We start from the raw sequence: 57,016 nt of genomic DNA on the forward strand, positions 1-57,016 counted from the left end.
CTCGCCTTCGGGGACCGGGATCACACGCGCCCCCTCGCGCAGCCCGAACAGGTCCTCGAAGCTCCGGTAGCCGACGTTCTTTGCGTCGTGGTTGCCCATTACGTACACGACGTGCGGGCAGGTTAGCCGGTCGAGATACTCCTTGGCCTCCTCGAACTCCCAGCTATAGCCCTCCATCGTAAGGTCCCCGGCTATGGCGACGAGATCCGGCTCAATAGCGTTCGCCTCGTCCACCGCCGCCGTCAGTAAATCAGGCCGGAAAAGCCCGGACCCAACGTGTATGTCGGACATCTGGACTATACGCATATAAGGCTCCTTCGTGCACTCAGAATGCTAGTCTCTGTAAAATGTTCGCAACGCTCAAGCGACTGTCCCGGCACCAACGACTCGGTTCGCCCGTAGACTGTCTTACGCTTGAGTCTCTTTAAGGTATAGGCGGTGTACCTCGCCATCCAGCACCCGTCCTTGCGCTTGATCGGCTTTGAGCCTTCTCCGGCAGCCCTCTTATTCCTCTTCTGACCTGCCATGGAAGCAGTCTACCCGAGCGCATATCCAGACTAAAGAAACTACCATCGCTCCTTAGATGCCCTTTCCTCTGCCCTCTCTCCCACGCGACCCTCTACATAGAACTCAGGAACTCCTGCGCCCTCTCTAGCTGCCGCTCAACGGAGTCCGGCGAGGTGGAAGCGAGAGATTTCTTGTTCCCGACGCTGCCGTGTGGGGTAAGCACCTCGCGTGGCAGGCTCGCGAGCTCGGGGTGGGCGGCTGTAAGCTCCTCACCCGTAGCCTCCTCCAGCGTAACGCCGCGCGACTCGCAGCGGCGCACCAGCTCACCGACCGCCCGGTGGGCCTCCCGGAACGGCACGCCGCGGGCGGCGAGGTAGTCGGCGAGCTCCGTAGCCAGCGAGAAGCCTCCGGCAGCCGCCCGCATGCGCTCCGGGTGGAATGTTGCCGTGCGCAGGGTCTCGGGCAACACGGCGAGCATTGCGGCGACGGCGTCCACGGCGTCGAAGATGGGCTCTTTATCTTCTTGCAGGTCCTTGGAGTAGCCGAGCGGCAAACCTTTCAAGGTGACGAGCAGGGAGTTCAGGTCTCCGATAAGCCGTCCCGACTTGCCCCGCATTAGCTCGTGGGCGTCGGGGTTCTTCTTCTGCGGCATTATCGAGGAACCGGAGGAGTAGGCGTCATCGAGGGTGACGAAGCCGAACTCGGCGCTGCTCCACAGCACCCATTCCTCCCCGAGCCGCGAGAGGTGTACCCCGAGCGTGGCGCAGGCGTACAGCAGGTCCAGGGCAAAGTCCCGGTCGGAGACGGCGTCGAGCGAGTTTACCGGCGGCCGCATCCCGAGCTCTCCTGCCACGGAAGCCGGGTCCGTGGGATGCGGGGTCCCGCCGAGCGCGGCGGCCCCGAGCGGCGAGGCGTCCGCCGCCTCCCGCGCCGCCTCGAACCGCCGCAGGTCACGTTTTAGGGCTTCGAAATGTGCGAGCAGGTGGTGCGAGAGCAACAACGGCTGGGCGCGCTGGAGGTGGGTATAGCCGGGGATGATCGTACCCCGCTCACGCCCGGCGACCTCCACGAGTGCCCGCATGGATTCGAGCAGCCCGGCTCTTATCTCATCCGCCGCCTCGCGGCAGAACAGGTGCAGGTCTAGCGCGACCTGGTCGTTGCGGCTGCGCCCGGTGTGCAGCTTGAGCGCGACGTCCCCCACCACCTCGCGCAGCCGACGCTCGACGGCGGTGTGTACGTCCTCGTCTTCGAGGGTCCACCGGAACTCGCCGCGGCGCACCTCGGCGAGCACCTCCTCTAGCCCTCGCACCAGCTCCGCGGCCTCCTCCTCGGAGATGACCCCCTGCCGACCGAGCATGCGGGCGTGAGCCATGGAGCCCTGTATGTCGTACGGGGCAAGCCGCACGTCGAAGGGTATGGAGGCGTTTATGCGCTGAAAAGCCTCTGCCGGGGTGGCGCCGAAGCGCCCACCCCACAATGGACCGCTGCTGCGTGAGTCTGTCATGGCCTCGCAGTTTAGACCAGCGGGCGGGTCGTCGCGTAACTCGTCGGAGATGGCAGGAAGCGTGCAATAATAGAAACGCAAGTAACTATATTCCACGCTATCGAGGAGTGGCGATGAGCGAGGTAGCGCACACGTCTGGGCAGCTGCCCGCAGTAGAGGGTGTCCACCGGTCGGTGGAGATCGCCCGTAAAGAGGCAGGGGGATACAGCAGCGTCCGGGTAGACACTGAACATCTGCTACTGGGGCTTCTCCAGCACAAGAAGAGACGGAAGAACGTGGTGGCGTGGTGTCTGGGAGAGTTCGGCGTCACCCTGCGCAAGGTTCGGGATCAGGTGGAGGAAACGTGGATACCGGACCCGCGAGCGGAAGAGGAGATAGAGTTTTCGTTTACGCCGCATTTGAGAAGAGTAGTGGAGCAGGCAAGGCAAGAGGGAAGCAAGCTCGGGCATAGCGTCATAGATCCGTCGCACCTGCTTTTGGGCCTGTTAGAAGAGCGGGAGGGTGGCGCGTCGCGGATCTTTTATAACCTAGACGTAGATCGGGTACAGGTTCGCCAATCGGTCTTGCGCCTCTATGGCACAGGAGACTAGACAAGGATCTCGGCTAACCGATAGACGTATAGTCGGTTAGCCGCGGTTCCGATAATAGTGCTGGTTGTCTACGAACAGGCGGCGCCGCTCATCCTCGACGCTTCGGCGTTCGTCTCGCGGCGGTAGCGCTTTACGGCGTTCTTGAGGGTGCTGAGACCGAGGGTGGCGTTGCGGGTGCGGGAGCCGACGACCTCGCGTCCGATCCCATCCACGAACTCCTCGTAGTCGAGGTCCAGTATCTCCTGCATGCCGAGCCCCTCTTCGTGGACGCGCTGCATCAGGATGGAGGCGGAGCCCATGCTGATGGTGTCGCCCTCGCCGGTGAAGGAGAGGGCCTCTACACCCTCCCCCTCGCCCTTGAGGTAGACGGTCACCGATCCGCCGCACTCGGGGCTGCCGCCGGGCTGGGCGACGTCCGCATCCTCCAGCTCGCCCCGGTAGGCGTCGCTCCCCGCGTGTTCCACCAGCTTCGCTACACGCTCTTTGCGGTCCGAGGTAGACAACCCCGCTACCTCTCGATGGGGGCGCGGACGGCGTTGCCCCACTCGGTCCAGGAGCCGTCGTAGTTGCGCACGTTGTCGTAGCCGAGCAGGTACTTGAGCACGAACCAGGTGTGAGACGAACGCTCCCCGATGCGGCAGTAGGCTATGACCTCGTCGGAACTCTCGGAGACTCCGGCCTCGTTGGCGTAGATCTCCCGCAACTCGTCGGCGCTCTTGAACGTGCCATCGTCGCGGACGGCCCGCGCCCACGGCACGTTCGCGGCACCGGGGATGTGGCCGCCGCGCAGCGCGCCCTCCTGCGGGTAGTCCGGCATGTGCAGGAGCTCTCCGCTGAACTCGCCGGGCGAGCGCACGTCCACCATCCGGGCGCCGTCGCGGCCCTTGTCCTTCAGGTGCTGCTCGACGTCGGACTTGAAGGCCCGTATACGCTCGTCGTCGCGCTCGGGGACCGGGTAGCTCGCGCTCGGCAGATCGGGCTCGGCCTGGGTGAACTCGCGGCCCTCGGCCTCCCACTTCACGCGGCCGCCGTCCATCACCACGACGTTGTCGTGGCCGAAGAGCCGGAAGACCCACAGCGCGTAGGTGGCCCACCAGTTGTTCTTGTCGCCGTAGAACACGACCGTGGTGTCGGGGCCGATACCCTTGCGCTGCATGAGCTCGGCGAAGTCCTCGGGCTCCAGATAGTCGCGGGTTATGGGGTCGTTGAGATCCTCGACCCAGTCTATCTTCACGGAGTTCGGTATGTGCCCCACCTCGTAGAGGAGCACATCCTCGTCAGACTCCACGATGCGGATGTTCTCCAAGTCATTCAGGTTCTCGGCCACCCAGTCCGTGGTAACCAGGGCATCCGGATGGGCGTAACCCTTCTCTTTTATGGCCTGCTCCGCTCCCTGCGTCATAAGATCCTCCTGTTCGTCCGGCCACCCTGCAGCGGACCGGATCACGGCCTCTAAAGCCTCTAAGACTCTAAAAACCTCTAAACCAGTAGAAGCCAGTATTCTAACCCATATCCGACAAGGTTTGTCGTGTTTTTCGCGGCCCGGGCGTGGCAGGGTCACGGTGCGGGTGCGAGACGGGTTTCAGAGGCTTTGCACGCGGGAGTATACTCTCGCCATGATCACGGACTACTCGCATTACACGGCCCTTTTAGACGCCACAGACGCCACCTCCAAAACCTCTAAAGACAGCGGCGGGCTCGGCCGGGAGGCGGCCTACGAGCTGGCCCGGCTCGCCACGGAAGAGCCAGAGCCCGCCATGCGGGAGGCGGTGGCGCGGCGTGACCGGCGTTCGGGGCAGCGCGTCTCCTACTCGCGCAAGGTCTTCATACCGCTGACCAAGCTGTGCCGCGACAACTGCGGCTACTGTACCTTCGCCCATCCCCCGAAGGAAGGTGAGCGGGCTTTCCTCACGCCCGAGGAGGTGCTGGAGATAGCGCGCTCCGGGGCGGAGGCCGGATGCAAGGAGGCCCTCTTCACCCTCGGCGACAAGCCCGAGAAACGCTACCCGGAAGCCCGCCGGGAGCTAGAAGAGCTCGGCTTCGGGACGACCATCGAGTATCTTGCCCACGTGTGCGGGCTGGTGCTCGCGGAGACGGGTCTACTACCCCACGCGAACCCCGGCGTGCTGACCGCGGAGGATCTGCGTCTCTTGCGCGGCGTGTCTGTGTCGCAGGGGATCATGCTGGAGGAGATGTCGGGCAGGCTGCTCGGGCGGGACATGGCTCACTGGGCCTCACCGGACAAGACCCCGGAGAAGCGGCTCGAAACGCTGGAGGCCGCCGGGGAGAACCGGGTGCCGTTCACCACGGGCATCCTGATCGGCATCGGCGAGACCATCGAGGAACGGGTGGACACGCTGCTCGCCATCCGCGACACGCACGAGAGGCACGGCCACATCCAGGAGTGCATCGTGCAGAACTTCCGGGCGAAGGCCGGGACCCGCATGCAGGACGCGCCCGAGCCCGCCGAAAGGGAGATGCTCGCAACCATCGCGCTCGCCCGGCTTTTGCTGCCAGAAGACGTATCCGTACAGGCCCCGCCGAACCTGGCGGAAGGTGGAGAAGCGGCCGACGAGCCTCGGGAGCCACGCTACACCCGTTACCTGGACGCCGGCATAGACGACTGGGGAGGCGTCTCGCCGGTCACCCCCGATCACGTCAACCCCGAGAAACCGTGGCCCCACCTGGACGAGCTGGAGCGCGCCACGGAGTCGAAGGGCTTCCTGTTGCTGGAGCGGCTCGCGCTGCACCCCGTCTACTCGCTGGACGCCGGCCGCTGGGTAGACGGGGAGATAGAGAGCCGGGTGCTGGCCGGTACGGACTCGGAGGGTTACGCCCGCACCGAGAGCTGGGCCCCGGGCGAGGCGGAAGACCAGCCCCGGCACTCTGTGGCGGAGATCCGGGGAGAGCGCCCCTCCAAGCTGCGCCCGGAGTTTTCCAGCGCGCTCGGGGCCGCCGGGGAGCGGGATCTTACCGTGGAGGAGATAGAGACGCTCTTTACCGCCCGCGGCTCGGAGCTGTACGAGCTATGTAGCGTCGCCGACGGGCTACGCCGGGAGGTAAACGGCGACGAGGTCACCTACGTCGTCAACCGCAACATCAACTACACCAACCAGTGCTACTTCGGCTGCAGGTTCTGCGCCTTCTCGCGCGGCCCGAAGTCGCTGAACCTGCGCGGTGAGCCGTACCTGCTGGACAACGAGGAGGTGGCCCGCCGCGCCCGCGAGGCCTGGGAGCGCGGCGCGACCGAGGTAACGATGGTCGGCGGCATCCACGGCAAGTTTACCGGCCAGAGCTACCTGGACTACCTGCGCGCCGTCAAGGAGGAGGTGCCCGGGATGCACGTCCACGCCTTCACGCCGCTCGAGGTGTGGCAGGGCGCGACGACGCTCGGGGTGTCGCTGGAGGATTATCTGGCGGAGCTTCGAGACGCCGGTCTGGCGACGCTGCCGGGGACGGCGGCGGAGATCCTGGACGACCCGATACGCCGCATCATCTGCCCGGAGAAAATAAATACCGAGCAGTGGTCGCGGGTGATCCGGACCGCCCACACCGTAGGGATGAGGACGACCTCGACCATAATGTTCGGCCACGTGGACGGGCCGCTGAACTGGGCGCGGCACCTGGACGTTCTGCGCGACATTCAGAAGGACACCGGCGGCATCACCGAGTTCGTGCCGCTGCCGTTCGTGCACATGGGGGCACCGCTGTACCTGCAGGGACAGTCGCGCAAGGGTCCGACCTTCGCCGAGACGGTCAAGATGCACGCGGTAAGCCGCGTCGCGCTGCACGGTTACATAGACAACATCCAGGCCTCGTGGGTCAAGATCGGGGTCGAGGGCTCCCAGATATGCCTGGAATCGGGCGCAAACGACCTCGGCGGCACCCTGATGAACGAGACCATCTCCCGCTCGGCAGGCGCGAGCCACGGCCAGGAGATGACCCCCGGGGAGCTTGAGGGCGTGATCCGCCACATCGGACGTACCCCGCGCCTGCGCAATACCCTCTACGGCGAGCCCGAGCACGCCCCCTCGCCGTAGACGACACCCCGACACTCTGGAGGAGAGCACCTTTGACGGACACGAGAGCAGTCCCGGAACGTCCAGAAGCGAGCAGCATGAGCGGCAAGACGGTCGTAATCACCGGCGCAAGCTCAGGCATAGGGGCGGTCGCGGCCCGGAGACTGGCCGAGATGGGCGCGGACGTCGTGCCCGTCGGACGCTCTCCAGAGCGCACGAGGCAGGTCGCCCGGGAGGTGGAGGCGGAGCCGATCATCGCGGACTTCGCCAGCTTCGGGCAGGTGCGGGCCCTGGCCGGCGAGCTGCTCGAACGCTGCCCGCGCATAGACGTGCTGGTGAACAACGCGGGCGGACTCTTCACGCCGCGTATCGTTACGGAGGACGGCCACGAGAAGACGCTTCAGGTAAACCACCTCTCGACGTTTCTCCTCACAGCGCTGCTGCGCGGTCGGCTCGTACAGTCCGCAGAGTCCGGCCCGGTCCGGGTGGTCACGACCTCCAGCCTCGGCAATCGTTTCGGCAACGTCCGGCTGGACGATTTAGAGCGCGAGAAGCGCCGCTGGAACGGCTTCCTGGCGTACTGCGCCACCAAGCTGGAGAACATCCTGTTCACCCGCGAGCTATCCCGGCGTCTCGCGGGCACCGGCGTGGAGTCGGTATGCTTCCATCCGGGCAACGTGGCGACCGGCTTCAGCTCCGGCTCGACGTTCCCCGGGGTTTTCTACGGCAACCCCGTGGTGCAGAGGGCGGTCCTGATCACACCCGAGCAGGGCGCCGCGCCCCTCGTCCGTCTCGCCTCCACGCCCGCCGGAGAGGTGGAGGACGGCGCATACTACGACCGCTTCGAGAAAGGGCGGGTAAACCGGCAGGCGGACGACGAGAAGCTGGCAGCGAGGCTGTGGGAGCGGTCCGAAGAGCTTACGGGGGCCGAGTCTGGAGGCTCCGTTTAGCCAGGCCGAAGAGTGGGGCACCATACGGCTCGTGCGTTGATTTGACTTCTTAACGACTCCTTAACGACTCTTTTTCTGGAGGGATCTTGCAGTATCGCAGGCTGGGCAACACCGGGCTCAAGGTATCGGAGCTGTGCTTCGGGGCGATGACCTTCGGCTCCAAGTTCATGAACATCGGCGCCGTGGACCAGAAGGGGGCCGACGATCTCGTCTCCCGGGCGGTCGAGGCCGGGGTCAACTTCTTCGACACGGCGGACGTCTACTCCTACGGCGAGTCCGAGGAGATACTGGGCCAGGCGCTAAAGAACGCGGGCGTGGACCGCCAGGCGGCGATCATCGCCACCAAGGTGCAGGGATCGATGAGCGAGGCCGCCTCGAACAACGAGGGCGACGTGAACAACAAGGGCCTCTCCCGCCAGCACATCATGGCCTCCTGCGAGGCGAGCCTCGAAAGGCTCGGCACGGACTACATAGACCTGTACCAGGTACACGGCTGGGACCCGACCACCCCGATGGAGGAGACGCTGCGCACCCTGGACGACCTGGTGCGTATGGGCAAGGTCAACTACGTCGGCGTCTCCAACTGGACCGCGCGGCACGTGGCCAAGTCGCTGGAGATCTCCCGCGCCCACGACTGGGAGGCGTTCTCCTCTCTGCAGGCCCACTACTCGCTCGTCGGGCGCGACCTGGAGCACGAGCTCCTGCCGCTCTCCCGCGAAGAGGGCCTGGGCGTCCTGCCGTGGTCCCCACTCTCGGGCGGCTTCCTCTCCGGCAAGTACACCCGCGAGAACCAGAGCCCGGAGGGCGCCCGGCGCTCGGGCTTCGACTTCCCGCCCGTGGACGAGCGCGGCTTCGACACCGTGGACGCCCTGCGCGAGGTGGCGGACGGCAAGAATGCCTCGGTCGCCCAGGTTGCGCTGGCGTGGCTGCTGCACCAGCCGGGGGTTACGTCCGTGATCCTGGGCGCGAACAAGATGAGCCAGCTAGAGGACAACCTCGGGGCCGCGGAGATACGGCTCTCCGACGAAGAGCTACAGCGCCTCTCGGCGACCACCGAGCCGCCCCGGCTCTACCCGCAGTGGATGGTCGACTTCCAGGCCACGAGCTTCTAGTTTGTCTATGAGTCTAAACTAACTGCCTGGGTTGGGAGACAAATGCGACGCCCCAACCTATAGCTAGCCCCGACCACCTGTAAACATCAAGCAATCGGCGCTCGTAGTTGAGAAAGCGCCGATTGCTGGGTGAAATACGTCCTTTCATCTAGTTAGCCTTGATAAAGTTCACAAAATCAGGATCTTTGAAGAACTCAAATAATATGATTCTGATGTATTCATAGGATTCTGTGAGCAAATCAGAAAAGTACTCTTCTTTTCCCTCTTCCCGTGACAGCCTGCCTACATATTTTGCGACCTCATTGAAGTTACCATGAGCTATACTAGATCGTAGATTGTATATGGTTTTTATCCTGCTCTTGAGCTGTTCTAAATCTCGCGACCTGTCGCTAAGATATACAAACGTTGCCACCTTTAGCCGAAACTGCTTACTAATTGAGTCCTCAACGTTAAAACGGTTGTTGTCTGGACTATGAGTAAGCAATAGCTCAAGGACACTTACCAGAACAACCAGTTCGAATTTTTCATCAGATAAGTCTTCGTTAACTGTTCGGAGAAGACCGGCCACGTACATCATCTTCTCCTCATATTTTTCTAGAGCTTCATCTATAAGCGCGGCATTGCGCTCCAACTCTACTTTCGCGCGGGGGAAGAAGCCATGCACAAGATCTTCATCCTTCAGACTTGAGTGTGCCATAGCTATATGAGCCAGATAGACTAACGTTAGGCCTACATGAGGGCTTGGCTGCTCAAGGTTACTAAACTGGCTAGGGTTAGAATCCAAGAGAAAGGAGTGTCCTAGGTGATATTCGCCTTCCCAAGTGAGAAGGGATAAAAGCTGGATGTAGTCAGCTAGGCGCCCGGAGTTTTTAAGTATTGGGTGTTCATCCTCATATAGCTCAATCCCTATTTCACCTGATTCTCTGCGCTCTCTAGCCCGCTCTCTGGCGGCTTCTATTTCACCCTCATCATCGTATCTGGCAACAATCCACATCTTCGCCGTAAATTCGTACAGATTTTCGCGTTCATACGTATTCCGCAGTTCTCTTACATAGGAGTCATTTTCGGAGAGGTTGCTACAAAACTTCAGCATTATGCTTTCTAAAGTAACTATATCTTCTTCACTGTAAGGAGGAGGGCTCATTGATGCAGGTAAATCCAGCGACCGCTCCAAATAGCTTGTAACTGCCCTTATCTCTTCTTCAGAGCGAGGGTTATCGAGGTAGGCGTTTAACTTACTGGACAACAGGAACTTCTCACGCAGCGGGTATACGTAGCTAGTCATTAGAAAGTTCATTAGCTTTATCTCCGATAGTAACTCACAAGCTGACTGTGTCTTTGTAACGTAGTCTAGTATCGGTTCGTTCTGGAGCCTTTGAAGAGTCAGGAATTGACGGCGTTAGGCGGTGTCTCGCCTCTCAGCGCGGCGACGACGTTCTCGGCGGCCACCGAGGCCATCTTATCGCGGGTCTCTATGGAGGCGCTGCCGATGTGCGGCGCCAGGACGACGTTATCCAGCTCCATGAGCTTCGGGTGGACCTTCGGCTCCTCCTCGTACACGTCGAGCCCGGCGGCAAAGATGGTTCCTTCCGCCAGCGCGTCGGCCAGCGCGGCCTCGTCCACTACGGGGCCGCGCGAGGTGTTTACGAGCACGGCACTCTCCCCCATCAGGGATAGTTCGCGGGCCCCGATCAGGTGTCGAGTGCCCTCGTTTAGCGGCGTGTGAATCGAGACGAAATCACTGTCTCGCAGCAGGTCTTCCAGCTCGCTGCGCTCGGCCTGTAGCTCGGCTTCGGCTCCGGGTTTCTCGGAGCGGGCGTGATACAGGATCTTCATTCCGAATCCCCGGGCGCGGCGGGCCACCGCCTCGCCTATGCGGCCCAGGCCCACGATGCCGAGGGTCTTGCCCCACACGTCGGGGCCGACGAGCTGCTTTGGTCCCCAGGCGTGCCACTCTCCGGCGCGCAATAGTCGTTCTCCCTCACCGAGACGCCGGGCGGCGGCCAGAAGAAGCATGAACGCGGTGTCGGCCGTGGTCTCGTCCAGGACGCCGGGGGTGTTGGTGACGGTTATGCCACGCTGGGTGGCGGCCTCGACGTCTATGTTGTCGTAGCCGACGGCCATGTTGGAGACTATGCGCAGCCTGCGGCCGGCCGCGCCGAGCACCCCGGCGTCTATCTTCTCCGTAACGGTGGTGAGGAGCGCGGCGGCGCCGGGCAGCGCGGAGAACAGGTCGCCGTGGGAGGGCGGGGGCTGCGAGGCGTCGGAGAGGGTTATTACCTCGTGGCCCGCCTCGCGGAGGATTCGGAGGCCGGCGTCCGGGATCTCGCGCGCCACGATCACCTTCTCGGACATCCGGCCTCCTCTCCTCTGATTATCCCCTCTACGCTACGCGGTCTCCCGGGAGAGCTCGCGCAGGACGGTCTGGAGTATTCCGCCGTTTTTCAGGTACTCGACCTCGACCGGAGAGTCGGCGCGCACCTTGGCCTCGAAGGTCTTCTCCGTGCCGTCGGTTGCGGTGGCCGTTACGGTTGCCGTGGAGCCCGGCGAGAGCCCGGCGAGCCCCTCGATGTCGAAGGTCTCGGTGCCGTCGAGGCCCAGGGAGTCGGCGCTCTCACCCTCGGCGAACTGCAAGGGTATGACGCCCATGCCGATCAGGTTCGAGCGGTGTATCCGCTCGTAGCTCTCGGCGATGACCGCCCTGACGCCGAGCAGGAACGTGCCCTTCGCCGCCCAGTCGCGGCTCGAGCCGGTCCCGTACTCCTTGCCGGCGAGCACGACGAGCGGCGTGTCTTCCTCCTGGTAGCGCATGGCGGCGTCGTAGATCCACATGTCCTCGTCGGTCGGGTGGTGGACCGTCACCCCGCCCTCGGTTCCGGGCCTAAGCTCGTTCCTCAGGCGGATGTTGGCGAACGTGCCGCGCACCATCACTTCGTGATTGCCGCGCCGGGATCCGTAGGAGTTGAAGTTGCGGGAGTCCACGCCCTTGTCAAGCAGGTACTGACCCGCCGGGCTCTTGGACGGGATCGCGCCCGCCGGAGAGATGTGGTCCGTGGTCACGGAGTCGGCGACCTTTACCAAAACGCGTGCGCCCTCGACGTCGGTGATGGGCTGCGGCTCGGGCGACATGCCCTTGAAGAACGCGGGCTCCTGGATGTAGGTTGAGTCCGGGTCCCAGTCGTAGAGCTTGCCCTCGGGGACCTCGACCTCGTTCCACTGCTCGTTTCCGGTGTAGACGTTTGCGTACTGCTCGTTATACAGGCTCGGGTCGAGGGCGCTGTCTATCTCGTGCCGGATCTCCTCCTGCGACGGCCAGATGTCCTGCAGGTACACCGGCTCGCCGTCCGAGCCGTACCCGAGCGGCTCGTGCACGAGGTCTATGTCCACCGTGCCCGCCAAAGCGTAGGCCACCACGAGCGGCGGGCTCGCCAGATAGTTGGCCTTCACGTCCGGGTTGATCCGGCCCTCGAAGTTGCGGTTGCCGCTGAGCACGGAGGCGACTACCAGGTCATTGTCGTTTACCGCTTCCGACACCTCCTCGGACAGAGGGCCCGAGTTGCCGATACAGGTGGTGCAGCCGTAGCCGACCACGTCGAACTTGAGTGCCTCCAGATAGCGCATTACGTCCGCGTTCTGCAGATACTCGGTCACGACCTTGGACCCCGGCGCGAGGCTGGTCTTTACGTGCGGCTCGACGGTGAGACCCTTCTCGACCGCGTTGCGGGCCAGCAGCCCGGCCCCCATCATCACCGACGGGTTCGAGGTATTGGTGCAGCTCGTGATAGCGGCTATAACGGCGGAGCCGTGCTTTATGTACGCCTCCTCGCCATCCAGGGTAACGGTCACCGTATCCTCGGGGACCGGCTCGTCCTCCTCGCCGGGCTCGGGGCGCTGCGGCTCCTCGGGCTCTTCCTCGCCCGCCCCCGCGAGCGTCCCGGCCGGGGCGTCGCTCGCCGGGAAGGACTCGGTGTCCTCCCGGTCCAGGGTGTCGCCGTGGCCGTTGGATCCGTTGGTCCCGTTAGAGCCGTTGGCGTCCTTGCCCGTGATCTCGGCCAGCGCGTGCCGGAAAGACCGCCGCATCTCGCCGAGCGCGACCCTGTCCTGCGGCCGGCGCGGTCCGGACAGGCTCGGCTCGACGGTGTCCATGTCCAACTCAAGCGTCTCCGAGAAGCGCGGCTCTGGCGTGTCGTCGGTGCGGAACAGGCCCTGCTCCTTGTAGTAGCCCTCGACGAGCTGCACCAGATCCTCGTCCCGGCCCGTGCCCCTCAGGTAGTTCAGGGTCTCGGCGTCGGTCGGGAAGAAGGTGGTCGTCGCGCCGAACTCCGGCGACATGTTCGCGATGGTCGCCCGGTCGGGCAGCGAGAGCCTGGAGAGGCCGTCGCCGTAGAACTCCACGAACTTGCCGACGACCCCGTGGGAGCGCAGCATCTGGGTGACGGTAAGTACGAGGTCGGTGGCGGTCACGCCCTCGGCGAGCGCGCCGGTCAGCTTGAAGCCGATCACCTCGGGCACGAGCATGTAGTACGGCTGGCCGAGCATCACGGCCTCGGCCTCGATGCCGCCCACCCCCCAGCCGAGCACTCCGAGGCCGTTGATCATGGTCGTGTGGCTGTCCGTGCCCACGAGCGTGTCCGGCATCACGACGCCGTCCTTGACGAGCACGCCCTTCGCCAGGTACTCCAGGTTGACCTGGTGGATGATCCCCGTCGCGGGCGGCACCACGGTGAAGTCGTCGAAGGCCTGCTGCCCCCAGCGCAGGAACTCGTACCGTTCGCGGTTGCGCTCGAACTCGCGCTCGGCGTTGAACTGCAGGGCCGCCGCCGTGCCGAAGGCGTCCACCTGCACGGAGTGGTCTATGACGAGGTCGGACGGTACTAGCGGGTTGATCTTGTCCGCATCGCCGCCGATGTCGTTCATCGCGGTTCGCATCGCCGCCAGGTCCACGACCGCCGGGACGCCGGTGAAGTCCTGCAACACCACGCGGGCGGGCAGATAAGCAAGCTCTCCCCCGACGGACTCGGGCCAGGAGGCCAGCGCCTCGACCTCGTTCTCGCCGACGAACTTGCCGCCCGCGTTTCGCAGGAGGCTCTCCAGGAGCACCCGGACGCTGAACGGCAGCGAGAAGATGTCCCCGCCCACCTTCTCATCCAGCGTCTTCAGACTGTAGAAGTCAACCGCGGAGCCTCCGGTGTCTACCGGAAGCTGGCCGCGCGCGCCGAAAAGGTCATCGTTTTGCATATTAGCGACCTCGCTTGGTCTCGTAAGTTTCGTTAATCTCCGGAACGGCTCTCGTTGCCACCGGGTTATTACCTAATACCTAGTATAGAGGATACCGCAACGTTTGCCGCGAGCCAGCCCGTCCGTCTATCCCCCGGAGTAGCCCACCAGCTCGAGCGTGAGGTGGTCGGTCTCGGAGAACCCCAGCGCCTGGTAGAAGGCTCTGGCGGCGGAGTTGTCGCGGGTTGCGACGAGCTCTATGAGGCTCGCGCCGTACCCGCGGGCGACGTCCCGGACGCCGCGCATCAAGAGCCTTCCGATGCCCCGGCCCCGGGCCTCTTCATCCACCACCAGGGTCGGCACCTCCACGACGGTGTCGCCGTGGGCGAGGTCTGGTTTGATCCACAGCGTCGCCACTCCCCTGACCCGGCCCCTCTCCTCGGCCACGAGCACCCCGGCGCGGGGCTCCTCGAGCAGCTCCAGGAGCCGCCCGCGCACCGCTTCTTGGCGCGGCTCGGAGTCGCCGAGGGCGGCGGCGAGCTGACGGGAGAGCCTATACACCGCCTCCTCGTCCCCGGCGTCCGCGTCACGCAGGAGGAAGCCGCCCGCGTCGCTTGCGGGTTTGTTTACGTGGTTTACGTGATTTACGTGGTTGTCCTGGTTCGACGCATCCATGAGGGAACCTGTAATCTACCCTAAAATCGCGCGCCGACAACAGACGCTCGGCAAGAGGAGTAGATAGAAGAAAAGCCGGCGAGAGGGACGCAGGCTCCGGCGGGACTACACGAGAGGGGTGGCGGATGCAGATTCTGTGGGGTATCGGCGGGATGGTCGCGCTTCTGGCTATAGCGTTCGCCTTCTCCGAGAACCGGCGGGCCATAAGCCCCCGCGTGGTTGCCGGGGCCTTCGCCATACAGCTGATATTCGGGGTGCTCGTGCTGTACACGGACGTCGGGGCGCGGGTGCTGGAGGCGGTATCGAGCGGCGTGCAGGCCGTCATCAACTCCTCGGGTGAGGGAATAGATTTCCTCTTTGGCGGGATCTTGCCCGATGATGGCGTGGTGTTCGCGTTCCAGGTGCTGCCCGTGATCGTGTTCTTCGCCTCGCTGACGAGCGTGCTCTACTACCTCGGCGTCCTGCAGTGGGTGGTCCGCGTGCTGGGGGGTGCGATCCAGAAGCTCCTCGGCACGAGCCAGGCCGAGTCCATGTCCGCAACCTCCAACATCTTCGTCGGCCAGACAGAGGCCCCGCTGGTCGTCAGGCCGTTCGTGGAGCGGATGACCCGCTCGGAGCTTTTCGCGGTAATGTGCGGCGGGCTCGCCAGCGTGGCGGGCTCGGTGCTCGTCGGGTACTCGTTGCTCGGAGCGCGGCTAGAGTACCTGATCGCCGCCGCCTTCATGGCCGCCCCCGGCGGCCTCCTGATGGCGAAGATGTTGATCCCCGAGACCGGGACGCCCGAGACCGCTTCCGGCTCCCAGGTAACGGCGGTGGACCGCCGCGCCTCCGCAGTCGGCCAGGAGAGCGCAGCAGAGGCCGAGGAGCAGGAGGAGGCCGAGATATCCGCTGACGAGCCGCCGCGCAACGTCATAGACGCCGCCGCCAAGGGCGCGACCGACGGCCTCCGGCTCGCCCTGAACGTCGGGGCGATGCTCCTGGCTTTTATCTCCCTGATCGCGCTCATCAACCTCCTACTCGGCTCTGTGGGCGGCCTGTTCGGGCTCCCGGACCTCACCTTCCAGCAGATACTAGGCTACGTGTTCGCGCCGGTGATGTTCGTCGTCGGGGTGCCGTGGTCCGAGGCGGTCCAGGCCGGCAGCTTCCTCGGACAGAAGATCGTGCTCAACGAGTTCGTCGCCTTTCTGGAGTTCGGCCCGCAAGTCGGGGAGTTCTCGGACAAGTCGGCGGCGATCATCACCTTCGCCCTCACCGGCTTCGCCAACTTCTCCTCCATCGCGATCCTGATCGGCGGCATCGGCGGCATCGCGCCGACGCGGCGGGGAGAGATCGCCCAGCTCGGCCTCAAGGCGGTGCTCGCCGGGTCCCTGGCGAACCTGATGAGCGCAACCATCGCGGGTATGCTTATCGGATAGCGGTCGGCTAGCAGGAGGAGAAGCATGGGTCGCAGAGCGGTGATAATGGTTCTGGACGGCGTCGGGGTCGGCAACGCCCCGGACGCGGCGGAGTTCGGCGACGAGGGCTCGGACACCCTGGGTAACACGGCCCGCCGCGTGGGCGGCCTCTCGGTGCCCAACATGCAGGCTCTCGGCCTGGGCAACGTCCACGAGATACAGGGCGTCCCGCCCGCCGACTCCCCCCGGGCTTCCTGGGGTCTCGCCGTGGAGCACTCCGCCGCCAAGGCCACGCTGGCCGGGCACTGGGAGATGATGGGCCTCGTGCTGGACGAGCCGCTGCCGACGTATCCGCAAGGCTTCCCACCGGAGATAGTAGAGCGTTTCGAGCGGGAGACCGGGCGGCGGGTGATCGGCAACAAGCCTGCCTCGGGCACGGAGATACTCGAGGAACTGGGTCCCGAGCAGCAGTCTTCGGGGGATTGGATCGTCTACACCTCCGCCGACTCGGTGTTCCAGATCGCCGCCCACACGGGGGTAATACCGCTCGAAGAGCTGTACGAGGCTTGCGAGCGGGCCCACGAGATGCTCATTGGGGAGGGCCGGATCCTGGTCGAGCGCGTCATAGCCCGCCCGTATCACGGCGAGCCCGGAGCCTACGAGCGCGAGCACGGGAACCGCCACGACTACGGCATCGAGCCCCACGCCCCGACCTACATGGACCACGTAAAGAGCTCCGGCAAGGAGAGCGTCGCCGTCGGCAAGATCCGGGACATCTTCGACGGCAAGGGCATCACCGAGCATCTCCCCGGCAAGCCCGACGACGCGGCAAAGGTGGACGCCACGCTACAGGCGCTCGCCGGTGTGGACGAGGGCTTCGTCTTCGTGAACCTCGTGGACTTCGACGCCGAGTACGGCCACCGCCGCGACCCAGAGGGCATGGCGGCGAACCTCGCGCGCTTCGACGCCCGCGTGCCGGAGCTTCTGGAGGCTCTCACAGAGGAGGACCTCCTGATCCTGACCGCCGACCACGGCAACGACCCGACCTACTCCGGCACCGACCACACCCGGGAGCGCGTCCCCGTGCTCGCCGTCTCCGGGGGCGGCTCTCTGCCCGCCGAGATCGGCGTCCGGGACGGCTTCGCCGACCTAGGAGCGACCGTGGCGGACTGGCTCGGCGTGCAACGGGACGGTCTGCCCGGCAGGAGCCTGCTCTCGTGAGCGCCGCACTGGAAGCCATAGAGGTCAAGAAGCGCGGCGGCGGGCTGCCGGAGGACATGATCCGGTCCGTCGTGGCGGGGTACGCGGCGGGCGAGGTGCCCGACTACCAGATGTCGGCGCTCTTGATGGCGATCTTCACCCGGGGGATGGTCTACGAGGAGACGCTGGCGCTGACGGCGGCGATGGCGGACTCTGGCGGGCGGTACTCCTTCCCCGAGTGCGTCGACAAGCACTCCACGGGCGGGATCGGGGACAAGATCTCACTAACCTCCCTCCCGATAGCCGCGGCCTGCGGCGCGCCGGTCGCAAAGCTCTCCGGGCGCGGGCTCGGCCAGACCGGCGGCACGGTGGACAAGCTCGAGGCCATACCGGGCTTTACCTGCGACCTCTCCGAGAGCAGTTTCCGGCGGCAGGTAGAGGAGGTAGGGCTCGCCATAGTGGAGGCGGGCGAGGTCGCCCCGGCGGACAAGGAGATCTACGCCCTGCGCGACGTTACGGGCACGGTGGACTCCCTGCCGCTCATCGGCTCCTCCATAGTCTCCAAGAAGGCCGCCACCGGTGCGGGTCACCTGCTGTACGACGTCAAGTGCGGCTCGGGGGCATTCATGAAGACCGCCGCCGAGGCGCGGGAGCTGGCGGAGCTACTGGTGAGGCTCTCCGAGTCACTGGGCATCCGGGCCTCGGCCCTCATAACCGGCATGGCCGAGCCGCTCGGCGCGGCGGTCGGCAACGCCCTGGAGCTGCGGGAGAGCCTCGCGCTGCTGCGGGGAGAGCCGGTCCCGGAGGACCTGGACCACGAGGCCCGGCTGGTCGCGGCCCGGCTGCTCTACCTCAAAGGCATCTCCGACGCCGAAGCAGCCGTGGATCGTGCCATAAGCTCCGGCGCGGCGTACGAGAAGCTCCGGGAGTTCGTCGCCGCCCAGGGCGGCGAGGCGGATGCCCTGGAGTCGCTTGCCGTCTCGGAGGCGGTGCGCGAGGTGGTGGCCCCGGAGGGCGGCTACGTGGCCGGCTTCGACGCACTATCAATCGGTCAGGCCGCGCTCGTGCTGGGCGCCGGCCGGGAGAGGAAGACGGACGCGGTGGATCACTCCGTCGGCGTGGAGGCGCTGGTCAAGGTCGGGGAGGAGATTGAGGCCGGGCAGCCCGTCGCCCGGCTGTACGGCGAGCGCCGGGCCGAGGAGGCCGAGAGGCTCGTGAAAGAGGCGCTCTCCCTCTCTTCCGGGAAGGTCGAGGCTCCCACTGCTATCCTGGACAGCTTGTAAGTTGGACGCCCTCGGATATCCGGCTTTAGGCATCGAGCCTCCGCCGGAGAACTCTGACGGCTCCTCGACCGGAGGGAGATCTACGTGAGCCCAGTACATCTGCGGGCAGAGCCCGGCGACTACGCGGACAGCGTCCTGCTGCCGGGCGACCCGCGCCGCGCCCAGTACATAGCCGAGACCTTCTTCGAGGCCCCGAAGCTCGTGAACGAGGAGCGCGGGATGCTCGGCTACACCGGCACCTACGGGGGACAGCCCGTCTCCGTACAGAGCACCGGCATGGGCTGCCCGAGCGCCTCCATCGTGACCGAGGAGCTGTATCAGCTCGGGGCCCGGAACCTGTTGAGGATCGGCACCTGCGGCGGTTACAGCCCCGAGATGTCGCTCGGGGATCTCGTGATCGCCACCGCCGCCACCCCGATGGACGGCACCACCACAACCCTCACCCGCGGCATACCCTACGCCCCGGCGGCAGACTTCCACGCCGTACACGCCGCCTATCACGCCTCCGAAGGGTACGACGCACGGCCCCACCTCGGGCCCGTCGTGACCTCGGACGTGTTCTACGATCCCGAGGAAGAGCCCCAGGAGCTGTGGAACGGGCTCGGGGTTCTGGCCGTGGAGATGGAGGCGGCCTCGATCTTCACCATCTCGGCCATGCACGGGATACGCGCCGGGTGTCTTTTGACCGTCTCCGACACCATCGGCCTGGAGGTCACCCGCATAGGCGACGAGGCTCTCAGAAAGGCCGTGGACGACATGACCAGGCTGGCGCTCGACACCCTGAACGCTTTAGACTAGGCAGGCTGTTCTAGATTGTTGACGGCTACCGCGACGCCCCCGGTCCGGGTGGGACCCTCGAGCGTGGCGGAATTGCAGTGCGACGCAACCGAAGTGTAGGCCTCTCCGGGAGGGATGCTTGACGATCCTCAACGAGTCCGGGGTCCCGGACGCCCTCTCCCCGCTATACGGGGTGGGCAGCCTCTGCGAGCGGCTGCCATACGCCCTGGTCGCCGTGGCCGGCACCCGGGCCGAGGCGCACCTGATCCAGACCCTCTCAGAGCTCGGCCCCGGCGCCCCCCGGCTCCCCGAGGGCTCTCGCGGCGTACAGGAGCCGGTGTATCTGGTGCTGGATCCCGCGTCGAACACCCCGGGCGTGGAGCAGGGCCAGCTCGCGACCAGGGTTATCGGGGCGGCATCTAGCCTGGCCTCCAGCGGCACGGGTCTCGTGCTGCTCCTGGTCTCCCGCTCGGCGCGTCTTCTGGGCGTGGACGCGGACTTCGAGGCCCGGCTGGCCGGGCGCAGGCTGGGGGTGCCGGTGCTCACCGTGGATCTCGCCCCCGAGGAAGATGGCGCCGGGGGCTCTCCCCCGCTTTCCACGGAGCTGGAGGACCGGGCGCTCGCCGCCCTGGTAGGACTCTGCCCGGGCGAAGAGCAGGCTCTGGAAGAGGCGTCGTCACAGGAGAAGCGTGGTGGCCTCTTCGGCGGCCGCCGACGGGGACGACAGCCGATTCGGGAAGGGGAAGCTCCTCCCCGGCAATCCCGGCACCGCCGGTCGGCGACGCTCATGAGCCTGCAGGCCGCTCCGGGCAGGGGCGGGCGCAGTCTGCGGGAGCTCTCCGCCGACATGGAGCGGGCCGGGGTGCCCTTGAACGGCAGCGTACCGGCCCCGACCGTGGAGGAGCTTCCGGTGCTCGGAGAAGGCTCCATCATCGCCCCGATGGACCCGTACCTGACCCTCTCCGCCGAAGCCGCCGCCGCGCGTGGTGCGGAGGTGGTCGAGACCATGCTGCCCATAGGGGTAGACGGCACGGCCCGATTCATACAGGACATCGCCGAGGCGACCGGGGCCGAGATCGGAGCCGGGGAGACGAGCCGGGCGCGCTCGGTGTGGGAGCGGCTCGGCGGCCTGCGGGGCCGCATCCGGGGCAAACGCTTCTTCCTGACCGGCGACACGGGGATCGAGATACCCCTGGCCCGGTTTCTGGCGGACGCCGGGGCGGTCGTCACGGAGGTCGGGACGCCGAGGCTGGACCGCCGCTTTCTGGCAGCCGAGCTGCAATCCCTGACCGGGCGCGGCGTGGACGTGGTGGAGTCGCCGGAGTGGAGCACCCAGCTCGACCGGGTGGACGCGGCAAAGCCCGACGTGGTGATAGCGAGCCCCGGGCTGTACGTACCGCTCGTGGCGCGGGGCTACCTGTGCCGCTCCTCTCTCGACTTTCTCGGGGCCGGCATCCACGGCTACGAGGGGGCGCGGCGCATCCTGGAGCTACTGGTGCGGACCATGGACCGCGCCGAGAACCTCGACGCGGTGGAGTTCTAGGGTGACCCAGAGAAACCAGAAGAGCCAGGGGAACCAAAGGAGCCAGAGAACGCAAAACAGCCCCGTAAAGCTACTGAGCGGTGTACACGAGGGCCCCGGCAGCCACGGGATGCTCCGGGTCTCGGCCGGTATCCGGGGGGTGCACACGATCCTGCGGGCCATGCCCGAGGAATGGTATCTACCCGCCCTGCTCGCCACGAAGGGCGAGTCTTCCGGCACCGAGCCCGCGCCGGTCTCCCTGAGCCCGCTGCATCGGGGTCCACGGCCGGAGGGCTCGCGGGCCCCGGGAGATACGAGGTCGGACATAACGAGTGCGGTGCGGCGCAATCCCCGGGCGGAGGCCTTCGTGTTCGCCCGCTCGGAGACCGCGTTGCTCTCGGGCGAGAAGCCCCCGAAGTTCGAGTTGCCCGAAGACGAGGAGACCGGGTGGTCCCCGAGGCTCGTAACCTGCCCCTGGGAGACGGCCCGGATGCGCGAGCACGAGGCCGCGGACCTCGTCCTGGAAGAGCTCGTGCGCGCCTACGCCAGACCGCTCAAGAGGAGCGAGAGCCCGAGCGTAAACATATTCGGCCCGCCGATGTTCGGCCCGAACGCCCGGGCCGAGATGGACGAGGCGGCGCGGCTGCTAGAGAAGATCGGGGTCGAGGTGAACGCCCGGCTCCCGCTCGGGGCCGGCGTGGAGGATCTCAAGCGCCTGCCGCGGGCGTGGGCGAACCTCGTGCTGTACCGGGAGGTCGGGGACTCGGCGACGCTGTATCTGCGCGACGAGTTCGGCATCCCGCGCGTCACGACGCCCATGATCGGGGCCGCCGGTACCGGCTCCGTCCTGAGGAGCGTGGGGTCGCTCTGCTCGCTGGATCCCCGCCAGGTTCAACGGGCCACCTTCTCGGAGCTCTCCCAGACCGCCCGGCTGCCGTGGTATGCCCGGCTCGCCTCACCCGAGACCTTCGCCGGCAGGAGGGTCGCGATCTTCGGGGACTTCACCTACGCCGTCGGCCTCGGGTACGTCCTGGCGCGGGAGGTGGGTCTGGAGATCGCGCCCTGCGGCACTTACATGGAGCATCTGCGGCAGGACTTCCTGTTCCAGGCCTCATCCTTTACCGACGAGGCCTTCGCCACCGACGACCCGGAGGAGGCCGCGGCCCGCATCGAAGGAGCGCGTCCGGACCTCGTGATCGGCACCCACCTCGAGGAGAAGGTTGCGGAGTCGCTCGGGGTACCTTTCCTGCCGCTCGTCCCGCCTACCGCCCACGAGTCCCTCGTGGAGCAGCCGCTGATGGGCTACGCGGGGTCCAGCATCCTGGCGGATCACCTGCGCGGCGCTTTAAGGAAGGTGCCGCGCGACACGGTCCAGGGCGAGGACGGGCCCGGGGTACCGTGGACCGAGGGGGCCCTGGAGGAGTTGGAGAACATCTCTCCGTTTCTCAGGGGCCGGGCGAGGAGAATGGCCGAGGAGCGCGCCCGCGAGCGCGGCTCGGCCGAGGTCACCCGGCGCATCCTGCGCGAGTCCCGATCCTAGGAGTAATGATCGCCGCGGCTCTTGTGCGATGCCTCCGCTAGACTGGGCTTATGCAAGGTGAGATCTGTACCGGATCCGCGCGCGTGGAAGAGGCCGGACAAATACTCAAGCTACAGTATCTGTGCTTCCAGTCTCAAGCCGCTCTCTACAGGGACTACTCCCTGCCACCGCTCACCCAGACGCTGCGGGAGCTGCTCCGAGAGTACGATCACAAGGAGATTCTCGCCGCCCGGCTCGGCGGCGAGATTGTAGGCTCGGTGCGCGCGGAGATGGAGGCCGGAGTCTGCTCAATACAACGCCTCATCGTCCACCCAAAGCTGCAAGGCACCGGCCTGGGTAGCAGGCTAATGCGGGAGATCGAAGCCGGCTTCCCCGGCGCCGATAGCTTCGGGCTGTGTACCGGACACAAGAGCGGCCCCAGCCTGCGGCTCTACCGTGGTCTCGGCTACGAGGCCTACCGCGAGGAGGCGGAGTCGCCAAGCGTAACCCTGATTCACATGCGCAAACCCAACCTGGGCGAGTGATAGATCACTAAGATCACTACCAGGCACTCGACCGGCGCTGATCGCTCGAAGTGTCCGGGGAAGCGTACATCTCCGGGCCGGTATAATCCCGTCCGGCGAGCAGGCGAGTTGGGAGACCTTATTGGGCATCAGAGACTTCATACAGTACCTCCAGGAGCACCGCGAGAAGCTACAGAGGTCGCAGAAGCTACCCGAACAGGTCCGCGAGGAGACGCTCAAGGAGGCGGATACGATGGTCGGCATGGCCGACGCCGCCATCAAGGACCTGGACTCCGTGCTGAATAACCGCCGCGTCAACCTGAACGAGGAGCACGCGCTGCGCTTTGCCCAGGACGTCTTCACCCACCTCAGAGAAGATGAGGAGCGGGTAAAAGAGGCCCTGCGCGCCCCCGACGAAGGCTAGGGCCGCCAGTCCTTCCGGGAACGGGTTCAGGGGAGCGTTACGGAAGCCCGCCAAGGCCAGGATACAGAGGTACAGCGCCACGGAAAGTAGCGGAGAGACGCAGAGAGGCCGTCACCGATTGGTATAATCTTCCACTGGCGGAGCGGGTCTCACGATCCGGCGGCAACCTTACCGGCGGGGCATCGTACAGGTCCCTGCGGTGGGTGATCTCGTGGCCCCGGGTGGCCCGGGTGGCCTCCCGCAGCCGCGCATCCGACAGGAGGTAGAGTTTGATCCGCAGATCTCGAGCAGTGTTCCCCATGTTACCTATCATGACGGCGCTGTTGACCCTGGCGCTGGTGGCCGCCGGCTGCTCCTCCGAGGGCAACACCCAGGACCAAAGCTCCGAGACCCGTCAGGAGAACGTCGCGCAGGGACCGCCGGACATGTCCTCTTCGGAGGTCCCCGGGGAAGAGCCCGTCGCCCGGGTGGCGGACCAGCTCCGGCCCTCGGTGGTGCAGATAAACGTGCAGTCCGTCGAGGAGACCCCCTACGGACCGCAGCGGGGCGAGGGCGTGGGGAGCGGCGTGATCTACCGCCAGGACGGCTACATAATCACCAACAACCACGTGGTCCAGGGCTCCGGCAACGTCGAGGTCGGGTTCGCCAGCGGGGACACCGCGAGCGCCGAGGTGGTCGGCGGCGACCCGTTCACCGACATAGCGGTGGTCAAGGTGGACCGCGGCGACCTCCCGGCCGCGAGCTTCAGGACGGAGCACAATCTCGACGTGGGCCAGCTCGCGGTCGCCATCGGCAGCCCCCAGGGCTTCGACTCCACGGTGACGGCGGGCGTGGTCAGCGGCCTGGGCCGGGAGGTTCCGGCCAACCTTACCGGCGGCACCCAGGAGGCGTCGCTCGTGGACCTCGTCCAGACCGACGCCGCCATCTCTCCCGGCAGCTCGGGCGGGGCACTGGTGGACCGCTCGGGCCGGATAATCGGTATCAACGTGGCCTATCTGCCGCCGGCGCAGACCGGCGCGGAGAGCATCGGCTTCGCCATCCCATCCCAGACCGCCGTGCAGACCGCGGATCAGCTAATCTCTACCGGGCAGGCCTCGAACGCCTACCTCGGGGTCAGGCTCTCCGACGTGAACCAGGAGACCGCCGAGCAGTTCGACACCCAGGCCGGGGCGCTGGTCGAGCAGGCGCCGCAAGGGGAACCCGCATCACAGGCCGGTATACGGCAGGGCGACATAATCACCGCCGTGGACGGGCGCGAGGTGGAGAACACCGGAGACCTCCTCTCCGCGCTCCGGCGCTACCAGCCGGGTGATACCGTGGAGATAACCCTCGTGCGCAACGGCGGCAACGAAACCACCGTAAACGTCACACTCGGCGAACGCAGTCAGTAACGCAGCCAGTAAGAGTTAGTAAGAACCAGTAAGAACGACGACGGCCGGGGGCGGCAGGTAGAGTCACGATGTTTACCCCGTCTGGGCCGTAAAGAATCGTACAGGATAGGAGAGAGGTAGATTGGCGAATCAGAGCGGTGGCGGCCGGCGAGGCGGAGGAGCCAGAGGTCTGTCGGCGGGTACCATAGTAATAGTGGCGGTGTTGTTCGCCCTGGTGGTAGCGTTCGTGGCCGTGGTTGTCCTGGACAGCCGCCAAGGAGCCTCCTCCGGCCCGCCCGACGGCACGGAGGAGGTAGACGTCGGACAGGCCGGGCAGCACACCGAAGAGAACGTGGACTACGAGCAGACCCCGCCCGCCGGCGGTGAACACAACCCGGCGTGGCAGAACTGCGGGGTATACGAGGAGCCGGTCAGGAACGAGACCGCCGTCCACTCCCTGGAGCACGGGGCGGTCTGGATCACCTACCGGCCGGACCTCTCGGAGGGGCAGGTGCAGCAGCTAGAGGACCTCGCCCAGGGGGAGTCGTACGTGCTCGTGAGCCCTATGCAGGATCTCCCCTCCCCCATAGTCGTCAGCGCCTGGGGCCAGCAGCTCCAGGTAGAAGAGGCCTCCGACGAGCGCATACAGCAGTTCAAGAGCGCCTTTCTCCAGGGCCCACAGACGCCAGAGCCCGGCGCGGCCTGCTCCGGCGGCGTGGGTGAGCCGGTCTAGTGAGCCCGCTCGTGAGCCTGTTACGGCGCATAGGCCCGGTCGGCCTGCTCGCCGGGACCGCGGTGCTGGTGGTCGTCGCCTCACTCGCGCTGGTCCTGTTCGACCAGCCTCCGGGCGAGGGCTCCGCCGAGGCCGGCTTCGCCCGTGACATGTCCGTCCACCACGCCCAGGCCGTGGAGATATCCCAGATCGTACTGGACAAGACGGACGACCCCGCCATAGAGAACCTCGCCACGGACATAACGTTAACCCAGCAATCCCAGATCGGCCGCATGCAGGGCTGGCTCTCTGTGTGGGGGCTGCCGATCTCCGGCGCGGGCGAGAGCATGGCGTGGATGGGCCACGAGGTGGACGGCCGGATGCCCGGCATGGCGAGCCCCGAAGAGCTAAACGAGCTCCGCAACGCCGACGGCGAGGAGGCGGACGAGGTCTTTCTGCGGCTCATGATCCCGCACCACGAGGCCGCCATCCCGATGTCCCGGGCACTCATACAACGCTCCGACAACGAGGCTGTTACGGGCCTGGCCGAGGCCATCATCCCCTCCCAGTCCTCAGAGATCGAGATAATGCGCCAGATGCGCCGGGAGCGGGGCCTGGAGCCTGGAGCTGGAGGCGGCGTACACGAGGGCCACGGAGGCCACGGGCAGGGCGGGTAGGTCGGGTATGCCCCGATGCACGAAGCCTAACCGGCCTCAGCGATCTTCTGGCAGAGGTTAGTAGGGGCGGTGGGACTCGAACCCACACTCCTATGCAGGAAACGGATTTTAAGTCCGGTGCGTCTACCGATTCCGCCACGCCCCCGAGATTTTGTGAGTATAGCAGCCGCCCACGGGCTTCTAAACGGCTAGAACTACTCCGTGTCCAGGGTAGTGCAGCAGGACTCGGGATAAGGGCTCTGCAAACGCTCCAGGGTCCACTCCGCCACCGGGTTGGGTACGCCGCCTTTCGCCAGATGCAGGGCGGTGAAGGCGTGCAGGCATTTGACGTAGCCGCCGTCCCGGATGCCGGCCACCCGGTTGCCGTAGAGCCTCTGGTGCTCGGCGTGGGTCTCCTCTATGGGCTCGGTCCCGAGCTCCTCCTGGGCCTCGCGCACGCCGCCGGCAGCTTCGAGACGGGAGATTCCGGTAGCCAGCGAGGGGCAGGTTATCCAGAAGCGGGTCGGCATGCTGCGGGACGGCTCGTTCTCTATAACGCTGGGCTTACCGTACGGGCAACGGGCGGCCACGCTAAAGGGACGAGGATTGCGTCCGAGCTGTAGGGAGACCGCCGCGCGGTCCCCGGAGCCGCTAGCCTCCATCTTCCGTACCACCCGACTTCATGCGCTCGGGGACGAGGTAGACCTCCTCGCCCGGTCCGATCATGCCGTAGCGGTCGCGGGCGGCCCGTTCTATGCCCGCGTCCGTCTTTAGCTCCTTAGCCTGGGCGACCATCGCCTCGTTCTCGATGCGGGTCTGTTTGATCTCGTGCTCTAGCTCCGCCACGCGGGAGTTGCCGTCCAGGATCTGCTGTAGCGGCGACAGGTAGGAGGCGAGGAGGAGCCCGATAAACGCCGCGTAGACCACGACCGCCAGAGGCCGGAGGTTGCTTCCTCGTACAACCCCTCGCGTCGCTCTCCGGTTCAAGGCCGGCTCAGCGATCTTCCCCGACGGTGTACACGTGCAGGAGGTTCGTGGAGCCCGGAGTGGAGCTCATTATCCCGCCGGTAAGGATCACGCGGTCCCCTTCCCGGATCTGCTCGTTCTCCTCCGCGGCGGCGACGGCGGCCCGGAAACGCTCCTCGAAGCTGCCCGCCTGCTCGCCCCCGAGCGCGGTAACACCCCAGACCAGCGCCAGCCGCCGCACGGTCTCCTGCTCCGGGCTGACCGCGATGATCCGGTTCGGCGGCCTGAAGCGCGCCACCCGGATGGAGGACAGCCCGCTCTGGGTGGAGGTGAGTATGGCGTCCAGCTCGAGCACCTCGGCCAGCTCGCAGGCGGCGTGGGTGAGGGCGTCGTAGTGATCGCCCCGGCCCCAGGCCGTCGAGGCGCTTATATCCTGGCCGTAGTCTATGGCCTCCTCCGCGGCCCGGCAGATGCGGTCCATCTCCCGCACGCTCTGGAGCGGGTAGCGCCCGACCGCCGTCTCACCCGAGAGCATCACCGCGTCGGTGCGGTCGAAGATAGCGTTGGCGACGTCCGAGACCTCGGCCCGGGTGGCGCGGGGGTTGCGGATCATGGAGTCGAGCATCTGGGTGGCGACGATAACCGGCTTACCGAGCCTGCGGCACCGGGCCACGATGTTCTTCTGCTCTATGGGCACCTGCTCGGCGGAGAGCTCGACGGCGAGGTCCCCGCGGGCGACCATTATGCCGTCCGACTCCCGCAGGATGTCCTCGATGTCGTCTATGGCCTCGTGCTTCTCTATCTTGGAGATTACCGGGATCGGGCTGGCTTCCCCGGCGAACTCCCGGATACGCTCCTTGAGATCCCGCACCTCCTCGCCCGAGCGCACGAAGGAGGCCGCGATCCAGTCCGGCCTGAGCTCCTGCACCCCGTAGCGCAGATCCTCCACGTCCTTATCGGTCAGCCCCTTTATGGAGAGCGAGGAGTCCGGGAAGTTCAGGCCCTTGTGGGATGAGATCTCCCCTCCGTCAACGACCATGCACTCCACCTCCCCGTCCTCGACGTTCTCGACCCTCAGGGAGAGCAGGCCGTCGTCTATCAGGACCCGGTCCCCGGGGCTCACGTCCTCGGCGATGTGCTCGTAGGAGGTCGCCAGCCGGCTGGCGTCGCCCAGAAAATCCCCCGGGGCTATGGTCACCCGGTTACCGGTAACGAGCTCCGTGCCGCCGACGACCTCGCCGGTGCGGATCTTGGGCCCCTGGATGTCCTGGAGTATTGCTACGTTGCGCTGCGCCTCTTTTGCCGCCGCCCGCACGGTCTCGGCATTTTTGGCGTGGGTCTCGTGGTCGCCGTGGGAGAAGTTCAGCCGGGTAACGTCCACCCCGTAGCGTACGAGCTCCCGGATCATCTCCCCCGACGAGGTAGCGGGACCGAGAGTTGCGACTATCTTTGTCCTGCGCGGTGTGCCCAACGCCTTACCTCCCGCTCCGGGCCGGGCGCGGGTTGAAGGCCGCGCGTCCGGGGTAGACCGCGGCGTCGCCGAGCTCGTCGGCGATGCGCAGGAGCTGGTTGTACTTGGCGACCCGCTCGCCACGTGCCGGGGCTCCGGTCTTGATCTGGCCCGCGTTCAGCGCCACGGCGATGTCGGAGATGGTGGTGTCCTCGGTCTCGCCGCTGCGGTGGCTGATCATGGTCGTGTAGCCCGAGGTCATGGCGAGGCTCATGGCCTCGAAGGTCTCTGTCAGCGTGCCGATCTGGTTGACCTTTACCAGGATGGAGTTGCCGATCCCGGCATCTATGCCGCGCCCGAGTATCTCCTTGTTGGTCACGAACAGGTCGTCGCCGACGAGCTGTACCCGGCTCCCGAGCTTCTCGGTCAGGATGCGCCAGCCGTCCCAGTCATCCTCGGCCAATCCATCCTCGATGCTGATTATGGGGTACTCGTCGCAGAGGCGGACGTAGTAGTCCACCATCTCCTCGCGCGACAGCGTCTTGCCCTCGCCCTTGAGGTTGTAGGTGCCGTCCTCGTAGAACTCCGAAGACGCCGGGTCGAGGGCGAACGAGATCTCCTCCCCGACCGTGTACCCGCTGCGCTCGACGGCCTCGCTCATAAGCGCGAGCGCCGCGCCATTGTCGTCGAGATCCGGGGCAAAGCCGCCCTCGTCCCCGATACCGCCCGAGAGCCCGCGCTCGGCCAGGAGCTTCTTGAGGCTCTGGTAGGTCTCGGAGACCGCCCGCAGCGCCTCTGCGTAGTCGTCGAAGCCGACAGGCACGACCATGAACTCCTGGAAGTCCACGTTGTTGGAAGCGTGCTCGCCGCCGTTCAAGATGTTTGCGCAGGGCACGGGCAGGGTGTGAGCCCCGGGCCCTCCGAGGTAGCGAAAGAGCGGCAGGTTCGCAGACTCCGCCGCGGCCTTCGCCGCCGCCAGGGAGATGCCGAGCATGGCGTTGGCCCCGAGGCGTCCCTTGTTATCCGTGCCGTCGGCCTGTATTAGCGCGAGGTCGAGCGCGCGCTGGTCGGTTACGTCCAGGCCGAGCACGGCTTCGGTCAGCTCGCCTTCCACGTTCTCGGCGGCCTGCTCCACACCCTTGCCGCCGTAACGGTCTCCGCCGTCCCGGAGCTCGACCGCCTCGTTCTGGCCCGTGGAGGCCCCGGAGGGCACCGAAGCCCGGCCCGTGAACCCGCTCGTGGTCGCGAGCTCTACTTCCAGGGTGGGGTTGCCCCGGCTGTCCAGGATCTCCCGTCCCCGGACGGCTACTATCTCCGTCATCCTCATCCTCCCTGACGTCTAATAGATATTATGTCTTTCAGGCCCCAACTCTACGCCCTGGGACACCCAGATGCTAGTGTCCGGCCCGTTCGCGGAATCCCGGGCGGCCCATTTTCCCCTATTGCCCCTGTTCGCCGGTGGTCTCTCCCTGTCCGCCGGCGGAGCCGCCGGGGTCGAAGCCCTCCTTGTACTGGATGTCGCGGCGCTCGGTCTCTTTCTCCAGCCACTTCTGGAACTCCTCGGACTGGGCCTGCTGGGTGAGCTGGTCCCGGATCTCACCCTCCACCTCCTCGAACGGCGGCGTGTTCTTCTCCCGGATCTCCCGCAGCTTTATTATGTGGTACCCAAACTCCGTCTTTACCGGCCCTATGATGTCGCCTTCCTCGGCGTCGTCGGCGAACAGGGCGTCGCTGAATGCCGGGGCATAGGTCTGCTGGCCGGTCTGCGGGTCGGTCTCGGGCGCACAGCCGAGGTCGCCGCCCTCCTCGGCGGTCCCGGTGTCCTGGGAGTTCTCCTTTGCTAGCGCGGCGAAGTCGCCGTCGCCCTCTAGCTCTTTCTTGACCTCCTCGGCCTTCTCCTTGGCGTCGGGCGGGAAGAGGATGTGGCTGGCGCAACGCTCCTCGGGCCGGGCGAAGGAGTCCTCGTTATCTTCGTAGTAGGAGCGGACCTCTTCGTCGGAGGGACCGGCGTCCGCGGTAACCTCCTCCTGCACCTTCTGCAGGGGGAGTTGATCCCGGATGTCCTGCCGCAGCTCCTTCTCCGTAATACCCGCCTGTTCGAGGGCCTGATTGTAGGCCTGCTCGTCGCTCAGGTCGCCCTGGCCCTGGGAGCGGGCCTGCTCGCCGACCTGCTCCTTGAGGCTCTGTATCTCCTCGTTCACGTCCTCGTCGGAGACGGTGATCCCGTTCTCCTCGGCGTAGGCCTTCGCGATCTCGGTCTGGACCAGCTGGGGCATGATCTGGACCACCAGCTGCTCGTACTGGGGGTCGCCCGGGGACGGCAACTGCGCCTCTCCCCCGCCCTGCTGGCCCTGCTGTTGAGCCACGGCCTCCAGCTGCTCGTCGAACTCGGCCCGGGTCACCTCGCCGCCGTCGAACTTCGCCAGCGTCTCCGCGCCGGACTCATTGGCGGAGTTGGACCCGGCGGGCCCGCAGCCCGCGAGCAGTAGGGCCACCAGACCCGTTAGAACCGCCCTACCTGTAAAGTGCCGGACCCTGCTGAAACGGGGATGACTCGGGGTACTCGGAATGCTCGACGTGCTGGAAGTGCTCAAGGCGCGGGGTCCTAACGTAGGTCGGGGTTCTTGCCGGGCCGCACCGGCAGGGGCTGGCCGCCCCTCTCTCGGCCCCTCAAAACGCCCGCGATTATAGCACGGAGTCTTTTAGCGCCCCGAGCGCCGTCTCGGTCAGCGCAAGCGGGCCTTCTTCGGATTTTGCGCCGTTCAGACCGCGGACCGAGATCCTGCCCTCCTTCACGGAGACCTGGCCGCCGACCGACCTCCTGAGCGCGGCGGGCGCGGCGGCCGGGGAGCCCTTGACCCCGACGATGTTCAGCGCGCCCTGCCGGTAAGACACCGAGGTCGCGCCTATGGCGCGGGCCAGTATCTTGACCCGCGATAGCGCGAGCAGGTTCCTCGCCGGGTCCGGCAGCGGCCCGAAGCGGTCGGCGAGCTCCTCGGCCAGGTCGTCGGCCTCAGCCAGGGTCCCGAGGCCCGACGCCCGGCGGTAGAGGTCTACACGCTCGATCTCGTCCTGCACGTACTCCAGCGGCAGGTACGCGTCCAGCGGCACCTCCACGAGGACCGGCTTCTGCTCCCGGCGCTCGACGCTCTCGCCCCGGGCGGCCGAGACGGCCTCTCTCAGGAGCTGCAGGTACATCTCGAATCCCACGGCCTCGATCTGGCCCGACTGCTCCGCCCCGAGCAGGCTGCCCGCGCCCCGGATCTCCAGGTCCCGCATCGCCACGGCGAAGCCGCTCCCGAGCTCGGTGAAGTCCATCAGGGCTTCGAGGCGCTTCTGGGACTCGGGGGTGGTGTCGAGCGGCGCGAAGAGATAGGCGTAGGCCTGCTCGCGGGAGCGCCCGATCCTGCCCCGTAGCTGGTACAGCTGGGAGAGGCCCATCGTGTCGGCCCGGTCCACGATCAGGGTGTTCGCCGTCGAGACGTCGAGCCCGCTCTCGACTATCGTCGTCGTAACGAGCACCTGCGCCTCGCCGTCCAGGAAGGTCTGCATCACGTTCTCCAGCGCCCGCTCGGGCATCTGTCCGTGGGCGGTAACGAAGCTCGCCTCCGGCACCAGCGCCTGTAGCCGCTCGGCCGTGTCGTCTATGGTCTCGACCCGGTTGTGGACGAAGAAGACCTGGCCGCCGCGCTCGATCTCGCGCCGGATCGCCCGCCCGACCATCTCCTCCTCGTACGGTCCGACGTGCGTCAGGATGCTGCGTCTGCCCGCCGGAGCCGTCTCGATGGTGCTTATGTCCCGAAGCTCCGAGAGGCCCATCTGCATGGTGCGCGGTATCGGGGTCGCCGTGAGCGTCAGCACGTCCACGTCGCTCTTTAACTCTTTGAGGCGCTCCTTGTGCTTGACCCCGAAACGCTGCTCCTCGTCCACGACCACGAGCCCGAGGTCCTTGGGCGTGACCTCGCTGGATAAGAGCGAGTGGGTGCCGACGAGCACGTCTATCTCGCCGTTTGCGAAGTCCCGTAGCACCTTCTTGCGCTCGGCGGCGGTCGAGAACCGGGAGATGCTTTCGACGCGGGTGGCGAACTTTTCCAGCCTGTTCGCGAAGGTGCGGTAGTGCTGTTGTACGAGGATGGTGGTCGGTGCGATCATCATGGTCTGCTTGCCGGCGAGCGCGGCCTTGAACGCGGCCCGCACCGCCACCTCGGTCTTGCCGAAGCCGACGTCGCCGCACACGAGCCGGTCCATCGGCTGCTCACGCTGCATGTCGGCCTTCGTGGCCGCTATCGCGGCCTCCTGATCCGGGGTCTCCGTGTACGGGAAGCTCTCCTCGAGCTCCCGGTCCCAGTCCGTGTCCTCGGGGAATGCGTGGCCCTCGGCGTTTGCGCGGGCGGCGTAGAGCTGCAACAGGTCTCCGGCCATCGCCCTAACGCGGCTCCTTACCCGGTCGGTGACCCGAGCCCAGCTCTCGCCGCCGAGCTTGTCCAGCCGGCCGGACTCACCGCCGATGTACTTGTGCAGGAGCTCCATCTGCTCGTAGGGGACGAACAGGGTGTCGCCGTCGCGGTAGCTGACCTGCATGTAGTCCCGCGTCGCCCCGAGCACCTCCTTGGCGACGAGACCCTCGAACCGCCCGATGCCCTGGGTAGCGTGGACCACGAGATCGCCGGTCTTTAGATCCGCGAACGAGGCGACCTGCCGGCCCGGCGCGGCGGCCTCGCGGCGGCTCGCCCTCCGGCGGCCGTACAGCGCGTCGCGCCGGAAGACGGCCACCCGCGCCTCGGGGTAGGAGAACCCTTCCTCGACCTCGCCGGGCACCGCGTACACCGCGGGCGGCAGCGACTCGTCCACCCGCTCGGCCTGCTTGACGGCGCGGTTCGCCTCGCCGAAGGCGTAAGCCGTGCGCCGGGCCTCACCGGCGGAGCCGCATGCTATAAACGCCGCGTAGCCATCCTCCACCAGAGAGTCCAGCCGCCGTCCGGCCTCGCGGATAGTCTCGGCCCAGGCGGCGACCGGGGGCGCGCTGACGGCCTCCGCCTCGTCGGCCCGGCCCGAGAACTCCAGGTCGGCTGCGGGATAAGCGCCGTCCACCCAGCCGTCGTACAGCTCCTCGACCACGTCCTCCGGCGCTGTCTCCGCGGGCTCCTCGCGCCACAGCTCCGCCCCATCCAGGCGTTCGGCCACGACCTCCGCCGGCGAGACGGGGTCGAGCCCGATCAGCAGCCGGTCGAGCCCGGGGGTGCGTATACCGAGCCGGGCCTCGTCCGGCAGCTCTTCGTCCGTGGCGGCGGCGAGCGCGGCCAGATCTCCCTCGCGGGCGGCATAGACGGTAACGGCTTCTAGCTCTCGCACCACACGCTGGGTGGCCAGCGAGACGGCTCGGACGCTCTCGATCTCATCCCCCCACCACTCCACACGCACGGGCGAGCGGCGGGTGCTGGTAAACACGTCCAAAATACCGCCGCGCACCGCGAACTCGCCGGGCTTGGAGACCCGGTCGACCCGCCCGTATCCGAGCTCGGAGAGGCGCGTTATCACGGACTCTGGATCCAGCTCCAGACCGCCGGAGAGCTGCACGGGCGCGTAGAGCGGGGTGCGCTCCGCGTACGAGGCCGGGCCGGCTACCAAGAGAGCGGCCCCCTCCAGGGAATGCAGCGCCCGCTGGCGGCGGCCGACGCGCTCTACCGGCGGGTCGAAGACCTCACCGTAGGAGACGCCGCGAGAGGACAGGTGTACCACCCGTCCGTCCGTGAACCCCCGCGCCTCTCGCGCGTAGCGTTCCGCGGAGTCCTCGTCGGATGTGAGGAGCACGACGGGGTCTTGTCCGGCCTCCCGGGCGGCGAGGTAGGCCCGGACGCGGCGCGGGGCCTGTACTAGTCTGGTTCGGGTTCGTTCTGACACCCGGACATTCTACCCCCGCCCCCAGCAAATCCAACCGGGCTCCCGGGCGCCGGACCGATTTCCGTTGTTTTCCGCCCCACCCCTTGAGACTTTGAGACAATCCCCACTCGAGCAGAGCGCCGCGAGAACCGGAATACAAAATACAAGGAATACAAAGTAAAGGAGACCAGCATGTCGGATACGCAGAGCCCGGTAGAGAAGCTGAACCAGCGCAGCGAGGGCCGGCTGCCGGGAATGCTCGGGATCGAGATTACGGCGTCGGAGGGCGGAGTTCTGAGGAGCCGCATGCCGCTCGGGGAAGAGCTGATGGCCCCAAACGGCTACCTGCACGCCGCGACGGTCATAGCCCTCGCCGACACCTCCTGCGGCTACGGATGCTTCGAGAACCTGCCGGACGGGGCCGAGAGCTTTACCACCGTGGAGCTAAAGAGTAACTTCACCGGCACGGCAAGGTCGGGAGCGATAGCCTGTGAGGCCCGGCTCGTACACGGCGGGCGCACCACCCAGGTCTGGGACGCGACCGTGACGGACGAGGAATCGGGGCGTGAGATCTGCCTGTTCCGCTGCACCCAGATGCTCCTGTACGGCTAGACGCCGCGGCTGCGGTGGGACCGGTTAAGAGACTGAGTCTACGACAATTTTTGAGTACAATGCAAAGAAAGAAACTTGGCTAATCTAGAAGGAGCGTAGATGAAGCAGCATCTAATCTCCGTGAGAGATTTGCTGAAGAGTTGGACGCTGGCTAGAACTGATCTCCAGTTCGAGTTCATAGTCTATGGCTCTATCTCTATAATAGTGGGAGCGGCGATTGCCCTATCGTTCATCGGCGTGAGTAGCATAGCTTTTGCTCCCGTGGTGCTTGCACTCCTGGCATTTGGAGGATATATGGCACAGGCCTACGAGTGGCGTCAACAGCAGGGTATGAGCAGAGAGTGCGTAGAACGAGAAAGCTAGCTGACACCAGGGAAAGTACCTTTTTCTCAATCTTCTAGTGCAGAGCTTTCCAGGGAAGATTCATCCGCCGCGCCTCCTAGACTCTATCCCGGGGCCAGCAGCCGGGGCCCCTATGCGCCGGTCGATCTCCAAAGCGAGCCGGCCGGGTTCATCCGCTGCGAGATGGATGCGGGAAGCTGGCCTGCTCTCCTTGATGAAACCGCGTACCGATCCTGATGTATAGAGGGTGAGCATCAGATCTGTCTTCCCCGAGGTAGCCAGGTAAAGGCTATCCCCATTAGGGTCATACTGCACGCCATCTCCGGCTCTCGGGGCCATGTGCATTTTTCGCGCTACATTTTTTATCTCCTCATAAGGGATAAACCCTTCGGCGAAAACACCGTGGCGTAGCCTGAGTCCTGTCTCGTCGAGCCGGTAAGGTAGGGTAACGAGCGTCGCGTAGAGCCCCAGGATCCAGAAGAAAGCATACACCTCCACACCCAGCAGGGCCCAACCGAGCCACGTCCAGGGCGAAAACAGATAAACGAGCAGGTGGATCACGAAAAGCTCTACGGGTAAGACGAAGACCAGCATCGGTATCATCGAGCGCAGTAGGGAACGTTTGTGGTAGCTAAACTCGCCCTCCGAGAGCTTGGCGCGCCGGAAGGCCCACTTGAACAGCGCGGCGAAGATCCTCATCTCGTGCGTGATGAGCCGCGCCGCGACATTCGGCAACACGAGAGACGCTCCGCTTTCGAGGGCCTGCAACACGTCCAGCCCGGACCTACGCTCCCGCCGGTAACGCTTCACGACGAGGACCACCTCCCCGATACAGAGCAGCACGACAAACGCCTCCATGCCCGCCACGCTGAGCACCGCATCGCCGAAATCCATGGTCCCCGACCAGACCAGCGCCGCCTCGGCCACGATCACCAGCGGCAAGATCAGCTTCAAGGATCGTTTCATGAAGCCTTTCATTATGTGTCCTCCGGAGAGAAACGCTCGAGGAATAGCTCCATACACCTCCGTTGCGCCGGGTACATGGCGTCTAGTACGACCCCGGAGAATATCTTCCCCATGCCTCCTATAGGAGGAGCCTTTGCCCCTCTTCCAGGCCCGAAAATCTCCTCGGATAACGTGCTCTGCGCGAAAAACGCCGCGTAGTCCTCGGCGAGCAGCTCTATCTCGTCGGAATCCTCTGGCAGGTACGCCAGTGCCGCGAGACGCTCTTCGAGCGCCAACAGCCTCTCGCACTCTTCGGGATGGTCGCCCATGTAACGGGCCAGACCCTCCTGAAACTCCAGGTAGCCCCGCGGCCACTCGAAGTCGTCGAGCGTGCCCCAGAGCTCTCTCATCTGCTCCAGCATCCGCGGGTCGAGGCCGCCCAAACGATCTCCCATGCGCTCGCGAAACACCGCGAGCGCATGTGGCTCCTCTTCAGGTGGTGAATCCTCCGAGCCGGCGGAGGTACCGTCCGGGAGCATTCGGCGTAGATCGACGCGCCTTCTCTGGAGCTGCTCGATCTGCTCCTCCACCTCACCGAGGAGCGTCTCCAGAACATCCTCGAGCCCGAGGCCCGAGTCGCCCTCGCCAGGCAACGCTTTGATCCTCCCGAGCGATAAGCCGAGGCGCTGTAGCTTCTTGATCCTGTTCAGACGCAGGAGGCTATCGGCGGCGTACAACCGGTACCCGGAGCCAGAACGCTCCGGGGCCTCTATCATCCCGAGCTTCTCGTAATGCCTTATAGCCTTCGGGGTGATGCCGAGCAGCCGGGCGGCCTCGCCGATTAATAGCCGATTCTCTGGCCTCGTAGAATCCATATCTAAAGGTCAGTTTAAGGCTTGACCCTGGGACAAGGTCAATGACTATCTCGACTGGCTCGATTATAGGTTCGCGGGGCCGCTACTCTTTAGTCGCCCTTCGCGTCTTTCACGTTTTCACGTTGAAGCGGTTCATCGCGGCCTCGGCGCCGGACTCCAGTATCTCCTCGACGGCGTCGGCGGCGGTCGGGGCTGCCTCTGCCACGGAGCCCTCCATCTTGCCGAGCACGTACGGGGTCACGCCAACGCCTTCGGGCGGACGGCCGATGCCGACGCGCACCCGCACGAAGTCGGGGCCGACGTGTTGTATGAGGGACTTGAGGCCGTTGTGGCCCCCGGCTCCGCCTCCGATCTTCACCCGTACCGCGCCCGGGTCGAGGTCCAGGTCGTCGTGGATCACGATCAACCCTTCGGCTTTCCTCCCCGAGAGCGCCGCGCCGGAGTTGTTCATATACGTGGTCGGCTTTATTAGCTCGATCTCTTTCGCCCTCAGGCTTATGGAGGCGGACTCGGCCTTTTTCTTCTTGCGCCAGGTGCCGCGCCCGTGGCGGTTCGCCAGCTCGTCGGCGGTCAGGAAACCCGCGTTGTGACGAGTGCGCGAGTAGGAGCGGCCCGGGTTTCCGAGCCCCACGACCACGGGGGAGCCGGTGTGGCTCCCCCGCGTGTGATCCGCTTGTTTTCGTCCGAAGACCATGCGAGCCCCGGAGACCGGAGGCTACTCGGCCTCTTCTTCGTCGGCCTCCTCGCCGGCGGCGGCCTGCTCGCCCCCCTCGGTCTCCTCGCCCATCTCCTCGGAGTCCTCCTCGACGATGCCGGCGCTCTCCATCTCCTCCTCGGTGATCTCGGTCGGAGCCGTAACCGTTGCCGCGACCTCCTCGGGATCACTGATCAGGGTCACGCCCTCGGGCATGGCGATGTCGCCGAGTGAGAGGTTCTCGTTCATGTACAGCCCGGAGACGTCTACCTCGATCTCCTGCGGGATGTTGCCCGGCAGGGACTCTACCTGTAGCTCGTAGGCGACCTGCTGCAGGACGCCGTCGTCCTCGTTTACGCCCGGGGCCTCGCCGACCACCGTGACCGGCACGGTGACCTCGATGCGCTCGCGCATGTTCACCGGGGTGAAGTCCACGTGCACGAGCTGCCCGGAGACCGGGTCGCGCTGGAGGTCCACCACGCGGGCCACAGCCGTGCGGGAGCCGACCTGCACGTCGTACAGCGCGTTATCGCCCAGGTTCTGGAGGGTGAGATCCACCGTCTTCACCGGTACCGCGAGCGCGGTGCTGACCTCGTTCGGGTCGTCGTTGTAGAGGATAGCCGGCGCCATACCCGTCTTTCTCAGGCGGCGGTTCTCGTTCTTGCCGCGCGCGGCGCGCTCTCTGGCCTGCAGGTCCACGTTATCGTTCGCCACTTCTCTCTCCTGATCCTTCTCTGACCTTCTAATGCCTTCTGGTACTAGAAAAGCTGATTCTCGCCCATGAATACCTCGCTTACGGAGGCGTCTGTGAACACGTTGTGTATCGCGCTCGCGAGTATCGGGGCGATTGTAAGCGTTTGTATCTTAGACTGCGGCTGGTCTTCCTTCAAGGGCAAGGTGTCGGTGACGATGACCTCCTTGAGCGCGGAGTCCTGGATGCGCTCGTAAGCCGGGCCCGAGAACACGCCGTGGGTCCCGGCAGCCGAGACCTCTGTAGCGCCCTCACTCTCGATCAACCTCCCGGCCGCGTTACACAGGGTGCCGGCCGTGTCTATGATGTCGTCTATCATGATCACACGCTTGCCCTCGACCTCCCCGATAACGTGGGTGACCTCGGACTGTCCGGCCTCGTGGCGGGTCTTGCCCATGATCGCCCACGGCAGGTTCAGATGCTCCGATAGCTTCTGGGCAACCTTCGCCTCCCCGGTGTCCGGGGCCACGACCACGGCGTCGTCCGCGTCCCTGAAGTCGCGCTCGGTAAAGTAGTCCACGAAGGTGTGCATGGCCGTGAGGTGATCCACCGGGAAGTGGAAGAAGCCCTCGATCTGGCCGACGTGCAGGTCCATCGTCATCACCCGGTCCGCCCCGGCGGTCTGGATGAGGTTCGCCACGAGCCGGGCGGTAATGGGCTCGCGCGGCTTGGTCTTACGGTCCTGGCGGGAGTAGGCGTACCACGGGATGACCGCGACTATCCTCTTCGCCGAAGCCCGTTTGGCGGCGTCTATCATGATGAGGAGCTCCATCAGGTTCTGGTTGACGGGCTCGCACAGGCTCTGCACCAGGAACAGGTCGGCTCCGCGCACGCTCTCCCCGAACCGGGCGTACATCTCGCCGTTCTTGAACTTGGTTAGCTCTATATCGCCGAGCTCCACGTCCAGCTTGTTCGCTATCCTCTCCGCCTGATCCTGATAACCGCTGCCGGAGAAGAGCATCATCCGTTTCTCCGTTACCTGTGCCAAATGTCCGCTCTCCATGTTCGAAACCCCTCCGTTTCGGTTCGTAGGTCCGTAGCTTCGTGGCCGATGGCCTCTGCTCGATGGCCTCTGCTCTGCCGGGCCCGGCGTCCGCCCGGCTAAGGCTCGCCGGAGCCCTCGTCCGGGGTTCCGTCCGGGCCGTTCTTCTTGGCGCGCCCGGATTCCGGGGTCTGCGAATTTCCCGAGTTCGGGGAGTCGCGGATGACCCGCGCCGGGGCCCCGACCGCGAGCTTTCCGGGCGGGATGTCCTTGTTCGCCGTGCTCCCGGCCCCGAGATATGCGCCGCGCCCGACCCGGATCGGGGCTATCAGGTTCGTGTTTACCCCGGTGAACACACCGTCCTCTATTACGGTCCGGCTCTTGTTCTTGCCGTCGTAGTTCGCCGTGATCGTGCCGGCCCCGAGGTTCACGTCCCGCCCGATCTCGGCGTCCCCCACGTACGAGAGGTGCGGGACCTTGCTCTCCGGCCCGACGGTGGTGTTCTTGACCTCGCAGTACGCCCCAACCTTCGACTCTGCGGCGAGCACCGTCCCGGCCCGCAGGTAGGAGTACGGCCCGACCCAGGCCCCGGCCCCGACGCGCGCCCCCCGGCTTACCGAGTGTTCCACCGCCGCCCCATCCTCGACCACGGTGTCCCTGATGTCGGACTGCGGCCCGATAACGCAGTCCGCCCCCACGACGGTCTCGCCGCGCAGCAGGCTGCCGGGCAGGACTATGGTGTCGCGGCCTATCTCCACCCCGGCCTCTATGTGAGTCGAGTTCGGGTCCCGCACGGTAACGCCGTTTCGCATGTGGGAGTCCAGGATCTGGCGGGAGATGATCTCCTCGGCCTTTGCGAGCTGCGCCCGGTCGTTGACGAGCGTCGCCTCCTCGGGATTTTCGAGCACGTAGGTAACGGCCCGGCTGCGGCGACCGATGATCTCCAGCGCGTCGGTGAGATACAGCTCGCCCCCTGCGTTGTCCGTGCCGGTCTCTTCCAGGGCATCCCGGATCTCGGAGAGCTCGAAGGCGTACAGCCCGAGGTTTACGAGGCTTATGCCCTTCTCTTCCTCGCTAGCGTCCTTGTCCTCGACGATGCGAACCACCCCGGCGTCCTCGGAGACGCGCCCGAGACCCGTCGGGTCCGGCACGTCGGCGACGAGCAGCGTGGCCCCCACCCCGGCCGTCCGGTGCCGCCGGATCAGGCCGGAGAGCGTCCTGTCGGAGATGAGCGGCCCGTCCCCGTTGACCACGAGGAGGGTACCTTCCTCCTCGTCTATGGCGTCGAGCGCGACCTTCACCGCGTCACCGGTGCCGCGTTGCTCCCTCTGCAAGACCGGCTCGGTCACTTTCGGCAACACCGCCTCGACCTTCTCAGACTGGTGCCCGACGACCACCAGAGTCTTCTCCGGCGCGAGTGGCCGGGTCGCGGAGATCACGTAATTTACCATCGGCACGCCGCACAGGGTATGTAGCACCTTGGCCCGATTGGACCTCATCCTGGTCCCGCGTCCGGCTGCGAGTACCGCCGCGAAGATCGGCGCCTCTCGTCCCTCTACAAGATCAGGCATGTGCTCTGGGGCTCCTTCGGGCTCGGATCTCGGTATCACTGGCGGGTCCGTCTAACGCTGGAGGTACATAAAGGTACGACCGGCTGGGGCGGCAGGATTCGAACCTGCGATCCCGGGACCAAAACCCGGTGCCTTGCCGCTTGGCTACGCCCCATCTGCTATGTATGCCCCGTCTCTGGATATCCTCCGGCGAACTCTCGTCTCTGGCGGGCTCACGCGGGCTCGCGCCAATCGTGCAGAATACACAATCCGGGGCGCGTTATCCCGCCACGGGCACCGGGATTATACCGGAGCATCGCCGGGGCTTCCAAAAGTTTCCGTCCTCCCCGCGAGGCGGGCCCCGGCGCGTCGCGGCCTCCCGTATCCGGTGGGCAGGGGGAGGCGGGATAGCTCCTGTGCCGTGAGCCGCCCCGCCTCCTCGTGCCCGTCACCCTTTGAGAGTCCCTGTTCCAGCAAACTTTCCGTAAATTCCTCGAGACGCCCGTGCGCCACCACGAACGCCTCGCTCCCCTGTATTACCGGCCACTCTGGCATGGATACGCATCTCCTAGCGTGCGTCGGGCGCCGGTAGACTCTCCACCCCGCAGGGGACGGGCTCGTACACGCCCCCGAACGGCGCACCGAGGCCGGAGACGGTGCCCTCGGCCGCCGCCCAGGACCCGAAGACCCCGTACACGGCGGTGCCGCTGCCGCTCATCGAGGCCCCCAGAGCTCCGTTACCCTCATTACCCTGGTTACCCTCACGGCCCTCGCCGCCGCGCAGGGCCTGCTCGTACTCCTCGACCTCGGGGACGAGGCTCTTGGTGACCGGCGCGAGCGCGTTGCCCACGGTCCTCCCGAGCTCTTCGAGGCTGCCGCGTTCCAGGGCGGCGAGTACGGCCCCGACGCAACGTTCACCCGGGCCCGGCAGCCGGTCGTAGCCCTCGTAGATGGCGGCGGTGCTCGCGCCACGCCCGGGGCGGACGATGGCCAACCGGTGCCCCGGCGGCGCGGGCAACGGCCTAAGCACCTCGCCTATGCCCTCCGCGAGCGCGGTGCCACCCGAGACGCAGAACGGCACGTCGGCCCCGATTCTGGCCCCGATCTCCCGCGCCCCGATGGCCCCGAGCCCGAGGCCGAACACCTCGTCGAGCCCTACCAGCACCGCCGCAGCGTCCGCCGACGCCCCGCCGAGCCCCGAGCCGGCCGGTATCCCCTTTCGCAGCCGCACGCGGGCCGGGAGTTCCCTACCGCAGACGCTCTGGAGCAGGCTCCACGCCCGGCGGACCGTGTTCCTCTCCGGCTCCCCTACCTCAGCTCCCTCTGGCTCGACGACGAGATCCAGGCCCTCCCCGGGTCCGCGCTCTATCTCTACCTCGTCGAAGAGCGAGACGCTCTGCATCACGGTCCTGATGTCATGGTAGCCGTCGAAGCGCAGCCCGCCGACCTCCAGAGCGTAGTTGACCTTCGCGTAGGCCCGCAGGCGCACCCTCCCGGCACCGCTCAACCCGGGGAACCCCCCGCCCCTTCTTCGAGCCACCGGTACAACCCCACGAACTCCGCCGGCGACAGCTCCTCCGCCCGCGCGTCCGGCCCGTGGCCCACAGAGGCCAGCGCCTCCGGCGCCCGCGCCCTATCCCCGGCGGCCAGGTTGTTGGCGAGCCGCTTGCGGCGGTTGCCGAACGCGGCGAGCACCAGCTCCTTCAAGCCCGCGTACTCGGCCTCCCCGAAAAGCGGCTCCACGCGGCGCCGGACCTCGACCACGGCCGAGTCCACCCGGGGCGGCGGGTCGAAGACCCTGCGCGAGACCCGGTGCTCCACGGAGACCTCGCCAAGGAGCTGTAGCAGCACCGCGTAGGAGCCGTAGTCCTTGGTGCGGGGCGCGGCGGCCATGCGACGGGCAACCTCTAGCTGCACCATGAAGCGCAGCCTGCGGACACCCGGAACCCTTTCCAGCAGCCCGAGCACCAGCGGCGAGGCCACGTTGTACGGGAGGTTCGCGACCATCGCCGACGGAGGCGGGTCGAGCACAGCATAGTCGAAGACCAAGGCGTCGGCGGCGTGAACCCGGACGTTGTCGCGCCCGGCGAGCGCGGCCCGCAGCTCCGGCATGACGCCCTCGTCTACCTCTAGGGCGTGGACCAGCCGGGCCCGGTCGGCGAGGACCGTGGTAAGCGCGCCGCGGCCGGCCCCGATCTCGACCACAACGTCCCCCGCCCCGACCCCGGCGGCGACTATGCGGGCCGTGTTCGGGTCGGTCAGGAAGTGCTGCCCGAACCGCTTTTTCGGGGCCTCTCTGCGGCCCGGGCGAGGCTGGGACACGGCGGGCATCAGGCCGGAGGGGAGTCCGGGCTCTCCGGGTTTTCCAGATTTCCCAGTGGCAGGCCGTAGAACCTTGCGGCGTTCCGCGCGGTTATCTCGCCGAGCTCCCCGGTCTCCATCCCGAGGGCCCCGGCGACGAAGGCCGCCGTGTGGACCAAGTTCTTGGGCTGGTTCCGCTCCCGGCGCACCGGCTGGGGGCTGAGGTACGGGGCGTCGGTCTCCACCAGCAGCCGGTCCGGGTCTATGAGGGCGAGGTAGGGGGCGGTCGCACTGCCGTTGTAGGTGACGTTCCCTGCGAGCCCGATGTAGTAGTCGCGCTCCGCGGCGGCCCTTATCTCGTTCTCGCCACCCTCGAAGCAGTGCAGCACCACCGGGACCTCGGCGTTCTTCAGGCACTCCATCGCGTCCTCGAAGGCCGCGCGGGCGTGGATCACGACCGGCAGCCGCAGGTCGTTGGCGAGGTAGATGGCGTCCGCGAACAGCGCCTTCTGCACGTCCTCGGGGTGCTCGTTGCGGTGGTAGTCGAGCCCGACCTCCCCGAGGGCGACGACGCCCGGCGACTCCGAGATAGCGGCCAGCGCGTCGAGGTCGCCCGGCGTGTAGTCACCGGCGTTGTGAGGATGTATGCCGACCGCGGAGTACACGCCCGGCAAAGCGGCGGCGAGCTCCGCACCCCGCTTTGAATCCTCGGTCGTGGTCCCGATGTTCACCACCGTCTCCACCCCCTCCGCGAGGGCGGCCTCCATCGCCTCGCCGGGCGATACCTCCAGCCTCAGCAGGTGCGTATGAGAGTCTACGAACATCGCTTTACACCTCTAACGGCATCGGGGACCCGGACACGCCCGGCATTATACAGAGCAATACTGGACACTACGGAGAACCGGCCAGCCAGGGCATCCGTCACAGGGCAACGCCTCCTCTGAATCCCAGAGGCTTCTGCATCCTGAAGCTCGTAAGCTCGACCCCACGGCGGACGACCACCCGCTCTTCCAGGGTAGAGAAACCGTGCCGCTCGAAGAACGGCCGGGCCGTAATACTGGCCTCGGTGAAGATGAGATGCAGTCCCCGCTCGCGGGCTTCCCGCTCGACAGAGGCGTACAGGCGTGAACCGACGCCCCGCCCGACGGAGTCCCGGCGACAGTAGAACATGTCTAGATGTCCATTTTCTTCCAGCTCGGCGAAGGCGATCACCTCATCCCCTTTCTCGTTTCTCCTCTCGGCGACGAGCGTACACCGGCTGCTCATGCGTGCGTGCCACGACTCCGGGTCGGGCACCTCCGGCGACCACGCCCAGGCCTGTTCCGCAGAGTAATCCGCCCGGTTCACGGAATGTACCGTCTCGTGGAACAGGCGTGCGATCCTGGGGGCGTCGTCCTTTTCATAGCCTCTTATTCCTATGCCGGAGCCCCGCTCTCCGGCCACTAGCCCCCGACCAGCCGGTCGTAGACGTCGGCCTTCTTGAGGCCCGTCTCCCTGGCGGCCCGCGCGGCGGCCTTCGAGGGGCTGCTGCCTTCCTCGACGTAGCCCCGGGCCAGACTGATCGCCTCCTCCGGTCCGGGCGTCCGAGCGGCGGCCCCTCCGCCTACCACGAGCACGATCTCGCCCTTAACCTCCTTCACCTCTTTTCCCTCCGCCGGACCACCCGAGAAATGTTGCAGTGCTTCCTGCGCGGTCCCGCGGAAGACCTCCTCGTGCAGCTTGGTAAGCTCCCGGCAGACCGCGACCGGCGCCTCCGCCGGAAGCTCCCCGAGCGTCGCCGCCAGCCTGTGGGGCGACTCGAAGAGCACGAAGGTCGCCTTCTCCACTCTCATCCGCTCGAAGAGCCGCGTCCTCTCGCCCCCGGAACGCGGCGGGAAGCCCGCGAGCACCGCCCCCTCGGGAGGGAGGCCGCTGACCACGAGCGCCGTCAGCGCGGCGGATGGGCCGGGCAGAGCCTCGACCTCCACCCCGGCCTCTATGCAGGCCGCGACGAGCCGGTACCCAGGGTCGGAGACGAGCGGGGTCCCGGCGTCGGAGACCAGCGCGACGGTCTGCCCGCGGGCCCGGGCGGCCAGCTCGGAGGCCTTGCGGGCCTCGTTGTGCTCGTGGTAGGAGACGAGCCGGCCGCCGTTCTCGATCTCGTAGTGGGAGAGGAGCCTGCCGGTGCGCCGGGTGTCCTCGCAGGCTATGACGTCGGCCTCACGCAGGGCGCGCAGGGCGCGCAGGGTGATGTCTTCGAGGTTGCCTATCGGGGTCGGGACGACGAGGAGCGGCAAGGGACGTCGCCCGGCCTAGCCGGCGTCGAGGACGGTAGCGCCGGAGGCGTCCCGGGCCAACGCCGCCGCCCCGAGAAGGCCGGATCTCGCCCCCAGGGTGGCCGGTTTGATCTCGGCCAGGTCTCTCGAAGGCGAGCGCGCCCGCAGCCGCACTTCGCGCCGGGCGGGTTCGAGGATGAGGTCTCCCGCCTCGGCGACCCCGCCTCCCACGGCGACGATCTCCGGATTGAAGACGTTTACGAAGCCTGCGATCCCGATGCCGAGCCACGTCCCAGTCTCCCGCATCACGGAGAGCGCCAGCGCGTCCTCCTCGGTGGCGAGCTCGGTGACCTGCTCGCCGGAGAAGCCCCGAGGGTCCGTGACCACCCTGGCGAGGTCGGAGCCGGGCTTCTCGGCGGCTATCTGCCGGGCGCGGCGCTCTATGGCGAGGCCGGAGGCCATGATCTCGAAGCAGCCCCGGTTGCCGCAGTTGCAGCGCGGCCCGGTGGCGTGCAGGGTGGTGTGTCCGAGCTCGCCGCCCGCCCCCTGGCTGCCACGCAGGAGTCTACCGTCGAGGATCACGCCCCCACCGACCCCGGTGCCGAGGGTCAGGAACACGAGGTTCTCGACCTCGCTGCCGGCCCCGAAGACGAACTCCCCCCAGGCGGCGGCGCTGGCGTCGTTCTCGACCGTGACGGTGAGCCCGGTGCGACTCTGGAGCTCGCTCTTTAGCGGGAGGCCCTCTATGGCGTGGAGGTTGGGCGAGAAGACCACCTTATCCTCGCTCGCCAGCAGGAGTCCGGGCACGGCCAGGCAAACCGCCTCTACCCCGTCGCCAGCGTCGCCGGAGTCATCGGCTGCCTCCTCGACCGCGCGCGCCAGGCTGTCGAGCAGCTTCTCCGGGTCGTTGGCGGTCGGATAGCGGGCCTCGTTCAGGAGCTTCCCCTGCGGCGACACGAGACCGGCGGCTATCTTGGTCCCCCCTACGTCTACACCTATGGCGTTCAACGGCTCTCCCCACTCATCGGACTGATTCACCAGCATCGCAACGCCAGTTTAGAACCAGGGTCGGCAGAAATCAGCCCGCAAAGAAGGCGTGCAGCTCCGCGTAGGTCTCTTCCGGGGCCTCTTCTGGAAGATAGTGGCCGCAATCTAGCGCCCGGCCTCGTGTATCGTCGGCCCAACCGCGCCAGATGTCCATGACGTCGTACCATTCTTCTAGAAAGTTGCGGCGGCCCCACAACGCGAGAACGGGGCACCCTATGCGCCTGCCCGCAAGGCGATCCTCTTCGTCTTGGGCAAAATCGAGCGTGGCCCCGGCCCGGTAATCCTCGCAGATGGCGTGGATCGTCTCCGGGTTTTGGAAGCAGCGTAGATAGTCCTCGAATGCCTCCGGGGCAAAAAGGTGCCGGCGCCCTTCGAGGAGGTGCTCGTCCGGGTCGAGCGCCAGGAATCGCTCGGGCACGTCGTGGGGCTGGGCGTAGAAGAACCAGTGCCAGTAGCCGAGGGCGAACGCCATGTCGGCGCGCCGGAAGGCCTCGCCCGTGGGGATTATGTCGAGGACGGCGAGCTTCGCGACGCGCTCGGGATGGTCGAGGGCCATGCGATAGGCGCAGCGGCCCCCGCGGTCGTGCCCGCAGACGTTGAAACGCTCGAAGCCAAAGTGACGCATCACCGAGATCTGATCCTTCGCCATCTCCCGCTTGGAGTAGGGCGCGTGGTCGGGTGTGGTAGGCGGCTTGGAAGAGTCGCCGTAGCCCCGGAGGTCGGCGGCGACCACGGTGAAGTCCTCGGCGAGGCGGGGGGCGATCCGGTGCCACATCGCGTGTGTCTGGGGATTACCGTGTAGCAGCAGCAAAGGGGGACCACTGCCGGCGTGGCGCACCCGAATCTCCGCCTCTCCTACATCCACCGTCGACAACTCGAAGCTTTCGAACATAGGAGTTACCCCTTTGTTCACACTTGGAACTTCCGCCGGCCCCGGCTCCCCACCGATATTTCAATATTCCCGGCCAGGCTTGCACTCGCCGCCTCAACCCCGCTCCTGCCCACCTCTGCTTGCTCTGTACGTCCTCGGCTAGCCCTTCCAGTCCAGGATCTCGAGCTCTACCTCGCCAGAGTAGCGGCTGCGGGCGACGGTGTACACCGCGTCGAAGCCGTCGCCGGGGATCGCCTCCGGGGAGCACGCCAGCCTGGCCGACACCGTCTCCCCGCCGTTCTCATCACTTTCGCCACCCTCGATCCTCTGGTCCTCCTGGCGCAGCCTCACGAGGTTCATGCCCTCCCAGAGTTGTCGCGAGCCCTCTACGCGCAGCCCCCTGCTGATGAACACGGGCCGGTGGTTGCCGCTGCCGAAAGGCGCGAGCCGCTCGTGCCAGTCGAGCAGGCCGTTGGAGACCTCGGCGAGGGTCACCTCGGCGTCCACCTCTATAGGGGGCTCGAAGATGTCCGGGTCCTCGGCGTGCTGGTCGCGCACGGCCCGGTTCACGCCCTCGACGAAGGCATCGAAGTTTCCGGGCTCGATGGAGAGCCCGGCGGCCTTGCGGTGCCCGCCCCAGTGCCCGAGCAGGTGCCGGACAGAGTGGATCGCGCCGTGCAGGTCCACGTCCGTCTCCCCGGCCCTCGCCGAGCCGCCGTAGCCGCCGTCCACCCGGCGTCCGAGCACGGCGGCCGGTCTGCCGGTGGCCCCGGCGACCCGCCCGGCGACGAGCCCGGCGAGCCCGCCGACCTCCTCGGAGACGACAACCTTGAAGTCCTGCTCGGGGTCCACCTCCTCCATCGCGGCCTCCACGGCCCGCCGGGTGCGCTTCTGACGCTCGCCGTTTAAGTAGTTCAGCTCGTCGGCGATGCGGGCCGCCTCCCGCCGGTCGTCGGTCAGGAGGAGCTCGAGGGCCGGGCCGGGGTTCTTGATGCGGCCGATGGAGTTGATCCTGGGCCCGAGCCGCCAGCCGAGGTCCTGCTCGTCGAGCCCGCCCCGGACCCCGGCGGCCTTCACGAGCGCCGCTATCCCCGGCCTCGCCCCGCCGCTCGACAGACCGCCGTTCAGGTACTTCAGGCCCGCACTGGCGAGAGCCCGATTGTCGCCGGTGAGCGGCGCTATATCCACGATGGTCCCGATGGAGACGAGATCCAGGAGGCGTCCTATCTTGCGCCTGCCATCCGGGTCCCCGAGCCTGCGCGAAAGCGCCCAGGCGAGCTTCCACGCCACCCCGACCCCGGCGAGCGGATCGTCGAGGTCCCAGAGCTTGGGGTCCAGCACGGCGACCGCCGGTGGTGACTCGGGCGGGTCCTCGGGCGGCAGGTGATGGTCGGTTACGATCACGTCCATCCCCAGAGACGCTGCAAGCTCGACCTCGGCCCGGTTGGAGATGCCGCAGTCGGCGGTCACCAAAAGGTCCACGCCCGCCGAGAACAGGTCCCGCACGTAGGGTTCGAGCAGGCTGTAGCCGACCTGGCGGGTCGGGAGCTTGTACAGGACGTTGTCGGTGTAGCCCGAGATGGCGGTGTACAGGAGCGCGGCCGAGGTGATACCGTCCGTGTCGTAGTCCCCGAAGACGGCGATCCTCTCGCCGCCCTCTATGGCGCGGGCGAGGCGTCCGGCGGCGGCCTCCCAGACCTCACCCTCCGGCGGGGTGACCTCCGAGAGCGAGGGCGAGAGAAAAGCCGGAGCCGTCTCCGGCGGGATGTCCCGGTTGGCGAGCACGCGGGCGCACAGCGGGCCGGCCTCCGGCATCGCTTCGCGGAGCCTCGAAACGGCCCCTTCGTCCGGCTCCAGAATCCTCCAGCGCGCCATCTTGCCCGGCTCTCCTCTCCGGCGTCTCGCACGTACCCTGCAAGTATCTCGCGCTTCCCGCGCACTTCCCGACTTCTTACTCCCCGGATTATACAGAGGGTGCGATCCGTCTCGTCGCGGGGCCCACGAGACGGCCCGGCGCGGGCTACTGACGTATCCTGATGTAAGATCATGTCGATGGAACAGACGACGTCATCCTCGGCCGGCGACTACGTGAAGGCCATCTGGGAGCTGTCCGGCGATCCACGTGCCGGGGCCTCCACGAAGGACATCGCAGCCCGGCTCTCGGTTGCCCCGGCCTCGGTAACGAACATGCTGATCCGGCTCCAGGAGAGAGGCCTGGTGAGCTACGAACGTTACCGGGGTGCGCTGCTCACCGGCGAGGGGAACGCGGAGGCGCTGCGCCTCATACGCCGCCACCGCCTGATCGAGACGTTTCTGCTGGAGCACCTCGGGTACTCGTGGCAGGAGGTCCACGACGAGGCCGAGAAGCTGGAGCACGCCGTCTCGGACCTGTTCACCGAGCGTCTGGCGGAGCTTCTGGAGCACCCGGTACACGACCCGCACGGCCACCCCATCCCCCGGCCCGACGGCGGACTTCCGGCAGAGGAGCTCTTTACCCTGGCCGAGTCACGCGAGGGGCAGTCGGTCGTGATCTCCCGCGTCAGCGACGACGACCCCGCGAGGCTCTCGTACCTCGGCGAACGGGGCCTCATCCCCGGCAGCCGGGTCCGGGTGCGCGAGGTGCGCGAGGTGGACGGCGTCGTCATGGTCGAGGATACGGCCGGAGAGGCGTTTCCGCTTGGCGGGCCGCTGGCCCGGGCGATCTACGTCGAGTCTTTCGTGGGAGCCTAGGGGGCCGCCGGGCCTCCAGAGCTCCGGAGCTTCCTAGAACAGCGGTTCGAGCGAGGAGATGGCGCGCTCGGCGATCTTTGCCGGCAGGGGCCGCCGGGTCCAGGTGTCTCGGGTGATCTCCAGGGCGTTGGTCTTGTCCAGCTCGAACATGCGCTCGACCTGCTCGGCCAGGTTCCGGTCGTAGACCTCGAGGTTCACCTCGTAGTTCTGGAGGAGACTCAGGCGGTCTATGTTCGCGGTACCTATGGTGGACCACACGCCGTCTATGGTCGCGGTCTTGGAGTGGATCATTATGTTCTCGTAGCCGAAGATCCTGACCCCGTTGTCCAGTAGCTCGTACCAGTGGCGGCGCGAGAGCCAGTCCACCGTGGGATGGTTGGAGTCGCGGGGCAGGAGTATCTGCACGTCCACCCCGCGGCCCGCGGCGGCGATCAGGCTCCCCCGCAGAGCCTTGTCCGGGATGAAGTAGGCGCTCGTGAGGTAGATGCGGCTCATTGCCCGGTCTATGGCTTCGAGATACACCGCCCTTATGGGGAAGATCCTGAGGTACGGGTCGTTGCGGTGGAGCACGGCGTCCGAGACCCAGGAGCGGGGCCGGTTGTCGGTCTGTATCGCCGGGAGGTCGCCGGGGTGGTGCTCGTTCCAGAAGTCTATAAAGGCGTTCTTTAGCTCCGATACCTCCATGCCCCGGACGCGCAGGTGGGTGTCGCGCCAGCTACCGGAGGCGTAGAACGAGCCGATGTTGAAGCCCCCGACGAACGCGACCCTATCGTCCACGCACAGGATCTTGCGATGGTCGCGGAAGATGGTGCGCGGGTCCACGCAGTTGGCCGGGTTAGAGGGCGGCCGGAAGTGGAGGGTGTTTATCTCCGGCGGGAAGTCCTTGAACTCCGCCGGGACGACCAGGAAGTTCGCGACCCCGTCGAAGATGGCGTACACGTCCACGCCCTCGCGCGCCTTGCGGGCCAGAGCCTCGACGAAGCGTTGGCCCGTCTCGTCGCCTTTCCAGATAAAGGTCTCGACGAAGATCTCACGCTCCGCGCGCTCTATCTCGGCGAGCATCTCCTCGAAAAGCTCCCCGCCCTGGGGGTAGATCTTGAACCACACGCCCCCCGACTCCAGCTCGATCTCGGGCTGGCTCTCCCACGGGTAGCCTTCCCGGGGGGTCTGCCGGCGCTTTCGGAGCTGGGTCAGGGTTATCAGGATCGCGACCACCATCGTCTGCATCGCGGCGATAACGGCGACTATCCTGAAAACGTAGCCGCGGAGCCCGCGCAAGAGCCCCCGGGCCTCGGATAACCAGTGCGAGATGGTGGATAACGAGCGGGACATGTACCGGATTATACGGCAGTCTCCCCGGTGAAGGCGAGCCCAGGCTACCCGCGACGCTTTTTGTTCTCCTCGTCTCCCTTGTTTCCTTTATTTTCCCTTCTCACCCTGGAGACGAAGTCCCGCGCCTCGTGGGCGGCGCGGTCCCGGATACCGGAGATCTCCTGCTGGCCGAGCTCGTCGTATCCGCGCTCGAAGTAGAGCACGGCGGCCCGGCCCATCGCCAGGGTACCGGCGTAGCCTATCGCCCCGGAGACGGCCCAGCCCCCGAACGGCACGATCTTGACCACCTGACGGCCCACCGCCCTGAAGCCGAGCCCCGCGCCGAGCACTCCGAGAAGCTCCCGGGCCCTGTCCAGTGTGATCTCCTCCCCGTAAATGGAGGCTATTTGCAGGACCATGCGGCCCTGGTTCGCGGTCATCACCGGCAAATCCGCCCCGGGCACCGGCAACGCCCCGATAAACGCGTTCTGGCGGGCGTTGTTGTGGATCACCTCCTCGCACACCGCCCTGCGGAACGCCTCGTAGCCGCGCCCGAGCGAGACCAGATAGTCCTCGTCGAGCCTCCCGGCCACCCAGGGCACGACCTCCCCCAGCAGCTCCGCCTCCGGCGAGAGCAGCGGCTCCGAGCGCAGCGTCAGCTCCCCGGGGCTCTCTATAGCTTTACCGGAGAGATCCAGCACCGTCTCGCCGCCGGAGCCCTCGCGAACCGCGATTATTATCTCCGCCCCCCGTGTCCCGCGCCCGGCTCCGAGCGCGCGGGCGAGACTGTCCGCGCCGCCCCCCTTGCCGGTCACCGCAACCGTCGCCCGCTCCCGGGCCGCCCGGCGCGTCTCGTTGAACACCCTGTACAAGCTCCTGATACTCATCCTCTACCTCCGGCTCTAGAAATACACTGGAAATACGCCGCCCGGCTCCGCCACACGCCTCCGCAACACGCCTCTACAAAAGCCTCTGACATAAGCTCCAGAGGGCCGGGGCCACCGACCATCCGGCCTCTCAGGAACCCGTAGGGAGTGTCTACCCCGTAGCGTTCCGGCGCACGCCCGGACCGGGTAATGAGGAGCGTAGCGGGTGGCGTGGAGGGCGGCTTTTGGCGGCGCTGGCGTTATTGATCTTTGATTCATTTGGGATATATTACGTAGAGTACAACACGAGAGTTCCTTTGGTCCGTTTTGGTCCGTTTGGGAAAGCGGGTAGATCGAGAGGATACCTTGCAGCCTCAGCATGATCTGCGAGACATAGAAGAGGTCCAGGAACTCTTCGAGGCGGGACAGACCGCGGGTACGCTGGAGTCCGGCGAGGTACTCGAGCTCCTTTCGGAGGTGGACCTCTCCACCGAGCAGATACAGCAAGTCTACGGCCTCTTGCGCGAGCGCGGCGTCGAGATCGTGGATACAGGCTTTCTCGAGGACAGCGTAAAGGAGAAGGAGGACATCCAGCTCGTCGAGGAGGTGCTGGGGAGCAACCTGCGCACCCGCTACACCGGCGACGCGGTGCAGATGTATCTGGACGAGATCGGCAAGACCCCACTGCTCACGAAGGCCCAGGAGGTGTACCTCGCAAAAAGGATACAGCGCGGCGACCGCCGCGCCCGGGCGCACCTCACCCGGGCGAACCTCCGGCTCGTGGTCTCCATCGCAAAGAAGTACGCCAGCCGCGGCGTCTCCCTGCTGGACCTCGTACAGGAAGGGAACATCGGTCTGATGCGGGCCGTGGAGAAGTTCGACTACCGCCGGGGCTACAAGTTCTCCACCTACGCGACGTGGTGGATCCGGCAGGCCGTCACCCGGGCCATCGCCGACAAGGGCCGCACCATCCGGGTCCCGGTGCACATGGTGGAGAAGATCAACAAGTACTACCGGGTGCAGCGGTCCCTCGCCTCCGAGCTGAACCGCGAGCCGACCGACGAGGAGGTCGCCGCCCTGATGGAGATAGAGACCGAGGAGGTCTCCCGCATCCGCAAGGTCAGTCGACGCTCCATAAGCCTGGAGACCCCGGTCGGGGAGGACTACTCCTCGGAGCTCGGAGACTTTATCGCGGACGACGAATCGGAGACCCCCCACGATCTCGCGAAGACCTCGCTCCTCAAGTCCCGCATGCAGGAGGCCCTGTACTCCCTGCCGGAGCGGGAGCGCATGGTGCTGGAGTACCGCTTCGGCCTTACGGGCGGCCAGCCAAAGACGCTAGAGGAGGTCGGGGAGCGCTTCGAGGTAACCCGCGAGAGGATCCGGCAGATACAGCTAACCGCCCTGGCGAAGATAAAGACCAGCCCCCACGCCGCGAGCCTGCGCGACCTGCTGGACTAGCCTACGCCAGATCCGGCCACCCGCTACCTGCTATCGCGGTCATTCCCCCGGCCGTTGCGGCTGTCGTCCTCACCGCCTCCGTCGTCCTCTCCGCGCCGCGCGGCCTCACTAAAGACCCGCGCCAGGATCGGGATGCCGATTATCACCACGATCACGATCACCAGCAAGGAAACGAAAGCGATGGCCAAGGAGTTCTCCCTTCTCTGGATGCGGGAACCTCGGGCCGCTTTCGGCGCCCCGGTAGGTTCCGCTCCAGATTAGCACGCGCCGACTGCACATTCCGCGTGGTGATCCTCGCCGAGGATCTTACAGGTCTTTATACAGCGCTCTATACAGAGCTTTACAGGCCTCGGGCTCTACTGGCCGGACTCTTCAAAGCCGTTCTCCGCTATCCGCCTGAAGTTCTGGAGGTCCTCCTGCATGCTCTTCTGCGGGTCGCTGAGGATACCCGCGACCTTCTCGCCGACCGCACCACCGGGCGGATCCGAGTAGTTCATGGTCACCTCGACCCTGGTGCGGTCGCCGGCCATCTCCTCGAAACGAACCTCGCCGGAGGTCATGACCTCCCCGTCTATCGTGTTCCAGGCGATCCCCCGGTCCGGGTCCTTCTCCGTGGTGCGGGCGTCGAACTCCACACTCTTGCTTAGAGGGCCCTCGACCTTCCAGTGGGTGGTGTCCTCGCCGGTGGTCCGGATCTCCTCGATGTTCTGCATGAACCTGGGGAAGTTCTCGAAGTCCGCCCAGTAGCGGAAAACCTGCTCCTTGGGTGCCTGAACCTCGATGCTCTCGTTTACCCGCTGCGCCAAGCCTGACTCCTATCTAGCTTATTCGACGTGCAGTCCACGCCGTTCCTGTTACAGGATGATGCTAAACTCGTCGGCACGATCCAGGAGTTAACTCACACACAGGATGTGGATCCAGTTCCCGGAGGTGTGTCTACGAGGCAATACGCGACGACACACAACGATACGTGACGTTACCTAGAAAAGAACCCGGATGCCGCACTTTTAGGGTTTATACAGGAGACCCGGCTAGGTCGGGTCGTTGCGCGCCACCTCGGCCATCTGCTCCCTGGAGAGCCTGCCGTCGGTGCCCCCGCGCTCGCTGGGAGTGCTGCCCCTCACCGAGAGTATCGCGCCCCAGGGGAGCAGGGTGACCCGATCCTCGGCGGCGTCCTCGACGCTGTTGGAGACCTCTATGCCGACCTGCCCGATGCGGTGCAGCTCGAAGACGCCGGAGCGGGCCTCTAGCGCGGCGTGCGCGATACCCTTCTTGTCGTCGGGGTCCATGGGCTCTTCGGGGCCGGCCAGGTACTTGACGACCACCCTGTGGCCCAGCCACTTCATCAGTACGCTCTCGGTCTCTTGCTGACGCCCCGGAGGGCCCTTGGGTGGCATCTGGCAGTCCTCCTCCAGCTCGTGGGACTCCCTGGAAGCGTGCGGCACGCCCGGTGCGGCACGCTCGCTCTCACACTAGCCGCATCTCATACTAGCAGATTAAAGGCTAATAGTAGCTAAGGTTTCTCCAGTGAAGTCGCCGGACATCGTAGCGAGCCTTTTTACGAGCCTCTTTTACGCACCTCTTTTACGTGCCCTGCGGTCTACCGGCCACCCAAGAGCTCCACGGCCCGCTCTAGCTGGGCGTCGCGGGAGAGTATCTCTTCTAGTGAGAGTCCGTCCTCGTCGTTCGGGTAAACGGGCTCTTCATCCTCGCCGAGCTTGACCTTTACGCCGGGTTGTATGCCGTTATCCCGGATAAAGTCTCCGTCGGGGGTGAGCCACTCGGCGATGCCGATCAGGAGCTCCGAGCCGTCGTCGAGCTTGTAAGGCTGGAGCACGGTGCCGGTGCCGAAGGTCGTGGCGCCGACGAGCCGGGCGCGGCCGTTGTCGCGCAAGGCTCCGGCGAGGATCTCGGCGCTGGAGGCGGTGCCCCCGTTTACGAGCACCGTCATCGGGGTGTCAGCCTCGATTGCGGCGTCGCCGCCGGAGACGCGCACCTTCTCGCGGTCCCCCTCCGCATCCTGACGGATGTACACGACGCTACCGGATTCCAGAAATAGACCCGCCGACTCCACGGCCTGCTCCAACTGCCCCCCGGGGTTGTTACGGAGGTCGAGCACGAACCGCTCGGCCCCGGCCGCCCGGGCCTCCGAGAGCGCCGTCTCTAGCTCCCCGGCGCTCTCGGAGGAGAACGAGGAAAGCCTCACGTGGGCCGTCTGGGTGCCCGGCAGGAGGCTCCACGAGGCCGCCGACACGTCTATCTCGGAGCGCTCGAGGGAGACACTGCGCTCCTCGCCGTCGCGGCGGAGGGTAATGCCAACCTCGGTCCCCTCTTCACCCCGGATCCTCTCCGAAACCCCCGAAAGCTCAAGACCCTCGACGTTCTCGCCGTCCACGGCGACCACCACGTCGCCGCTCTCGACCCCGGCCTCCGCGGCCGGAGAGCCGTCTATCGGGGAGGTCACGACGGCCTCGCCGTCGCGGTCCTCTATACGGATGCCCACCCCGACGTACCTGCCCGAAATACTCTCCTCGTTACGCTCGGACTCATCCGGGGTCAGGAGCCTGGTGTGGCCCTTGTCCCCCAGAGAATCCAGCATGCCCCGGATGGCGGCCCGGGCCTGCTCGTCGGGGTCGAGGGCCTCCTGATCCACGTACTCGTCCTGGACGAGGTTCAGGGCCTCCGCGTACAGCGTGACCCCTTCCTGACTCCCCCCGGATAGCCCGGCCGGTCCCCGCGAGAGACCGGCGTAGTACGCGGCGGAGACCAGCACCAGCACGCCCGCGACGAGCGCCGCCTGGCGCACGAAACGCCGCAGACCGAACCTCTTGCCCGACTCGGGCCTAGTAAACAGAGAGCTCCACCGCATGCGAGGATTCTACTACCGTCCCGGAGACATTCCCCCGGGGTGATCCGAGGCTCCGACGCACCCGGGCGCGCGGCTACTGGGCGAGGGCGCAGCCGTCCTTGCGCGGGTCGCTGGCGCAGGCCCGGACCCCTTCGGGCGTGAGCCGGATGAGCTGGGCCGCGCCGGTGGGCACGGCGTAGTCCGGCCCGACCTCTACCCGGTGTCCCATGCTCCGCAGCTTGCTTATCTCCTCCGGCGGGACGCGCCCCTCCACGAGGAGCCCGCCGTCGTCGCTGTGGAAGTGGCGGGGGTGGTCCACGGCCT

The 57,016-nt window shown here is 66.3% G+C and carries 55 protein-coding genes and 2 tRNA genes (2 of these 57 running past the window's edge); 19 read left to right on the forward strand and 38 right to left on the reverse strand.

Going from position 1 to position 57,016, the window contains the following annotated elements; genetic code table 11:
* Together ABD53_RS04285 and argH are read right to left on the reverse strand one after the other, a co-directional pair.
* Positions 1-306 carry the 5' portion of a metallophosphoesterase family protein gene (locus ABD53_RS04285; RefSeq protein WP_053057664.1) on the reverse strand. The gene continues 510 nt to the left of window position 1, outside the view, so only the first 306 of its 816 coding nucleotides appear in the window; the start codon lies at positions 304-306; the stop codon falls past the left edge of the window.
* A 313-nt stretch (positions 307-619) separates the two neighbouring features.
* Positions 620-2,011 (reverse strand): argininosuccinate lyase, encoded by a 1,392-nt coding sequence (gene argH, locus ABD53_RS04290; protein WP_084709292.1) that lies wholly within the window; start codon positions 2,009-2,011, stop codon positions 620-622.
* A 113-nt stretch (positions 2,012-2,124) separates the two neighbouring features.
* Here argH and ABD53_RS04295 point away from each other — a divergent pair, with 113 nt between their 5' ends.
* Complete coding sequence (locus ABD53_RS04295; RefSeq protein ID WP_047864534.1) at positions 2,125-2,601, forward strand: Clp protease N-terminal domain-containing protein; 477 nt, start codon at positions 2,125-2,127, stop codon at positions 2,599-2,601.
* A 68-nt stretch (positions 2,602-2,669) separates the two neighbouring features.
* Here ABD53_RS04295 and ABD53_RS17175 read toward each other — a convergent pair whose 3' ends face one another.
* On the reverse strand, positions 2,670-3,104 hold the full coding sequence (locus ABD53_RS17175; protein WP_047864535.1) for an iron-sulfur cluster assembly scaffold protein: 435 nt from the start codon (positions 3,102-3,104) through the stop codon (positions 2,670-2,672).
* A gap of 5 nt (positions 3,105-3,109) precedes the next feature.
* Entirely contained in the window at positions 3,110-4,003 is an 894-nt protein-coding gene (locus ABD53_RS04305) for a sulfurtransferase (protein ID WP_047864536.1), read from the reverse strand.
* A gap of 214 nt (positions 4,004-4,217) precedes the next feature.
* Here ABD53_RS04305 and cofH point away from each other — a divergent pair, with 214 nt between their 5' ends.
* From cofH to ABD53_RS04320, 3 genes are all read left to right on the forward strand, one after another.
* Entirely contained in the window at positions 4,218-6,641 is a 2,424-nt protein-coding gene (gene cofH, locus ABD53_RS04310) for a 5-amino-6-(D-ribitylamino)uracil--L-tyrosine 4-hydroxyphenyl transferase CofH (protein WP_047864537.1), read from the forward strand.
* Between the two features lie 32 nt (positions 6,642-6,673).
* Positions 6,674-7,570 (forward strand): SDR family NAD(P)-dependent oxidoreductase, encoded by an 897-nt coding sequence (locus ABD53_RS04315; RefSeq protein WP_200900277.1) that lies wholly within the window; start codon positions 6,674-6,676, stop codon positions 7,568-7,570.
* An 86-nt stretch (positions 7,571-7,656) separates the two neighbouring features.
* Positions 7,657-8,682 (forward strand): aldo/keto reductase, encoded by a 1,026-nt coding sequence (locus ABD53_RS04320; RefSeq protein WP_047864539.1) that lies wholly within the window; start codon positions 7,657-7,659, stop codon positions 8,680-8,682.
* A 148-nt stretch (positions 8,683-8,830) separates the two neighbouring features.
* Here the strand turns inward: ABD53_RS04320 and ABD53_RS16800 are convergent, their stop codons facing one another.
* From ABD53_RS16800 to ABD53_RS15680, 4 genes are all read right to left on the reverse strand, one after another.
* Positions 8,831-9,979 (reverse strand): HEPN domain-containing protein, encoded by a 1,149-nt coding sequence (locus ABD53_RS16800; RefSeq protein ID WP_152670569.1) that lies wholly within the window; start codon positions 9,977-9,979, stop codon positions 8,831-8,833.
* 86 nt (positions 9,980-10,065) lie between these two features.
* Entirely contained in the window at positions 10,066-11,037 is a 972-nt protein-coding gene (locus ABD53_RS04330; protein ID WP_047864541.1) for a 2-hydroxyacid dehydrogenase, read from the reverse strand.
* Positions 11,038-11,070: 33 nt separating this feature from the next.
* Positions 11,071-13,920, reverse strand: coding sequence for an aconitate hydratase (locus tag ABD53_RS04335; protein ID WP_047864542.1), 2,850 nt, complete (start codon positions 13,918-13,920; stop codon positions 11,071-11,073).
* A gap of 126 nt (positions 13,921-14,046) precedes the next feature.
* The gene (locus ABD53_RS15680) at positions 14,047-14,574 is read right to left on the reverse strand and encodes a GNAT family N-acetyltransferase (protein ID WP_053057665.1); all 528 of its coding nucleotides are present in this window, start codon (positions 14,572-14,574) and stop codon (positions 14,047-14,049) included.
* Between the two features lie 125 nt (positions 14,575-14,699).
* Here ABD53_RS15680 and ABD53_RS04345 point away from each other — a divergent pair, with 125 nt between their 5' ends.
* The 11 genes from ABD53_RS04345 to ABD53_RS04395 all read left to right on the forward strand — a co-directional run bounded on the left by ABD53_RS04345 (position 14,700) and on the right by ABD53_RS04395 (position 25,976).
* The gene (locus ABD53_RS04345; RefSeq protein WP_047864543.1) at positions 14,700-15,989 is read left to right on the forward strand and encodes a NupC/NupG family nucleoside CNT transporter; all 1,290 of its coding nucleotides are present in this window, start codon (positions 14,700-14,702) and stop codon (positions 15,987-15,989) included.
* A 24-nt stretch (positions 15,990-16,013) separates the two neighbouring features.
* Positions 16,014-17,189, forward strand: coding sequence for a phosphopentomutase (locus tag ABD53_RS04350; protein ID WP_047864544.1), 1,176 nt, complete (start codon positions 16,014-16,016; stop codon positions 17,187-17,189).
* A complete protein-coding gene (locus ABD53_RS04355) occupies positions 17,186-18,451 on the forward strand; it encodes a thymidine phosphorylase (protein WP_084709294.1) in 1,266 nt (421 codons plus the stop codon). Before ABD53_RS04350 ends, ABD53_RS04355 begins: the two co-directional genes overlap by 4 nt.
* Before the next feature lie 84 nt (positions 18,452-18,535).
* On the forward strand, positions 18,536-19,249 hold the full coding sequence (locus tag ABD53_RS04360; RefSeq protein ID WP_047864545.1) for a phosphorylase family protein: 714 nt from the start codon (positions 18,536-18,538) through the stop codon (positions 19,247-19,249).
* A gap of 118 nt (positions 19,250-19,367) precedes the next feature.
* Positions 19,368-20,771 carry a nitrogenase component 1 gene (locus ABD53_RS04365; protein WP_047864546.1) on the forward strand — a complete coding sequence of 468 codons (1,404 nt, stop codon included), beginning with the start codon at positions 19,368-19,370 and terminating at the stop codon, positions 20,769-20,771.
* A 1-nt stretch (position 20,772) separates the two neighbouring features.
* Entirely contained in the window at positions 20,773-22,290 is a 1,518-nt protein-coding gene (locus tag ABD53_RS04370) for a nitrogenase component 1 (protein ID WP_047864547.1), read from the forward strand.
* Positions 22,291-22,373: 83 nt separating this feature from the next.
* Entirely contained in the window at positions 22,374-22,814 is a 441-nt protein-coding gene (locus ABD53_RS04375; RefSeq protein WP_200900278.1) for a GNAT family N-acetyltransferase, read from the forward strand.
* A gap of 121 nt (positions 22,815-22,935) precedes the next feature.
* Positions 22,936-23,217, forward strand: a complete 282-nt coding sequence (locus tag ABD53_RS04380; RefSeq protein WP_047864549.1) for a hypothetical protein — start codon at positions 22,936-22,938, stop codon at positions 23,215-23,217.
* A 269-nt stretch (positions 23,218-23,486) separates the two neighbouring features.
* Complete coding sequence (locus ABD53_RS04385) at positions 23,487-24,608, forward strand: S1C family serine protease (protein ID WP_235401331.1); 1,122 nt, start codon at positions 23,487-23,489, stop codon at positions 24,606-24,608.
* 121 nt (positions 24,609-24,729) lie between these two features.
* Positions 24,730-25,320: a DUF3105 domain-containing protein gene (locus ABD53_RS04390; RefSeq protein ID WP_084709295.1), complete on the forward strand. Its 591-nt coding sequence runs from the start codon at positions 24,730-24,732 to the stop codon at positions 25,318-25,320.
* Positions 25,320-25,976, forward strand: a complete 657-nt coding sequence (locus ABD53_RS04395; protein WP_235401334.1) for a DUF305 domain-containing protein — start codon at positions 25,320-25,322, stop codon at positions 25,974-25,976. The genes ABD53_RS04390 and ABD53_RS04395 overlap by 1 nt, the downstream gene beginning before the upstream one ends.
* Before the next feature lie 61 nt (positions 25,977-26,037).
* On the opposite strand, the gene ABD53_RS04400 is transcribed toward ABD53_RS04395, so the two are convergent.
* From ABD53_RS04400 to mfd, 7 genes are all read right to left on the reverse strand, one after another.
* Positions 26,038-26,121: transfer RNA gene (locus ABD53_RS04400), tRNA-Leu, on the reverse strand.
* Between the two features lie 49 nt (positions 26,122-26,170).
* Positions 26,171-26,617: a DUF501 domain-containing protein gene (locus ABD53_RS15685; RefSeq protein WP_152670570.1), complete on the reverse strand. Its 447-nt coding sequence runs from the start codon at positions 26,615-26,617 to the stop codon at positions 26,171-26,173.
* The gene (locus ABD53_RS04410; RefSeq protein ID WP_160309621.1) at positions 26,607-26,942 is read right to left on the reverse strand and encodes an FtsB family cell division protein; all 336 of its coding nucleotides are present in this window, start codon (positions 26,940-26,942) and stop codon (positions 26,607-26,609) included. Before ABD53_RS04410 ends, ABD53_RS15685 begins: the two co-directional genes overlap by 11 nt.
* A 7-nt stretch (positions 26,943-26,949) precedes the next feature.
* Positions 26,950-28,392, reverse strand: coding sequence for a pyruvate kinase (pyk, locus tag ABD53_RS04415; protein WP_160309622.1), 1,443 nt, complete (start codon positions 28,390-28,392; stop codon positions 26,950-26,952).
* Positions 28,393-28,396: 4 nt separating this feature from the next.
* Positions 28,397-29,692 carry a phosphopyruvate hydratase gene (gene eno / locus ABD53_RS04420; RefSeq protein WP_047864552.1) on the reverse strand — a complete coding sequence of 432 codons (1,296 nt, stop codon included), beginning with the start codon at positions 29,690-29,692 and terminating at the stop codon, positions 28,397-28,399.
* A 118-nt stretch (positions 29,693-29,810) separates the two neighbouring features.
* Positions 29,811-30,965, reverse strand: coding sequence for a peptidyl-prolyl cis-trans isomerase (locus ABD53_RS04425; RefSeq protein ID WP_084709298.1), 1,155 nt, complete (start codon positions 30,963-30,965; stop codon positions 29,811-29,813).
* 91 nt (positions 30,966-31,056) lie between these two features.
* Complete coding sequence (gene mfd / locus ABD53_RS04430) at positions 31,057-34,272, reverse strand: transcription-repair coupling factor (RefSeq protein ID WP_152670571.1); 3,216 nt, start codon at positions 34,270-34,272, stop codon at positions 31,057-31,059.
* A 171-nt stretch (positions 34,273-34,443) separates the two neighbouring features.
* Here mfd and ABD53_RS04435 point away from each other — a divergent pair, with 171 nt between their 5' ends.
* On the forward strand, positions 34,444-34,863 hold the full coding sequence (locus tag ABD53_RS04435) for a PaaI family thioesterase (protein WP_047864554.1): 420 nt from the start codon (positions 34,444-34,446) through the stop codon (positions 34,861-34,863).
* 99 nt (positions 34,864-34,962) lie between these two features.
* Positions 34,963-35,226 carry a hypothetical protein gene (locus ABD53_RS04440; protein WP_047864555.1) on the forward strand — a complete coding sequence of 88 codons (264 nt, stop codon included), beginning with the start codon at positions 34,963-34,965 and terminating at the stop codon, positions 35,224-35,226.
* A 60-nt stretch (positions 35,227-35,286) separates the two neighbouring features.
* Here the strand turns inward: ABD53_RS04440 and ABD53_RS04445 are convergent, their stop codons facing one another.
* From ABD53_RS04445 to ABD53_RS04520, 16 genes are all read right to left on the reverse strand, one after another.
* The gene (locus tag ABD53_RS04445; protein ID WP_047864556.1) at positions 35,287-36,183 is read right to left on the reverse strand and encodes a YdbT family protein; all 897 of its coding nucleotides are present in this window, start codon (positions 36,181-36,183) and stop codon (positions 35,287-35,289) included.
* Positions 36,183-37,025: a MerR family transcriptional regulator gene (locus ABD53_RS04450; protein ID WP_047864557.1), complete on the reverse strand. Its 843-nt coding sequence runs from the start codon at positions 37,023-37,025 to the stop codon at positions 36,183-36,185. The genes ABD53_RS04445 and ABD53_RS04450 overlap by 1 nt, the downstream gene beginning before the upstream one ends.
* A gap of 109 nt (positions 37,026-37,134) precedes the next feature.
* Complete coding sequence (gene pth / locus ABD53_RS04455) at positions 37,135-37,719, reverse strand: aminoacyl-tRNA hydrolase (RefSeq protein ID WP_047864558.1); 585 nt, start codon at positions 37,717-37,719, stop codon at positions 37,135-37,137.
* A gap of 21 nt (positions 37,720-37,740) precedes the next feature.
* Positions 37,741-38,433 carry a 50S ribosomal protein L25 gene (locus tag ABD53_RS04460; protein ID WP_053057669.1) on the reverse strand — a complete coding sequence of 231 codons (693 nt, stop codon included), beginning with the start codon at positions 38,431-38,433 and terminating at the stop codon, positions 37,741-37,743.
* A 44-nt stretch (positions 38,434-38,477) separates the two neighbouring features.
* Positions 38,478-39,473 carry a ribose-phosphate diphosphokinase gene (locus ABD53_RS04465; RefSeq protein WP_047864559.1) on the reverse strand — a complete coding sequence of 332 codons (996 nt, stop codon included), beginning with the start codon at positions 39,471-39,473 and terminating at the stop codon, positions 38,478-38,480.
* A 98-nt stretch (positions 39,474-39,571) separates the two neighbouring features.
* Entirely contained in the window at positions 39,572-41,023 is a 1,452-nt protein-coding gene (gene glmU, locus ABD53_RS04470) for a bifunctional UDP-N-acetylglucosamine diphosphorylase/glucosamine-1-phosphate N-acetyltransferase GlmU (protein WP_047864560.1), read from the reverse strand.
* An 83-nt stretch (positions 41,024-41,106) separates the two neighbouring features.
* Positions 41,107-41,177: transfer RNA gene (locus ABD53_RS04475), tRNA-Gln, on the reverse strand.
* Between the two features lie 128 nt (positions 41,178-41,305).
* Positions 41,306-41,557: a hypothetical protein gene (locus ABD53_RS04480; protein WP_047864561.1), complete on the reverse strand. Its 252-nt coding sequence runs from the start codon at positions 41,555-41,557 to the stop codon at positions 41,306-41,308.
* Positions 41,558-41,570: 13 nt separating this feature from the next.
* Complete coding sequence (gene ispE, locus ABD53_RS04485) at positions 41,571-42,509, reverse strand: 4-(cytidine 5'-diphospho)-2-C-methyl-D-erythritol kinase (protein WP_160309623.1); 939 nt, start codon at positions 42,507-42,509, stop codon at positions 41,571-41,573.
* Entirely contained in the window at positions 42,506-43,324 is an 819-nt protein-coding gene (gene rsmA, locus ABD53_RS04490; RefSeq protein WP_160309624.1) for a 16S rRNA (adenine(1518)-N(6)/adenine(1519)-N(6))-dimethyltransferase RsmA, read from the reverse strand. Before rsmA ends, ispE begins: the two co-directional genes overlap by 4 nt.
* Positions 43,325-43,332: 8 nt before the next feature.
* The gene (locus ABD53_RS04495) at positions 43,333-44,127 is read right to left on the reverse strand and encodes a TatD family hydrolase (protein WP_047864563.1); all 795 of its coding nucleotides are present in this window, start codon (positions 44,125-44,127) and stop codon (positions 43,333-43,335) included.
* 97 nt (positions 44,128-44,224) lie between these two features.
* Positions 44,225-44,746 (reverse strand): GNAT family N-acetyltransferase, encoded by a 522-nt coding sequence (locus ABD53_RS04500; RefSeq protein ID WP_053057671.1) that lies wholly within the window; start codon positions 44,744-44,746, stop codon positions 44,225-44,227.
* Positions 44,746-45,579 (reverse strand): 16S rRNA (cytidine(1402)-2'-O)-methyltransferase, encoded by an 834-nt coding sequence (gene rsmI / locus ABD53_RS04505; protein WP_047864564.1) that lies wholly within the window; start codon positions 45,577-45,579, stop codon positions 44,746-44,748. The genes ABD53_RS04500 and rsmI overlap by 1 nt, the downstream gene beginning before the upstream one ends.
* A 15-nt stretch (positions 45,580-45,594) precedes the next feature.
* A complete protein-coding gene (locus ABD53_RS04510; protein ID WP_053057672.1) occupies positions 45,595-46,566 on the reverse strand; it encodes an ROK family protein in 972 nt (323 codons plus the stop codon).
* Between the two features lie 70 nt (positions 46,567-46,636).
* Entirely contained in the window at positions 46,637-47,497 is an 861-nt protein-coding gene (locus tag ABD53_RS04515; protein ID WP_047864566.1) for an alpha/beta fold hydrolase, read from the reverse strand.
* Positions 47,498-47,635: 138 nt separating this feature from the next.
* Positions 47,636-49,351: a single-stranded-DNA-specific exonuclease RecJ gene (locus ABD53_RS04520; protein WP_047864567.1), complete on the reverse strand. Its 1,716-nt coding sequence runs from the start codon at positions 49,349-49,351 to the stop codon at positions 47,636-47,638.
* Between the two features lie 177 nt (positions 49,352-49,528).
* Between ABD53_RS04520 and ABD53_RS04525 the strand changes: the two genes are divergently transcribed.
* Positions 49,529-50,206, forward strand: a complete 678-nt coding sequence (locus tag ABD53_RS04525; RefSeq protein ID WP_047864568.1) for a metal-dependent transcriptional regulator — start codon at positions 49,529-49,531, stop codon at positions 50,204-50,206.
* 33 nt (positions 50,207-50,239) lie between these two features.
* Here the strand turns inward: ABD53_RS04525 and ABD53_RS04530 are convergent, their stop codons facing one another.
* Together ABD53_RS04530 and ABD53_RS15690 are read right to left on the reverse strand one after the other, a co-directional pair.
* A complete protein-coding gene (locus tag ABD53_RS04530) occupies positions 50,240-51,538 on the reverse strand; it encodes a phospholipase D-like domain-containing protein (RefSeq protein ID WP_047864569.1) in 1,299 nt (432 codons plus the stop codon).
* 44 nt (positions 51,539-51,582) lie between these two features.
* Positions 51,583-52,404 carry a YcjF family protein gene (locus tag ABD53_RS15690; protein ID WP_152670572.1) on the reverse strand — a complete coding sequence of 274 codons (822 nt, stop codon included), beginning with the start codon at positions 52,402-52,404 and terminating at the stop codon, positions 51,583-51,585.
* A 345-nt stretch (positions 52,405-52,749) separates the two neighbouring features.
* Here ABD53_RS15690 and ABD53_RS04540 point away from each other — a divergent pair, with 345 nt between their 5' ends.
* The gene (locus ABD53_RS04540) at positions 52,750-53,844 is read left to right on the forward strand and encodes a sigma-70 family RNA polymerase sigma factor (RefSeq protein ID WP_053057712.1); all 1,095 of its coding nucleotides are present in this window, start codon (positions 52,750-52,752) and stop codon (positions 53,842-53,844) included.
* Between the two features lie 23 nt (positions 53,845-53,867).
* On the opposite strand, the gene ABD53_RS17180 is transcribed toward ABD53_RS04540, so the two are convergent.
* From ABD53_RS17180 to ggt, 5 genes are all read right to left on the reverse strand, one after another.
* The gene (locus ABD53_RS17180) at positions 53,868-54,032 is read right to left on the reverse strand and encodes a hypothetical protein (protein WP_160309625.1); all 165 of its coding nucleotides are present in this window, start codon (positions 54,030-54,032) and stop codon (positions 53,868-53,870) included.
* 168 nt (positions 54,033-54,200) lie between these two features.
* Complete coding sequence (locus ABD53_RS04545; RefSeq protein WP_053057674.1) at positions 54,201-54,650, reverse strand: SRPBCC family protein; 450 nt, start codon at positions 54,648-54,650, stop codon at positions 54,201-54,203.
* 225 nt (positions 54,651-54,875) lie between these two features.
* Positions 54,876-55,241 (reverse strand): hypothetical protein, encoded by a 366-nt coding sequence (locus tag ABD53_RS04550; RefSeq protein WP_152670573.1) that lies wholly within the window; start codon positions 55,239-55,241, stop codon positions 54,876-54,878.
* A gap of 203 nt (positions 55,242-55,444) precedes the next feature.
* Positions 55,445-56,713, reverse strand: a complete 1,269-nt coding sequence (locus ABD53_RS04555) for a S41 family peptidase (protein WP_053057675.1) — start codon at positions 56,711-56,713, stop codon at positions 55,445-55,447.
* Positions 56,714-56,786: 73 nt separating this feature from the next.
* Positions 56,787-57,016, reverse strand: partial view of a gamma-glutamyltransferase gene (gene ggt / locus ABD53_RS04560; RefSeq protein ID WP_047864572.1) — the 3' end only. Its footprint extends 1,375 nt past the window's final position; the window shows 230 of its 1,605 coding nt (coding positions 1,376-1,605); its start codon lies off the right edge, out of view; its stop codon occupies positions 56,787-56,789.

Origin of the sequence: Rubrobacter aplysinae (assembly GCF_001029505.1) — a bacterium.
Lineage (GTDB): Bacteria > Actinomycetota > Rubrobacteria > Rubrobacterales > Rubrobacteraceae > Rubrobacter_A > Rubrobacter_A aplysinae.

What these genes read in the sequence shown, in the direction of transcription:
- ABD53_RS04345 (WP_047864543.1), top strand. Translation starts at nt 14,700, where the DNA reads ATGCAGATTCTGTGGGGTATCGGCGGGATGGTCGCGCTTCTGGCTATA.
- ABD53_RS04480 (WP_047864561.1), bottom strand. Translation starts at nt 41,557, where the DNA reads ATGCCAGAGTGGCCGGTAATACAGGGGAGCGAGGCGTTCGTGGTGGCG.
- ABD53_RS04550 (WP_152670573.1), bottom strand. Translation starts at nt 55,241, where the DNA reads ATGCCACCCAAGGGCCCTCCGGGGCGTCAGCAAGAGACCGAGAGCGTA.
- pth (WP_047864558.1), bottom strand. Translation starts at nt 37,719, where the DNA reads ATGGTCTTCGGACGAAAACAAGCGGATCACACGCGGGGGAGCCACACC.
- ABD53_RS15690 (WP_152670572.1), bottom strand. Translation starts at nt 52,404, where the DNA reads ATGAGTATCAGGAGCTTGTACAGGGTGTTCAACGAGACGCGCCGGGCG.
- ABD53_RS04335 (WP_047864542.1), bottom strand. Translation starts at nt 13,920, where the DNA reads ATGCAAAACGATGACCTTTTCGGCGCGCGCGGCCAGCTTCCGGTAGAC.
- ABD53_RS04520 (WP_047864567.1), bottom strand. Translation starts at nt 49,351, where the DNA reads ATGGCGCGCTGGAGGATTCTGGAGCCGGACGAAGGGGCCGTTTCGAGG.
- ABD53_RS04435 (WP_047864554.1), top strand. Translation starts at nt 34,444, where the DNA reads ATGTCGGATACGCAGAGCCCGGTAGAGAAGCTGAACCAGCGCAGCGAG.
- ABD53_RS04305 (WP_047864536.1), bottom strand. Translation starts at nt 4,003, where the DNA reads ATGACGCAGGGAGCGGAGCAGGCCATAAAAGAGAAGGGTTACGCCCAT.
- ABD53_RS15685 (WP_152670570.1), bottom strand. Translation starts at nt 26,617, where the DNA reads ATGGAGGCTAGCGGCTCCGGGGACCGCGCGGCGGTCTCCCTACAGCTC.
- glmU (WP_047864560.1), bottom strand. Translation starts at nt 41,023, where the DNA reads ATGCCTGATCTTGTAGAGGGACGAGAGGCGCCGATCTTCGCGGCGGTA.
- ABD53_RS04515 (WP_047864566.1), bottom strand. Translation starts at nt 47,497, where the DNA reads ATGTTCGAAAGCTTCGAGTTGTCGACGGTGGATGTAGGAGAGGCGGAG.
- ABD53_RS04465 (WP_047864559.1), bottom strand. Translation starts at nt 39,473, where the DNA reads ATGGAGAGCGGACATTTGGCACAGGTAACGGAGAAACGGATGATGCTC.
- ABD53_RS04495 (WP_047864563.1), bottom strand. Translation starts at nt 44,127, where the DNA reads ATGTTCGTAGACTCTCATACGCACCTGCTGAGGCTGGAGGTATCGCCC.
- ABD53_RS15680 (WP_053057665.1), bottom strand. Translation starts at nt 14,574, where the DNA reads ATGGATGCGTCGAACCAGGACAACCACGTAAATCACGTAAACCACGTA.
- ABD53_RS04450 (WP_047864557.1), bottom strand. Translation starts at nt 37,025, where the DNA reads ATGGATTCTACGAGGCCAGAGAATCGGCTATTAATCGGCGAGGCCGCC.
- eno (WP_047864552.1), bottom strand. Translation starts at nt 29,692, where the DNA reads ATGACGGAGATAGTAGCCGTCCGGGGACGGGAGATCCTGGACAGCCGG.
- ABD53_RS04530 (WP_047864569.1), bottom strand. Translation starts at nt 51,538, where the DNA reads ATGTCCCGCTCGTTATCCACCATCTCGCACTGGTTATCCGAGGCCCGG.
- ABD53_RS04525 (WP_047864568.1), top strand. Translation starts at nt 49,529, where the DNA reads ATGGAACAGACGACGTCATCCTCGGCCGGCGACTACGTGAAGGCCATC.
- ABD53_RS04445 (WP_047864556.1), bottom strand. Translation starts at nt 36,183, where the DNA reads ATGAAAGGCTTCATGAAACGATCCTTGAAGCTGATCTTGCCGCTGGTG.
- ABD53_RS04295 (WP_047864534.1), top strand. Translation starts at nt 2,125, where the DNA reads ATGAGCGAGGTAGCGCACACGTCTGGGCAGCTGCCCGCAGTAGAGGGT.
- cofH (WP_047864537.1), top strand. Translation starts at nt 4,218, where the DNA reads ATGATCACGGACTACTCGCATTACACGGCCCTTTTAGACGCCACAGAC.
- ABD53_RS04330 (WP_047864541.1), bottom strand. Translation starts at nt 11,037, where the DNA reads ATGTCCGAGAAGGTGATCGTGGCGCGCGAGATCCCGGACGCCGGCCTC.
- argH (WP_084709292.1), bottom strand. Translation starts at nt 2,011, where the DNA reads ATGACAGACTCACGCAGCAGCGGTCCATTGTGGGGTGGGCGCTTCGGC.
- ABD53_RS04440 (WP_047864555.1), top strand. Translation starts at nt 34,963, where the DNA reads ATGAAGCAGCATCTAATCTCCGTGAGAGATTTGCTGAAGAGTTGGACG.
- ABD53_RS04555 (WP_053057675.1), bottom strand. Translation starts at nt 56,713, where the DNA reads ATGCGGTGGAGCTCTCTGTTTACTAGGCCCGAGTCGGGCAAGAGGTTC.
- ABD53_RS16800 (WP_152670569.1), bottom strand. Translation starts at nt 9,979, where the DNA reads ATGAACTTTCTAATGACTAGCTACGTATACCCGCTGCGTGAGAAGTTC.
- ABD53_RS04350 (WP_047864544.1), top strand. Translation starts at nt 16,014, where the DNA reads ATGGGTCGCAGAGCGGTGATAATGGTTCTGGACGGCGTCGGGGTCGGC.